General features: G+C 45.0%; 56 protein-coding genes and 1 tRNA gene (2 of these 57 cut by a window edge). 32 read left to right on the forward strand and 25 right to left on the reverse strand.

Annotated elements, in window-relative coordinates:
* Window positions 1–614, forward strand: partial view of an HTH-type transcriptional regulator MalT gene (gene malT, locus GOL65_RS17000; protein ID WP_140918276.1) — the end only. It extends 2,095 nt beyond the left edge of the window; the window shows 614 of its 2,709 coding nt (coding positions 2,096–2,709); its start codon lies beyond the left edge, outside the window; the stop codon is at window positions 612–614.
* 268 nt (window positions 615–882) lie between these two features.
* Here malT and GOL65_RS17005 read toward each other — a convergent pair whose 3' ends face one another.
* From GOL65_RS17005 to tssB, 15 genes are all read right to left on the reverse strand, one after another.
* Complete coding sequence (locus GOL65_RS17005) at window positions 883–1,518, reverse strand: hypothetical protein (RefSeq protein WP_179038466.1); 636 nt, start codon at window positions 1,516–1,518, stop codon at window positions 883–885.
* A gap of 39 nt (window positions 1,519–1,557) precedes the next feature.
* The gene (locus tag GOL65_RS17010; protein WP_140918274.1) at window positions 1,558–2,919 is read right to left on the reverse strand and encodes a VasL domain-containing protein; all 1,362 of its coding nucleotides are present in this window, start codon (window positions 2,917–2,919) and stop codon (window positions 1,558–1,560) included.
* A 48-nt stretch (window positions 2,920–2,967) separates the two neighbouring features.
* Window positions 2,968–6,507, reverse strand: a complete 3,540-nt coding sequence (gene tssM, locus GOL65_RS17015) for a type VI secretion system membrane subunit TssM (RefSeq protein ID WP_140918273.1) — start codon at window positions 6,505–6,507, stop codon at window positions 2,968–2,970.
* A complete protein-coding gene (gene tssA / locus GOL65_RS17020) occupies window positions 6,504–7,904 on the reverse strand; it encodes a type VI secretion system protein TssA (RefSeq protein ID WP_140918272.1) in 1,401 nt (466 codons plus the stop codon). The genes tssM and tssA overlap by 4 nt, the downstream gene beginning before the upstream one ends.
* Window positions 7,905–7,911: 7 nt before the next feature.
* The gene (gene vasI, locus GOL65_RS17025; RefSeq protein WP_140918271.1) at window positions 7,912–8,598 is read right to left on the reverse strand and encodes a type VI secretion system-associated protein VasI; all 687 of its coding nucleotides are present in this window, start codon (window positions 8,596–8,598) and stop codon (window positions 7,912–7,914) included.
* Window positions 8,589–11,300: a type VI secretion system ATPase TssH gene (gene tssH / locus GOL65_RS17030; RefSeq protein WP_179038467.1), complete on the reverse strand. Its 2,712-nt coding sequence runs from the start codon at window positions 11,298–11,300 to the stop codon at window positions 8,589–8,591. Before tssH ends, vasI begins: the two co-directional genes overlap by 10 nt.
* A 12-nt stretch (window positions 11,301–11,312) precedes the next feature.
* The gene (icmH, locus tag GOL65_RS17035) at window positions 11,313–12,077 is read right to left on the reverse strand and encodes a type IVB secretion system protein IcmH/DotU (RefSeq protein WP_140918269.1); all 765 of its coding nucleotides are present in this window, start codon (window positions 12,075–12,077) and stop codon (window positions 11,313–11,315) included.
* Window positions 12,077–13,420: a type VI secretion system baseplate subunit TssK gene (gene tssK, locus GOL65_RS17040; RefSeq protein ID WP_140918268.1), complete on the reverse strand. Its 1,344-nt coding sequence runs from the start codon at window positions 13,418–13,420 to the stop codon at window positions 12,077–12,079. Before tssK ends, icmH begins: the two co-directional genes overlap by 1 nt.
* A 9-nt stretch (window positions 13,421–13,429) precedes the next feature.
* A complete protein-coding gene (gene tssJ, locus GOL65_RS17045; RefSeq protein ID WP_140918267.1) occupies window positions 13,430–13,954 on the reverse strand; it encodes a type VI secretion system lipoprotein TssJ in 525 nt (174 codons plus the stop codon).
* Window positions 13,951–15,189 carry a type VI secretion system-associated FHA domain protein TagH gene (gene tagH, locus GOL65_RS17050; protein WP_179038468.1) on the reverse strand — a complete coding sequence of 413 codons (1,239 nt, stop codon included), beginning with the start codon at window positions 15,187–15,189 and terminating at the stop codon, window positions 13,951–13,953. Before tagH ends, tssJ begins: the two co-directional genes overlap by 4 nt.
* Window positions 15,190–15,191: 2 nt before the next feature.
* On the reverse strand, window positions 15,192–16,169 hold the full coding sequence (gene tssG, locus GOL65_RS17055) for a type VI secretion system baseplate subunit TssG (RefSeq protein ID WP_140918265.1): 978 nt from the start codon (window positions 16,167–16,169) through the stop codon (window positions 15,192–15,194).
* Window positions 16,148–17,872, reverse strand: a complete 1,725-nt coding sequence (tssF, locus tag GOL65_RS17060; protein WP_140918264.1) for a type VI secretion system baseplate subunit TssF — start codon at window positions 17,870–17,872, stop codon at window positions 16,148–16,150. The genes tssG and tssF (GOL65_RS17060) overlap by 22 nt, the downstream gene beginning before the upstream one ends.
* A gap of 32 nt (window positions 17,873–17,904) precedes the next feature.
* Window positions 17,905–18,321 (reverse strand): type VI secretion system baseplate subunit TssE, encoded by a 417-nt coding sequence (gene tssE, locus GOL65_RS17065; RefSeq protein WP_130591976.1) that lies wholly within the window; start codon window positions 18,319–18,321, stop codon window positions 17,905–17,907.
* 3 nt (window positions 18,322–18,324) lie between these two features.
* The gene (gene tssC / locus GOL65_RS17070; RefSeq protein WP_140918263.1) at window positions 18,325–19,812 is read right to left on the reverse strand and encodes a type VI secretion system contractile sheath large subunit; all 1,488 of its coding nucleotides are present in this window, start codon (window positions 19,810–19,812) and stop codon (window positions 18,325–18,327) included.
* Between the two features lie 100 nt (window positions 19,813–19,912).
* A complete protein-coding gene (tssB, locus tag GOL65_RS17075; protein WP_407657524.1) occupies window positions 19,913–20,425 on the reverse strand; it encodes a type VI secretion system contractile sheath small subunit in 513 nt (170 codons plus the stop codon).
* Window positions 20,426–21,075: 650 nt separating this feature from the next.
* Here tssB and GOL65_RS17080 point away from each other — a divergent pair.
* The 7 genes from GOL65_RS17080 (at window position 21,076) to GOL65_RS17110 (ending at window position 32,025) form a co-directional block, all read left to right on the forward strand.
* Window positions 21,076–21,591 (forward strand): Hcp family type VI secretion system effector, encoded by a 516-nt coding sequence (locus tag GOL65_RS17080; RefSeq protein ID WP_130591973.1) that lies wholly within the window; start codon window positions 21,076–21,078, stop codon window positions 21,589–21,591.
* A 77-nt stretch (window positions 21,592–21,668) separates the two neighbouring features.
* On the forward strand, window positions 21,669–23,420 hold the full coding sequence (gene tssF / locus GOL65_RS17085; protein ID WP_140918261.1) for a type VI secretion system baseplate subunit TssF: 1,752 nt from the start codon (window positions 21,669–21,671) through the stop codon (window positions 23,418–23,420).
* An 84-nt stretch (window positions 23,421–23,504) separates the two neighbouring features.
* Complete coding sequence (locus tag GOL65_RS17090; RefSeq protein WP_179038469.1) at window positions 23,505–25,778, forward strand: type VI secretion system Vgr family protein; 2,274 nt, start codon at window positions 23,505–23,507, stop codon at window positions 25,776–25,778.
* A gap of 50 nt (window positions 25,779–25,828) precedes the next feature.
* Window positions 25,829–27,157: a hypothetical protein gene (locus tag GOL65_RS17095; RefSeq protein WP_140918259.1), complete on the forward strand. Its 1,329-nt coding sequence runs from the start codon at window positions 25,829–25,831 to the stop codon at window positions 27,155–27,157.
* The gene (locus GOL65_RS17100) at window positions 27,154–28,221 is read left to right on the forward strand and encodes a DUF6531 domain-containing protein (RefSeq protein ID WP_140918258.1); all 1,068 of its coding nucleotides are present in this window, start codon (window positions 27,154–27,156) and stop codon (window positions 28,219–28,221) included. The genes GOL65_RS17095 and GOL65_RS17100 overlap by 4 nt, the downstream gene beginning before the upstream one ends.
* Entirely contained in the window at window positions 28,193–31,561 is a 3,369-nt protein-coding gene (locus GOL65_RS17105; RefSeq protein WP_140918257.1) for an RHS repeat-associated core domain-containing protein, read from the forward strand. The genes GOL65_RS17100 and GOL65_RS17105 overlap by 29 nt, the downstream gene beginning before the upstream one ends.
* Window positions 31,558–32,025 (forward strand): hypothetical protein, encoded by a 468-nt coding sequence (locus GOL65_RS17110; RefSeq protein ID WP_140918256.1) that lies wholly within the window; start codon window positions 31,558–31,560, stop codon window positions 32,023–32,025. The genes GOL65_RS17105 and GOL65_RS17110 overlap by 4 nt, the downstream gene beginning before the upstream one ends.
* Before the next feature lie 184 nt (window positions 32,026–32,209).
* Here GOL65_RS17110 and GOL65_RS17115 read toward each other — a convergent pair whose 3' ends face one another.
* On the reverse strand, window positions 32,210–32,545 hold the full coding sequence (locus GOL65_RS17115; protein WP_140918255.1) for a SymE family type I addiction module toxin: 336 nt from the start codon (window positions 32,543–32,545) through the stop codon (window positions 32,210–32,212).
* Window positions 32,546–32,612: 67 nt separating this feature from the next.
* On the reverse strand, window positions 32,613–32,954 hold the full coding sequence (locus GOL65_RS17120; RefSeq protein ID WP_140918254.1) for a helix-turn-helix domain-containing protein: 342 nt from the start codon (window positions 32,952–32,954) through the stop codon (window positions 32,613–32,615).
* 273 nt (window positions 32,955–33,227) lie between these two features.
* On the opposite strand from GOL65_RS17120, the gene GOL65_RS17125 reads away from it, so the two are divergent.
* The 4 genes from GOL65_RS17125 (at window position 33,228) to GOL65_RS17140 (ending at window position 35,410) form a co-directional block, all read left to right on the forward strand.
* Window positions 33,228–34,007: an RHS repeat-associated core domain-containing protein gene (locus tag GOL65_RS17125; protein WP_140918253.1), complete on the forward strand. Its 780-nt coding sequence runs from the start codon at window positions 33,228–33,230 to the stop codon at window positions 34,005–34,007.
* On the forward strand, window positions 34,004–34,489 hold the full coding sequence (locus GOL65_RS22305; protein WP_140918252.1) for a DUF4329 domain-containing protein: 486 nt from the start codon (window positions 34,004–34,006) through the stop codon (window positions 34,487–34,489). Before GOL65_RS17125 ends, GOL65_RS22305 begins: the two co-directional genes overlap by 4 nt.
* Window positions 34,490–34,501: 12 nt before the next feature.
* Complete coding sequence (locus GOL65_RS17135) at window positions 34,502–34,819, forward strand: hypothetical protein (RefSeq protein WP_140918251.1); 318 nt, start codon at window positions 34,502–34,504, stop codon at window positions 34,817–34,819.
* 249 nt (window positions 34,820–35,068) lie between these two features.
* The gene (locus tag GOL65_RS17140) at window positions 35,069–35,410 is read left to right on the forward strand and encodes an immunity protein Imm33 domain-containing protein (RefSeq protein ID WP_140918250.1); all 342 of its coding nucleotides are present in this window, start codon (window positions 35,069–35,071) and stop codon (window positions 35,408–35,410) included.
* A gap of 124 nt (window positions 35,411–35,534) precedes the next feature.
* Here the strand turns inward: GOL65_RS17140 and caiE are convergent, their stop codons facing one another.
* The gene (caiE, locus tag GOL65_RS17145) at window positions 35,535–36,137 is read right to left on the reverse strand and encodes a carnitine operon protein CaiE (RefSeq protein WP_140918249.1); all 603 of its coding nucleotides are present in this window, start codon (window positions 36,135–36,137) and stop codon (window positions 35,535–35,537) included.
* A 160-nt stretch (window positions 36,138–36,297) separates the two neighbouring features.
* Window positions 36,298–36,372 (reverse strand) — tRNA-Arg (locus tag GOL65_RS17150).
* A 320-nt stretch (window positions 36,373–36,692) separates the two neighbouring features.
* Here GOL65_RS17150 and ccmA point away from each other — a divergent pair.
* From ccmA to GOL65_RS17205, 11 genes are all read left to right on the forward strand, one after another.
* Complete coding sequence (gene ccmA / locus GOL65_RS17155; protein WP_140918429.1) at window positions 36,693–37,319, forward strand: cytochrome c biogenesis heme-transporting ATPase CcmA; 627 nt, start codon at window positions 36,693–36,695, stop codon at window positions 37,317–37,319.
* Window positions 37,319–37,978 (forward strand): heme exporter protein CcmB, encoded by a 660-nt coding sequence (gene ccmB / locus GOL65_RS17160; RefSeq protein ID WP_130591953.1) that lies wholly within the window; start codon window positions 37,319–37,321, stop codon window positions 37,976–37,978. The genes ccmA and ccmB overlap by 1 nt, the downstream gene beginning before the upstream one ends.
* 60 nt (window positions 37,979–38,038) lie before the next feature.
* Window positions 38,039–38,776 carry a heme ABC transporter permease gene (locus tag GOL65_RS17165; protein WP_140918248.1) on the forward strand — a complete coding sequence of 246 codons (738 nt, stop codon included), beginning with the start codon at window positions 38,039–38,041 and terminating at the stop codon, window positions 38,774–38,776.
* Window positions 38,773–38,988 (forward strand): heme exporter protein CcmD, encoded by a 216-nt coding sequence (ccmD, locus tag GOL65_RS17170; RefSeq protein WP_140918247.1) that lies wholly within the window; start codon window positions 38,773–38,775, stop codon window positions 38,986–38,988. Before GOL65_RS17165 ends, ccmD begins: the two co-directional genes overlap by 4 nt.
* Window positions 38,985–39,482, forward strand: coding sequence for a cytochrome c maturation protein CcmE (ccmE, locus tag GOL65_RS17175; protein ID WP_130591950.1), 498 nt, complete (start codon window positions 38,985–38,987; stop codon window positions 39,480–39,482). Before ccmD ends, ccmE begins: the two co-directional genes overlap by 4 nt.
* Window positions 39,479–41,440 carry a heme lyase CcmF/NrfE family subunit gene (locus tag GOL65_RS17180; protein ID WP_140918246.1) on the forward strand — a complete coding sequence of 654 codons (1,962 nt, stop codon included), beginning with the start codon at window positions 39,479–39,481 and terminating at the stop codon, window positions 41,438–41,440. Before ccmE ends, GOL65_RS17180 begins: the two co-directional genes overlap by 4 nt.
* Window positions 41,437–41,991, forward strand: a complete 555-nt coding sequence (locus GOL65_RS17185) for a DsbE family thiol:disulfide interchange protein (RefSeq protein WP_140918245.1) — start codon at window positions 41,437–41,439, stop codon at window positions 41,989–41,991. The genes GOL65_RS17180 and GOL65_RS17185 overlap by 4 nt, the downstream gene beginning before the upstream one ends.
* Window positions 41,991–42,485: a cytochrome c-type biogenesis protein gene (locus GOL65_RS17190; protein ID WP_140918244.1), complete on the forward strand. Its 495-nt coding sequence runs from the start codon at window positions 41,991–41,993 to the stop codon at window positions 42,483–42,485. Before GOL65_RS17185 ends, GOL65_RS17190 begins: the two co-directional genes overlap by 1 nt.
* Window positions 42,482–43,687, forward strand: a complete 1,206-nt coding sequence (gene ccmI / locus GOL65_RS17195; protein WP_228723146.1) for a c-type cytochrome biogenesis protein CcmI — start codon at window positions 42,482–42,484, stop codon at window positions 43,685–43,687. Before GOL65_RS17190 ends, ccmI begins: the two co-directional genes overlap by 4 nt.
* A gap of 37 nt (window positions 43,688–43,724) precedes the next feature.
* A complete protein-coding gene (gene mlaA, locus GOL65_RS17200) occupies window positions 43,725–44,480 on the forward strand; it encodes a phospholipid-binding lipoprotein MlaA (RefSeq protein WP_140918243.1) in 756 nt (251 codons plus the stop codon).
* Between the two features lie 109 nt (window positions 44,481–44,589).
* Window positions 44,590–44,940, forward strand: coding sequence for a hypothetical protein (locus GOL65_RS17205; RefSeq protein WP_140918242.1), 351 nt, complete (start codon window positions 44,590–44,592; stop codon window positions 44,938–44,940).
* Window positions 44,941–44,998: 58 nt separating this feature from the next.
* Here the strand turns inward: GOL65_RS17205 and fadL are convergent, their stop codons facing one another.
* Entirely contained in the window at window positions 44,999–46,294 is a 1,296-nt protein-coding gene (gene fadL / locus GOL65_RS17210; protein ID WP_140918241.1) for a long-chain fatty acid transporter FadL, read from the reverse strand.
* A gap of 414 nt (window positions 46,295–46,708) precedes the next feature.
* Between fadL and GOL65_RS17215 the strand changes: the two genes are divergently transcribed.
* Both GOL65_RS17215 and sixA read left to right on the forward strand, forming a co-directional pair.
* Window positions 46,709–47,002, forward strand: a complete 294-nt coding sequence (locus GOL65_RS17215) for a YfcZ/YiiS family protein (RefSeq protein WP_140918240.1) — start codon at window positions 46,709–46,711, stop codon at window positions 47,000–47,002.
* A 79-nt stretch (window positions 47,003–47,081) separates the two neighbouring features.
* On the forward strand, window positions 47,082–47,561 hold the full coding sequence (sixA, locus tag GOL65_RS17220; RefSeq protein WP_140918239.1) for a phosphohistidine phosphatase SixA: 480 nt from the start codon (window positions 47,082–47,084) through the stop codon (window positions 47,559–47,561).
* 83 nt (window positions 47,562–47,644) lie between these two features.
* Here the strand turns inward: sixA and GOL65_RS17225 are convergent, their stop codons facing one another.
* From GOL65_RS17225 to smrB, 4 genes are all read right to left on the reverse strand, one after another.
* Entirely contained in the window at window positions 47,645–47,968 is a 324-nt protein-coding gene (locus tag GOL65_RS17225; protein ID WP_140918238.1) for a low molecular weight protein tyrosine phosphatase family protein, read from the reverse strand.
* Between the two features lie 7 nt (window positions 47,969–47,975).
* On the reverse strand, window positions 47,976–48,188 hold the full coding sequence (locus tag GOL65_RS17230; protein WP_140918237.1) for a hypothetical protein: 213 nt from the start codon (window positions 48,186–48,188) through the stop codon (window positions 47,976–47,978).
* A 249-nt stretch (window positions 48,189–48,437) separates the two neighbouring features.
* Window positions 48,438–48,752, reverse strand: coding sequence for a hypothetical protein (locus GOL65_RS17235; RefSeq protein ID WP_140918236.1), 315 nt, complete (start codon window positions 48,750–48,752; stop codon window positions 48,438–48,440).
* Between the two features lie 75 nt (window positions 48,753–48,827).
* Window positions 48,828–49,379: an endonuclease SmrB gene (gene smrB / locus GOL65_RS17240; RefSeq protein ID WP_140918235.1), complete on the reverse strand. Its 552-nt coding sequence runs from the start codon at window positions 49,377–49,379 to the stop codon at window positions 48,828–48,830.
* Between the two features lie 202 nt (window positions 49,380–49,581).
* Between smrB and prmB the strand changes: the two genes are divergently transcribed.
* The 6 genes from prmB to GOL65_RS17270 all read left to right on the forward strand — a co-directional run bounded on the left by prmB (window position 49,582) and on the right by GOL65_RS17270 (window position 54,290).
* Window positions 49,582–50,514 (forward strand): 50S ribosomal protein L3 N(5)-glutamine methyltransferase, encoded by a 933-nt coding sequence (gene prmB, locus GOL65_RS17245; protein ID WP_140918234.1) that lies wholly within the window; start codon window positions 49,582–49,584, stop codon window positions 50,512–50,514.
* 94 nt (window positions 50,515–50,608) lie between these two features.
* Window positions 50,609–51,694 carry a chorismate synthase gene (gene aroC / locus GOL65_RS17250; protein WP_140918233.1) on the forward strand — a complete coding sequence of 362 codons (1,086 nt, stop codon included), beginning with the start codon at window positions 50,609–50,611 and terminating at the stop codon, window positions 51,692–51,694.
* An 11-nt stretch (window positions 51,695–51,705) separates the two neighbouring features.
* Window positions 51,706–52,539 carry a penicillin-insensitive murein endopeptidase gene (gene mepA, locus GOL65_RS17255; protein ID WP_140918232.1) on the forward strand — a complete coding sequence of 278 codons (834 nt, stop codon included), beginning with the start codon at window positions 51,706–51,708 and terminating at the stop codon, window positions 52,537–52,539.
* 3 nt (window positions 52,540–52,542) lie between these two features.
* A complete protein-coding gene (locus GOL65_RS17260) occupies window positions 52,543–53,343 on the forward strand; it encodes a sulfite exporter TauE/SafE family protein (RefSeq protein ID WP_140918231.1) in 801 nt (266 codons plus the stop codon).
* Between the two features lie 43 nt (window positions 53,344–53,386).
* Window positions 53,387–53,947 (forward strand): elongation factor P hydroxylase, encoded by a 561-nt coding sequence (locus GOL65_RS17265; protein WP_140918230.1) that lies wholly within the window; start codon window positions 53,387–53,389, stop codon window positions 53,945–53,947.
* Window positions 53,948–54,017: 70 nt separating this feature from the next.
* On the forward strand, window positions 54,018–54,290 hold the full coding sequence (locus GOL65_RS17270) for a YfcL family protein (RefSeq protein ID WP_140918229.1): 273 nt from the start codon (window positions 54,018–54,020) through the stop codon (window positions 54,288–54,290).
* Window positions 54,291–54,594: 304 nt separating this feature from the next.
* Here the strand turns inward: GOL65_RS17270 and mnmC are convergent, their stop codons facing one another.
* A complete protein-coding gene (mnmC, locus tag GOL65_RS17275; RefSeq protein WP_140918228.1) occupies window positions 54,595–56,616 on the reverse strand; it encodes a bifunctional tRNA (5-methylaminomethyl-2-thiouridine)(34)-methyltransferase MnmD/FAD-dependent 5-carboxymethylaminomethyl-2-thiouridine(34) oxidoreductase MnmC in 2,022 nt (673 codons plus the stop codon).
* Window positions 56,617–56,791: 175 nt separating this feature from the next.
* Between mnmC and fabB the strand changes: the two genes are divergently transcribed.
* Window positions 56,792–57,671, forward strand: the 5' portion of a protein-coding gene (gene fabB / locus GOL65_RS17280) for a beta-ketoacyl-ACP synthase I (RefSeq protein ID WP_140918227.1). 335 nt of this gene lie beyond the right edge of the window; only the first 880 of its 1,215 coding nucleotides appear in the window; the start codon lies at window positions 56,792–56,794; its stop codon lies off the right edge, out of view.

The raw sequence follows: 57,671 nt of genomic DNA on the forward strand, positions 1-57,671 counted from the left end.
AGCTGTTGTTAGAACTTTATGATGATGCTGAAGTTATTCTGCTGGATATCATCAAGAATGCTCGTCAGTTACAGCTGATCAGTGAGCTGGGCCGTAATTTGATACTCTGCAACATGCTGTACTGGCATAAAGGGCAGAAGGCAGAGGCACAGCAAATGCTGATTGAAGCACTGACGCTGGCCTATCGTACCGGTATTATTAGCAATTTCGTCATTGAAGGCGAAAGCATGGCGCAACAGTTACGCCAGTTATTACAGCTAAATACTTTATCTGAACATAATCAACATCATGCTCAACGTATTCTGCGTGAGCTTAACCAGCACTATCGGCATAAGTTTGCTCATTTTGATGAAAACTTTGTTCATCAACTGCTGAATAATGCTCAAACGCCTGAGCTGATCCGTACCAGTCAGTTAACCCACCGCGAGTGGCAGGTTTTAGGGCTTATCTATTCGGGTTACAGTAATGAGCAAATAGCGGGAGAGCTGGGTGTGGCTTCCACAACCATCAAAACTCATATCCGTAACCTGTATCAGAAAATCGGTGTTACCCACCGTCAGGAAGCCATACAGCAGGCACAGCAACTACTGGAAATGATGGGCTATAACACATAGCTTATTTGATGATAGAAGGGAATATATTGGACTCTGGCGTCTATAAATGAAATAAGAGACTATCTTGACTGAATACAAAATAGTCTCTTTATTTCTGATAGTTAATGCCGGTTGTTTCTGAACTCAGTGGAATCAGCGCCGTATCTTCTCAAAATGAGTCGCAAAGTTTTTTGCCGCCTCAATATAAGACTCTTCCTTAATTTTGATGATCTGATTCAGTTTGGTTTGATCCGACTGGAAAGGAACGCTCATAAATTCACTTTTTGTATTAGGTGGGGGTGTACATCACCCACATGCCATTCTTCACATCAACGCTGGCAAAACGAATGCTATAGCGTAATAGTTTGGTCTCTTTTGGGATTTCTCCACTCTGGTAAGGTAACCAGACTACCTGAATGTTATCTTTATCCGGCATTCCCAGCTCAAGGGTTCCCCAGTAGACAATGATCTTGTCCTGTCGGGCTTTAGCGGAGGCCAGACGTAAAGAGCGAATATAGTTAGGCTGTGGTGCCTCTTCCTGCTCTTCATTTTTTCTGGCAACAGGAGAACGCTGTTTCGATGGTGACAACCCGGAATAGACGGAAACGCTGAAGTAATTCATCATTTCCTGCTGCATAACCGCATCCGGTACGGTAGCACCGGATTGCACTAATACAATTTGTGCCCGACTGGGTATCAGGAAGCTGCTCTTGCTGGCTTCTCTAACCGCCTGTTGAATATCGTGCTCAGTGATTTCCACAAAAGGGTCGATATATAACACTTCCTGTTCTGTCAGCCCATTTTTGATGGTTAAACCGGCGGCTCTGGATTTAAAATCCGGGCTGGATGAACAACCGGAAAGGGCTACAGACAGTAGTAGCAGTGGCAGGAAGCCTCCTGAACCAAAATATTTATTTAACCGCATGGCGTTGTCCTTTTATGCGTAAAACAGCAATCGGGCTGATTAACGTTTTTCTTTGAGTAATTGGTGATACTGGCTTAATAAACTGTTTAACCGCTGTTCTAACAGCTGGTTTTTTTCCGGCGCTAACTGTTCAGCTTCAACCAGCTGCCTTAGCACTTCTTCAACCGGTTCCTGCTCACTAAGCTGACGCTGAATAACGGTAAGGGAGTTCTTCAACTGAGAGTAGGCCAGAGGATTGCGTTGTGATTCCGCCTGATTGAGTTGGCGGATAAGTGCAGCAATTCTCTTTTGTGCCTGAGCATAATTGTCATTTAGCGGAGTTTGATTACGCTGGGTATTGAGAAATTGCTCCCATTGCTGTTTGACCGCAGTGGCTTTTTTGGAGTCCGGCCACAGCTGCACCATCAATGCACTCAGGTTGTCGCCATAATATCGGCTGGCCAACGGAGACTGACCGGTGAGAATGGTTAGTTGTTCCTGATAAGCCGTTAAATCAGGCTGTAGGCGATAAAATGGTTCAGTTTGTAGCTGATTGGCATATTGAATAATTTCCTGCTGGGGTAACGGTGAGAACAGATGCGTTTCCATCAGGCGCGGTGATTGCTGATTGCCATATATAAAGCCAATAAATGCTGCACTGGCAAGCAAAACACCAATAACAAAACCGTGCCAGGCTTTAACTCTCGGAGGCGGTGGTGAGAACGGCAGGTTAACCGATACTGGTGGTTGAGTTTGGTGAACAGGAGCCTGATGGATATGGACCGGCACCTGAGGCTGTTCAGGTTTGGCTACCACTTCGGCTACTTCAGCTACCGGTTTAGTTTCCGGTTTTGGTGTGGTCTCCTGAGGTAACAGTGCCTGTTTTCGATCTTGTCTGAGTTGGTCGACCGCTCGTTTTTCTAACGTTTCACGCGTGTTAATCACAAACTTGTACAGCTCAATAACTTTGGACTCTTTTTTTAACTGTCGTGACTGCAATACTTCGGCAATACGTTTTAGCGGTTGCTCTAACTGCAACAACAGAGGAATATCCGCCGCTTTAAATTTGTAGTTGCGGATATCCAGGCCAATACGATTATTCAGCCAGTCCAGCATTTCTATGCGGGCAGTTTCGCTTTCTGGCCAGAGCGTATCCCAATAGCGTTCAATCAGTTCTGCGATCAGGGTACAACCATCGCTAAAACCGGTCAGGCCTGCAAGCCGGGTCTCTGCCAGCGTGGCGTAGCAGGCGGTTTGCAGGTCGATACCATTTTTGCTGAATAAATCTGATGACAGGGTTTTAATCAGTTCAAAATCAACCTCAGAAGCCGCCGGGTTGCTGAGTTTATTAACTTCATTGCGTATCTCTGTAAATTCCAGGTAATTACGCGGGTCGCCCCCGGCATGGAAATCCCTGTGCATAAACGAACCTCCCAAAAGGGCCGGACGTCAGGTCCGGCCATACTGCACTTAATACAAGGTATCTGGTAAGTTGAACTGGCTAAATAGCCCACCGGCAAACGGATTATCCGATTCATCAATAAACACGCGATAGATGATGTAGCCGTTGTCGATGTCGTAGCGCACATCAAACGAGTTATTACTGACGTTGGTTAACTTGCCGGAGTTAATCATGCGTAGCAGTCCCCAGGCGCTGGTATAGCTCAGGGTCTTATTACTGCGTTCACCACCCACCAGAGTTAACTTACTTTCAACGTTATCCCGCATCGAGTTCGGCCAAATCAGACGCACAGGAATGCTGCTGGAATGGCGGTATTCCACTAACTGACCGTCCAGATTCAGAATGCCACGACGACGGTTGCCTGACATGTTGATCGGCTGAATAGAGAACTGAATGCCTAATCCATTCTGCTTCTTAAAGAAAGTTCGACGGATCTTCTCGGCGATTTCCAACTGACGCAGAATATTTGGATGAATCAGGGATTTATCTGACTCATTCATGCTCCATTCATTATCAATAAACACCTTCAGGTTTTGCTGATAGAAGGAGTCCAGGGTTCCACCGTAGCCAAAGAAGCGTTCAAATTCGCTTAACGGTACGTCCAGTTTAGCGCCCGGTGAGAATGGATAGCGCTGGGCCAGACCCTGACGATATGGGGTGACTACTTTGTCATTCCATTCAACTTCAAGAGAACGGATGGCTTCAATCATGATCACGTTCCAGACTTCCGTTGCCAGTTCGTTAACCCAACGGCCCAGCGGCTCCGGCAGGGATTTGGATAATTGCTGTGCTTCGAAAATTGGATCGCTATTGTTGTTACTTAACCGTAACTGAACTGCCTGTAGCGCAGATTTTCCCGGTGACGGTGAGTTCTGAATAGCCATCAGATAGCGGTGTAAATCGGTTAGCTTCAGGCTAACGTTGCCTAACGCACTGATTTGATCTTTATCTTCAATAGTAACGCTGTTCTCTTTGGTAAACTGGTGGCTGAGATAGTTAAGCAGTTTGTAATCTCGTCCTTGTCCGGTCGCTGTGGTATTAAGTAACTTGGAACCATCCCCCAGCACCGAGTCTTTAGGATTAGTATTTTCCCGCAGTAAATCCATGATGCGTTTGAACACATATTCACCGCTGGTGATCTGCTCCAGCCCGGCAATCGCATCCGGAATATCGGCAAACTTGCGGATATGAATATTGTTATAGGCATTGTGCCAGGTAGTGATGTAATCGTTCAGATACAGTGAAGTGATCTGCTTTTGTATCTCTTCCCGATCGGCTTTGCTGTAGTTCACATCCTGAGTGATATCCAGTACCCAACTATCCAGTGAGGTATAGTTAATTAATGACTCATCCTGAAGTACAAAAAAGTTGGTCAGGCCTGTGCGAGTCAACAGCTGTGGAACCTTGAGTAAGGCTTCATTATCAGCAACAAAGATGGAATCAAAGCTGGCACCCACCTGGTTTCTGATATTTAAATCATTTGGCAGCGCGGTTTTAGCTTGTCCATGTAGCCCCTGATAAACCCGACGATAGATGGAAAGGCGGCGTAAATCTACCTGTGCATCTTTGATGCTTTGGTCATAAGGAAGATAGCTCTCAATAGCCAGGCGATTCTTATTCATTCGCTCGGCTTTCCAGTCGATATGGTCCAGCGCATAGGAAAGATGCTGTTCAAGCTGAATCTGAATATCGTTTTGGCCTTTAAAAGCGGTACTCCAGCGGTCAATCATATAGTTCATGACGGCGGTTTTATCCCGACCGGTTTCATCTTCAATCATGCGCATAATACGTAAGATACGAAGCTTATTGTCGCTACCTTCTTTCTCTTTCAGCAGTTGTTGTTCCAGACCATTCATAATGGCTGGCAGGAAGCGCTGCATCAGTAAATTGAGATAGGTGGATTCCACATAAGGGCCGATTTTGTTGCCCTGATACAGTCCCATATCTGAAAGCACACTGCGCTTGCTGTAGTCACCATAAGCGAATGTCGCCTGACTAACCGGATTAAGCAGGGGCAGTTGCAAGGCTCCCAGATAATCTTTTTGGTCAGGCAATTCGATTTCTACATATTGCTTAGCATTGGCAAGAACTTCGTCACCGGCTTTATGATTGTAAGAGTAGAAGTACTGCCAGCCAGCAAGGAAAATTACCGCAATACCTGCGGCGCTGGCCCCCCAACGATACAAACGCTTACGGGTATCATTGCGATACTGTTCGTTTTTACCCGCCAGTTGAGTTTCCTCAAACAACAGGTTGTTTAACAGTTCGTGGGTAAAATAGGGGTGAGAAAGCTGGCTTTGCCAACTTGGATAGATCTGCTCCGGCAGGTTGTATTGTGATGCTGCCGATTTAACAAACAGATCCTCCATTTGTCCCTTTTGTTGTGAAGAGGTCAGATAAAGCCCGCGCAACAGGAACTGGTTGTGTTCTGAAGAGAACAGACCATGATCGATCAGTTCCTGCACATAGTCCTTGATACCGTTAATCTGGCGAATAAAGGTAAACAGCTGGCTACGCTGGCTCACGTCAACGTTATTCAGCATCATGCCAGGCATGGCACTGTTGAGCTGATGGAGCCACTGTTGCCAGAAGTTGTTGAGTGTTTTTTTCCAGTCGGACTCATCGATAGGGAAGGTAATGCCTAAGATCTCTTCCCGCTGTTTTTTGTCCAGCGCCTGATACATGGCACCAAAGCCATACAGCAAGTCAAACTTGGTTAATACGATATACACAGGCAGGCTGGTATGCAGCGTACTGGAAACCTCATTTAAACGCGCTTTTAGCGCTGCAATGTAATTTTCTCGTTCTATTTTGTTAAAGGTACAGAATTGGTAGAGGTCAACCGTCAGGATAATGCCGCTGAGCGGCTGTACCGGTCTGACTTCAACTAACCATGACAGCACATTCTTCCACAATTTCTCATACAGAGTGGGTAAGGCATGGTCGGTGGGTTGCTCCAGTAATACGCCATCGGCTTCAACAATTACAGCCTGATTATTGAGCCAGCAATGTACCAACTGTTCGTTTTCTGGTGCATACAGTTCATTAAGCTTACAGCCCTCTTTCAGGAAGGTGGTTTTACCGGAGCCGCGATTACCAATCACCAGATACCAGGGTAATTTATATTCCGCGTTCTTTACCGCCAGTTGCTTTTGTAGATTGACCATCCAGCGGTTGAGATAACGCTGCTGAACGCTCACTTCCATTTCAACCGGATCTTTCACTTCGCGTTTGGTCTGCTTTTGCTGCATACGCAACCGACGGTTGGAGAGCTCCAGATGTAGCACCGCCCATATCATGGCGCTGAGAATAGTAATTAAAGTAATCAACCAGCGGCGAACGGACGGGGAAAACGGCTTAGCCCCCAAAATTTCAAAGTCATCACCGTAGGTCCACATCCAGAACATTGCCAGCAGCCATATCGCTACCACAATAAAAATGCGTTTGCTTTTAATGGCAGAGCCACCGGGTAGCTTCGAGAGTTTGGATGCACCGGGAAGCTTTGGAAGTTTTGGCAGCCGGGGTTTGAATATTGATGGCAACTTCATGATGACTCCTTGTTACCTAAGGTCTCTTTTAATTCGTTACAGTTATCAAAGAACGAGGGTTCCCATTCCTGAGCGGATAGCTGAGTTGTCCTGTGGATTAAATTTTCCAGCTGGTGTCTGGCGATTTTGTGACAGCCCGCCTGTTTGAGCAGTTGAATGGTGCTGAGCTGGCTATAAGAGAGTGAACGAGGTTCGTTACCGGCAGCCTGCTCTAGACTATCCAGTGCGGCCTGTAGCCCTTCACTGTCAAACAATGCCAGCGCTTGTTCATACTCTTCATTGGTTGCCTGACGGCTCTCTTTTTGGCTAAACCACTTTTGAGTTTTCTCATTCATAAAGGGTGCGCCATTAGAGAAGCACAGGGACTGACAGTCAGGAAAACGTTCGAGAAAATACTTTAATTCGTTGCGAATCACATCCGCGATGCCCGAATGACCTAACTTGTCGGCAATGCGTGCTGACAGATAATGACCGTCAAACCAGTAAGGAGAGTAAGCGATGGTATTTTCCACTTTGGCCCACAGGGCATAGTTGGCCTGACTAAATTCCCGATCGAACTCGCTGATTTTTTCTGCCGGTAATGGTGGTACGGTAGTGACATGGTTGCCTGCCGCCGGTGGCACCGAAGCATTAAACCAAATGGCATGGCGTCGCAACTGAAAACAGAGCGGGGTGCTGAACGATCTCTCTGCTTCGATTTCGGCAATTTTAAGCAGGGTTTTACTCCAGGCGCGCTCAGAAGAGTCATCCAGATGAACATGAGGCAGTGGTTTGGGCGCGGCTGCTGGTTGTGTCTGTGGCGCCGAAACAGCAGCACTCTGACTAACCGGCGCAGGGCTGGCGGTTTGAGCCGCAGGCAGCTCGGTAATAGACGATCTGGCATAGCTGACAATCAATTTATCCAGTTCTTCACAGAGCGCCGAATCGGTTTGCCATAACTGTTTGAGACGAACAAACTCTTTAGTGGATTGTTCACGCTCTTCCTCAATAGCGGCAGTGCAGAAAGCCTCTTTTGCATTACTGAAACGTTGAATAATCATTTGGGCAATGCGCCGCTTATTTTTTTGCGGTGCAGCGATATCCCAATAGGCTTCAACATAGTCAGCCAACAGAGCAATGGCCAGCAAAATACTGGCCGGACGTTCGCTGCGTTGCAGGGTATTGGCCAGATGAGCCAATAGGCGAAAGTCTTTGGTTTCTTCAGCGAATAAATTGAGTATACGATCCTGAACGTCGGCGATATTGACGGTTTCATGGCTAATAGTGCCCAACTTAGCCATTTCAGAGTCAATATATTCCCAGTCGCTGTTATTTGACGCGATGGCCAGTTCCTGCAGCGCTGGTGGTAGCGGCTTAAGCAGTAAATCGCGCCAGGGATGTTGTGCAATAAATTCCATCGCTAATTTACCATCTGCATGCTTGTCGAAGGGGAGCAATCTCTTTTGATAATCCGGAGATTGGGAAAGACAGCCCGTTTAACGCCGGATTTTCTGATTCAATCAGTAACGTTTCTGCATTCAGCAGGCGCGATATTTCAGAAATGCCCGGCAATCCCCGACTGCTTTCCAGCAGTAGCCCGTTATCACGAATAAACCAGTGGGAACGAAACGACACGCCGGTATTGGTTTTTAACAGGATATCGCTCTCCTGTTTATTAGGCAGAGGGCTAAAGAACGCGATTTGCATACGCGTAATATTGTCCTGACAGCTGAAAATAAGCACCGGCCGGGGAGGTTTAGTCCCCAGCGCAGGTGTAGTAATAATGACTTCTGGCGATAGTGCCCCTTCAGCACTGGAAACCAAAAATCCAGTTGAGTGAGATTCCCGTTGTTTTTCCAGCGCCAGCGCCTTTTTCACCGTATCGCTACGTTCAGATTCAGCAGCTTGTGGTGCAGCACCATCCTGAGTTTTAAACAGGTTGTCATAACAGGCCAAACGCAGCAGTGGGGACTGCTCGTTGCGACACTGGAGCATACTCTTCTCCAGTCCTGCACCATCTTTAAGCTGAGGCTGCGACGTAGCGGCAAAAGAGACCAGCGAAACCAATATGGTCAGTGACCATTGGATAGGGGAAAGCCCGGCTATTCGCATATCGGTTCCTCACCTACATAGGAGGTAAACTGATTATCTTCAATACTGAAGCGAACATAATCGATAGGCTCATTGGCCGCCATTTTGTTGAGCAACTGCAGGGAAACCGGCGGCAGCAACTGACCATCGATAATCGACTCCAGCATCCGTGCACCGTTTTCAGAACGTGTTGCTCTGGCAATAATTTGCTCATGAACATCATCGTCAAATACTACTGATGCGCCAAATTTGCCCTGTAGCGTTTTTTCCAACTTATGCAGTTTGCCCTGAACAATAACCGTCAGAACCTCTTTGGAAAGCGGAAGATAAGGCACGATTTCCATACGTGCCAGCAGGGCTGGTTTAAAGAAGTCAGCTAATTCTTTATACAGGCGGTCATTAATCTCTTCCGGTCGATCGGCATACTCCACAATGGTTTGATAACCAAGGTTGGAGGTCAGGAAGAACACAATATTTTTACAGTCAATAATTCGGCCTTCGCCATCGGCCAGTTCGCCTTTATCAAACGCCTGGTAGAACAGATTGAGCACGTCCGGATGGGCTTTCTCCACTTCGTCCAACAGCACTACGGAATACGGTTTTTGACGAATGCTTTCCGTCAGAATGCCGCCTTCACCGTAACCTACATAACCCGGAGGTGAGCCAATCAAACGCGAAACCGTATGTTTTTCCTGATATTCCGACATATTGATGGTGGTCAGATACTGGCGACCACCAAACATCAGTTCAGCTATCTGAATCACCGATTCGGTTTTGCCTACCCCACTGGGGCCAACCAACAGAAATGCACCCAGCGGACGGCCAGCGCGACGTAAATCGGCACGGGCAGTGAGCAGGTGTTTATGCAGGTTTTCAATGGCTAAATCCTGACCTTTAATTTCTACGCTGAGGTATTTAGGTAACTCGGTAACAATAGACAGCTCATTTTGTGAGATACGATTAAGAGGAACGCCGGTCCATTCAGCAATGACTGAAGAGATCTGTTTTTTATCCACATGAGGGGAAACCAGCAGCTCTTCTTTTTGCAGTTCAACTAATTCAATATTCAGCAGGGTGAGCTCTTCCAGTAATGCCTGCTCGGTTTGTGCTGCTTCATCTTTATTGCCATCTGCTTGTTGTTGCTCTTCAGCAGGAACTTCAGTCTCTGTTACGGGCTCTGTTGGTGTCTTAACCTCAGCTTCTGCTGGAGAAAGTAAAATCCCTCTAAGCTCAATGATGCGATGTACCAGCATTTGTTGCTTCTGCCACAGAGCATTAATACGTTCGAGCTGCTTTTGTGCATCTTCACATAGCTCTCTTAATGCGCTGATGCGTGAGGCGTTATCTTTCAGCCCTAAACGATGTTCCCGCTCCAGTAAATCAATCTCTTCATTGAGCTGGTGCAGGGTGTTTTCCAGCACTGAAACCTGACGAGGAGGAGAGGTTAGGTTAATGGCAATTCGGGTGCAGGCGGTGTCCAGTACGTCAATAGCTTTATCCGGTAATTGGCGACCAGAGATATAACGAGAACTCAGGTAAGCAGCGGCTTGCAGCGCATCATCATCAATCAGAACGCCATGAGATTCCTCATAGATTTTACGCAGACCACGCATGATGATAACTGCCTCATCGGCAGTGGGTTCACTGACTTTAACCAACTGAAAACGACGGGATAGGGCGGCATCTTTTTCAAAGTATTTTTTATATTCGCTCCAGGTGGTGGCAGCGATAGTTTTGAGTTCACCCCGGGCCAGCGCAGGTTTCAACAGGTTAGAAACGTCCAGTCCACCCTGTTGGTTACCGGCACCAATTAAGGTATGGGCTTCGTCAATAAACAGAATTACCGGAGTAGGGTAATGTGTCACTTCAGACATAATGCCTTTGAAGCGTTTTTCAAACTCACCTTTAACCGAAGCGCCAGCCTGAAGAGCCCCTAAATCAAGGGACATAATTTGTGTGCCGCGCAGTTTATCCGGTACTCGATCCAGCGCTATTCTGATCGCCAGACCTTCAATTAAGGCACTTTTACCAACGCCGGCATCACCAACCACAATCGGGTTGTTCTTTCTGCGACGGGAAAGAATATCCACCATCAGATCGATTTCTTTATCGCGGCCCAGCACCGGGTCCAGCTTGCCATCAATGGCCTGTTGGGTGAAGTTAGTGGCATATTTGCCTAACAGCGAAGCTTCGCCGCTATTGGCATCACCGGCTCCAATGGTTTTGCCCATTGGTTTTTCAGATACGCTTTCTGCTGAACCGGTAGTCCAGTGGTGGAACTGGCTTTGCAGCAAGTCTTTGTTAATTTGCGTGAGTAGTTGAGCTACCGGTTTTGACACATAACGATTCGGGCTATGCAGTAAGGCCAGTAAGATAACGCCGGTACGCAGGTTGCTCTCTTTTAGCTCTGCGCTGCCAAGCAGCAGTGCATCCTGCAATAGCTCAACCAGCAATGGGGAAAAACTGGGGGTGGTTTGTCCCTGTTGGGCGTTGTCCACCGGCGTTTGTTCCAATAGCTGGCGCAGGCTTTCTGGCTCAATATTGGCCTTAGATAAAATTTGCCGAATATCACACAGCACGGTTTCCAGACTCTGCAACAGAAAGTGAGACACCGTAATTTCGGAACTCTGCGAATTCACGCAGGTTGCAGCAGTACTTTCAAAGATATGTCGGCTAACGGGATTTAGCTGTTGGATTAATTTTGGCAGTTCAATACGGATCATCGCTAATTCCTTTTATTTAAGCAGCATATTCAGTTGTTCTAAAATACTGGCGCTTTGCGAATTGAGTTTGGACAGATAGATAAAATAGGCCAGTAACAGAACGCCTACCGCACCAATTACGATGTGGCGGGTAGTTAACTGTTTAGGTAAAAAGTAGCGGGCAGGTTTTTTCGCACCAATATGCAAACGGGTTGATGCAGGCTCGCCATTGAGTGATTGCAACAGACTTTGCAACCGACGGAACAATCGTTCAAATTCATCATTGTTGGCGTTCTGAACCTTGTAACGACCACGGAATCCCAGGCCAAAGCACAGATAAATAAATTCCAACATATCTTTGTAGCGTTTAGGTTCGTTCATTAAACGCTCGGTAATCTGGAATACCCGCTCACCGCCCCAGCCTTCATTATGAAAATGAATCAACAGCGATTTGTGGGTCCAGTATTTTGCCAGTGAAGAGTCGGCACTCATCACGCATTCGTCGATAAAGGTACAGAGCACATAGCGGAAAGTGACAATCGAACCGGGTTCATAACCTTCCATTTCTAAAAACTGCTCAATGCTTTCGATATCGGTCTGAACCTGACGATACAGGTAATCAGGTTCAGGAAGGTCCACAGAGAGATCCTGCATTCGCAGGATCATGCCCAATAGTGGCGTGGCGGCATCAATAATAGGGTTAACATTGCGCCCGCGCAGGGTTAATGAGTACTGTTCCAGTTTGTTCAGGTAACGGCTGGACTGGTCGGCTCCGTGCCATAGCGGCTGTTCACTCATTATTTACTCCTTACTGCCCAGAACTGCAGGTCAAGCTCAGGGAAATTACCGGCAACATGGAAAGCAATGCTGTTTGATTTGATAACCTCTTCCCATTCCGCGGCCTGACTGTCCAGTTGGAAATAGATGTATCCCGCATGGAACGGCAACTGAGGTGGAGCAGCAGACAGCGGAGTGAGCGGAATACCCGGTACCTGTACGCGAACCAGATGCTCGATTTTGGTTGGGGTCGAAATCTTGGTTTGCTGAACAAACAGACGAATAAGCTGGTCTTGAGGGAGTTGAGCTTTGACTGCCAGTACGAAGTTGGCGGTTCTTAGCAGCTCAACATCGTTGATCACCCCGGTATGTACGCCGCTGCGGTCAATCAGTGGAATCGGCACCGCTCTTGGCGTCAGAACAATGCTTAATGCCAGACGGGTTTTCAGGATTAAATCTCTGAAAGTACGCGTCAGGTCATCGTGGTTATACAGTTGGAAATCCTGCGCTGTTTTTGACTCGGACGTGAAGGTCATCAATTCTGAACAGGTTTTGGTCAGCATTAAATACAGGGTTTCCGGATGTACGATCTGGGTGTGGGCCAGATGGCGATAGGTCGGCTTAGCTGAATTAAGCAACTGCAACATTAAGAATTCGGCAACGCCGGATATTCCCTGTTGAGTCGGAGAACCGATTTTATCCGACAGCTGTCTTGCCCGTTCCGCTACCAGGTTTGCCACTTCTTCCAGAAAGGTTTGCAGATGTTGCGCTACCCGAACCTTCGAAATGGTCGGAATAAAGGTTTCATCCAGCGTTAACATTCCGTCAGCACCCACCTCTTTTATGCGGCACAGGGGAAGCAAAGTGTAAGCACTCAGGTTGTCGGAACCTCTGATCAGGCGAGGAGCCAGACGGGCAATACTCACCTGTACATAGTTACCATTTTGGGTATGTAAATCCCTGATCTGGTGTGGATGATGTTTAAAACGGGAGATTTCAGACAAGTTATCTGAGTCATGATGAATTTCAGTAATCGCATCACTCACAATCGGCAGCGCCAGATAAATATCACGGCTATCGGTGCTGGGAATATCACGAATCTCAATAGGCTGAGGAGGAATATCTTCAAAAGGAATATCAAACAGGGTTCCGTCCGGCATGACGCCTGCCGCATCGGTAATGCTAACGCGCCCCAGTTTCAACATTTCGTGGTCAATAGAGAGTCTGCTGAAGCCATAAGAGTAATTAACGGCTGCATCCACTCTGCCGTGAACCAGATAATCAAGGTGTCGTTGCTGCTGTTGCAGATGCTGTGGCGCGATTGAAAGACCTTCACGCCAGACTACGCGATTCTTATTTGCCATGTTATTCCCTTAAGATTTCTTTATTTCGACTTCGCCGGCGCGCAAGTGAATAAGTATTTTGTATTTTTGTCCGACCCCATCGATATCAACGATATCCATCCAATACACTTCCCCTGTATCTGAGCCGGTATAGTGAGCAATCACTGCCAGAAACTGAGTTTTAGCCTCAATCTTCATGGACTTTAACGGCTTGAATTGTCCTGGCTCCAGGGTGTAGTCCTGATGGTCGATGTAGTTTTTTCCCAGAATCTTATCCAGTGGTTCAGTGGCAACCTGGTAGTAATCGGTGCTGAGTAGCTTTGAGTCATCTTCTAAATAGATCACCTGAATATCGGTAGGGGAAGCTTCTCCCTCCAGATTCGGGTTAATGTTTTTATCCGCCAGAAGCGTGAACTCAATTTCGCTAGGGTTCTGGTCCGGGTAACCTACCGGTACATCCGGATCGGTGACCACGGTATAAACCTTCTTGGAAACTTCACAGCCAGACAGCATCAGACTGATGAAGATCAGAATTACTGCCCCGATGAGTTTCATAACCGATCCTTTCCATCCAGTTCTTGTTGCAACTGACGAATGTGTCTGTCGTAAGACTGTTCGTATATTTCCCAGAACAGTTTTTCAAACCCTTGCTGACGGTTAGAAGTCAGTTCATCAAAGTAGCTGCTGTACATTTCCCAGGCCCAGTTACTGTCCGGCGCGCTCTTTTCATTAGCCCGGCGATAACGCAGGAAACGGGCGATAAGCGCCTGAGGTGAAAAGGCTTTAAGCAGGGTGGTAAGCGCTTCAGAGATCGCCATTTGGTTGGCACTATGATGCAGGCGAATCTGATTTAAACTCTCGGAGAATGCCGAAGGCGCTGACAGATGTACCGGACACTTATCGGTGGAGTACAGCAGATTGAGCATCTCGTCGTAGCTAAGCTTAAGATGAAGCGGATTGTCTTCAATGGGTCTCAGATGTTTATCTGATGAATAGAGATTGGCAGAGTGTAATGAGCTTAGCCCTTCAATTACGGCTCGAATGCTATAACCAATTTCTTCCAGCAAATCATAGGCTTCTTTACTGTCTTTCAGATTAATGTGGTGTTTCATCCCCTGAAACAACGGATTGATCGCCAAATGCGTCAGATCGTTATCTATTGGCATATAGTCATAGCCCTGTTTCTCTTCTAACTGAATGGTGTGATCCAGTACATTCTGTGTGGTGATCGTTGGTTGTATGGTGCGTGGAGGCTGAGAAACGGGGGCCTGTTCTGAATCCAGTACTTTCATTGGGTCGAGAGGCAGAGATGAAATCACCTGAGTATGTTGAAATTCAGGTAAGGCCAAATCAGCCGCAGATGAACCTGACTTTCTGGAAAGAATTTCATTAATGGTGTCATGGTGATTAGCAATGATGTCTTCAGGGCGCATGGATAGCGGATCCTGATACAGCTTACCGTCAGGATTAACCTGAACTTTTATTTTGAAATCAGATAATTTAAGAATGTCCCCATGCTGCAACCGCACCGGTTTAGCCTTGGCAAACAGGTCGACATCATTCAGATATAAATCAGGGGCATAAGCGCTGATGCAAAAGTGGGAATCCACCATATCAACTTTAGCGTGCAGAGGCTCAATTTGCCCCTTTTGATTTTGAATGGACCAGAAATTGTCAGGATTACTGCCAATGGTTGCACCTTGTGAACCAATGAGAGTATTACCATGTTTGCCACTGGCGAGGCTGTCGTTATTAAGTATCTGAAGCGTCAGCGTGTTTGAATGATTCATAATTACTCCTGCATCTTCAGCATAATGCTGGGATTGCGTGGTGGTTCTTGCAAAAAGGTTGTCCAACCTAAATAACATCCGGTATCACTGCCTAATGTCATGCTGCTGAGTTGGTTTTGAGCCAGTACTAACTGCAGGTCCCAGGCGAACTGATCCCTCAAAATGAATGAAACAAAGTTATGAAGCGCATGATGGAGCGAGCCGGTAGGCAGGAATTGCTCCATCTTTTCACGGCTTAATTCACTGATAGTCAGAATAAATTTTCCGCTGTAATCAGGAATATGGGTGCCGATAATGAAATTGTCCCCCAGCACCGAATTAGCCAGACCAATGCGGTTTTGTTGCTGTTGAGGAATGGCGACACGGCGAAACTGCCATGACTGAATTTTTACTGAAGAGAGATCGAAACAATGGGCAATCAGCGACGCCATCAGGTGAGGCGAACGGCCTGAACTGGCAAGAATGCCAGCATATGAAAGCATCTTGCTTTGGTTGACCTGTAGTGATTGCCGAATGCTGGTTTTTCCTAACCCAACCAGCGCAAACATACGTTGAGAAAACTCATCTTCGCCGCTGTGCTTGTAGCAAATGTAATAGCGATATTTACGCCAGATTTTGTACAAATAGGTCGCCAGGCGATGATTAAACAGATCGAGCAGGGCGGTTAAGCGGTAATCCTGTTGGATCTCTTCCCAGGCCATATCTTCCAGATAGTAATTTGGCAGTGGGGAGTGAGTACCGGTTAAGCTCAGAAAAGGGAGCTTGATCTGTATTTTGTTATCTTTAAAGGTCACCGCAGAGATATCTCTGGTGACAAAGGCCAGTGATGGATTACTGATGAACTGAATAAACTCCTTATGCGGAGGTAAATTCAGTAAGTTATCAATATCCACATGGCTTGATTTTGCCAGTAACTCAATCAGCTGATAGAAATTATATTTTTCCGCCCGTTCCGGAATCAGGTATTCATCAACGACCATTGGTACACCTCATGTGTTGATGCATTAACCAGTTCCAAAAAGTGGAATGAATTGACAGTGGCATATTGTGAGTAGAAATGAGCAATAACTGCGCCAAACAGATACATTTCCCCAACGTTGTTAAATGCCACCGGTGAAATAACCAGCGTTGACTTATGTCCTTCGATAATTAATTCGTTGTAATACTGCTGATGAGGTTCGGATTCAAAACTATGAATAGACGCCAGTAACTTACTCATCGATTTTTCCGCTCTCTGGCTATAGCGGGTAGTGAAATTGTAATTTTGTAAAATTTGGCACAATGAGTGCTTGTTCAGCAGGGACAGATAGTTCAACGAAAGGGAAGAGATAGTCGTCCACTGCAAACTGCCATCCAGGTCCGGGCGGATAACCCGTGAAGGGTAAGTTACATTACTCAATGAGACAAAGTGTGGAATGCCTTCGCCGCCAAGACTAATATCTCCAATTCTTAATTTCTGGGCTTCGTCCCGATTACTGCATAACGCACGAATAGAAATCACTTCATCATGGTTAAAATGCTGAGCTTCATCACCTCTGACAAAAGAGAGGGAATAAGCGATCTGTTCCTGTTCGCGATCCGGCTTACGATTAAGATGAAAATAAAGCGGAGTCTCACCGTTTTCATAGCTGGTCTGATGAAGAAAACTGTCAAACGGCGTGTATTTGCGCGCCTGATTCTTGCTCCATCCGCTGATGCTATCAATGGCAAATAACTCATAATAATCACGATGTTGATGATTGATATATAACGGATATTCGGTTTTATCACCATCAAGAGAAATAGGTTCACAATCGTGATAGAACAGATTAATTGCCGGCGCACAGTTGATTTTGATGGAATCAACGGTCAGTTTTAACGTTGCGGGCAACGGGCGTTTGAATTTAAACGCCAGAGTAAATTCTTTGGTGTTTAAACGGTCCAGATAGTCAGGAAAACCCTTAAAGTCGAAGAACAGAAAACCTTCGGTAAAGGTAAAATATTCGTGCAGTAAACGGTATCCGGCGTAGGTATTGGTTGGATAATCCAGAATAGCCTGAGCCGCATCAAAACCAACGGGAATAGCCTGTAAATCTGGCATCGGCAATGACTGACCATTAACCGTCAGGGTGACGCTGGACAGGTATTCTGCCAGATAAAGATACAGTTGAGAGCCGGTCAGGATATCGGCTCCCAGAAACAGTCTTAGCCTGTCGAGACCAACGGTCGACAGGTTCTGATTTTCATCGCCTTGGGCACGGAAATGCAAATGGATAGTATCCATTGATGCTTTAACCGTTTGGTCAATCTCAAATGGCATGACCCAGGTACTGCGCGTTGTTCTGAACGTACAGGAACGAGAGTGTTCCGCAGTTATTGGACTTAATACGGTAGCATGGCTCGGAATTTCTACCGCTGTTTTATTGTGAGTTTTAAATTCAATAATGGTGGTACTGGGGGTTTGCTGCAGGTAATTTGGCCACAGCATATCCATCAGGTTAGCGGTGAGCTGAGGATATTCCTGATTAATTCTGGCGTGCAGCAGACTGCTTAGATAGGTAAAACCATCGAGCGTGCGGTTAACGTCCGGATCGAAATAGGGCTCTGACAAAAACTGGGAGGCCTGAGGGAACTCCTCAACGAATTTCCTACTCTCCTCATTAAGATAGTATTTTTCTTGTTTAATATAACTATCTGGCAGCATATCATCCCTAATCAAGCTCAAAAAATACGTGGCTAAATAACTTCTAATTTATTGTTATTAATATGAATATCGAGTTCGATTCGTTCTACATCGTAAACTTGTGCAATTTGGGCAATGACCGAAAAATAATAGGTAAAGGTAATCGGGTCCTGCCGCACCACAACCTGGGTTTGACTGATACGCGGCTCATAGCGTGCAATGCAGTGGCGAATCGACTGACATATGGAACTCTGAATTTCTTCAGTACTAAGCAGGGCATCATTAACATCAATAATGCCCAGCTCTTTGGTTCCATGGCATTCACCCGGCCTGGCGTTGAAAATATGGCGCAGATTGTTTTTGACTGACAGGATAAAGGCCGCGTCTCCTTTGAGTCGCGGCTGATCGTTCTGTAATCGGTCAAACAGGCTGCCTTTACTGCCGGTATTCCAACGTCGTAAGGTCGCCATGTATTACTCCTTGTCCAGGCGTCCTACCAGCGAGAGTTCAGTGTATGAACCCATACTTTTCAGATGTGGACGGAGTAACAGACGCGTTTTCACCCAGCCTGGTTCGCCCGGGACATCGCTAACGGTTAAGCTGATAGCGCGGAATGGACGACGGCAGCGAACATCTACCGGTGGATTTTCCTGATCGGAAACATACTGCTTCAACCAGGTATTCAGGTTGCGTTCCACGTCGGCTGATTCCTGATAAGAACCAAGTTTTTCGCGCTGAATCACTTTCAGATAGTGGGCAATACGGGTAGACAGCATGATGTAAGGTAATTGAGTACCCAGTTTGCTGTTGGTTTCTGCCGCTTTACCTTCGTCAGTATTCGGGAATTTCAACGGTTTTTGTACCGACTGAGCAGAGAAGAATGCAGCGTTATCTGAACCTTTACGCATGGTCAGAGCAATAAAGCCTTCTTCCGCCAGTTCGAACTCCCGGCGATCGGTAATCAGCGTTTCTGTAGGGATCTTGGTTTGCAATTCACCCATGGCTTCAAATACGTGTACCGGCAGATCTTCAACGGCACCACCACTTTCAGGTCCGATAATATTCGGGCACCAACGATATTGAGCAAAACTATCGGTTAAACGGGTACCAAATGCATACACGGCATTGGTCCAGAGATAATGCTCATGGTTATGGCTGACATCTTCTTCGTAACCGAAGCTTTTCACCGGATTATCCATCGGTGAATAAGGCAGACGAGCCAGGTTTCTTACTGTTAACAGGCCAAGCATTCTGGAGTCTTCGGCTTCACGCAGAGAGCGCCATTTGGTGTAGGTTGGACTTTCAAATACCGAACTCAGCTCTTTGATACTGTCTAACTGGGTATAGCTATCAATACCAAAGAATTGCGGTGCGGCAGAAGATATGAATGGCGTATGAGCCATCGCACCTACTGCAGAAGTGTATTGCAACAGTTTGATATCCGGCGCGTTAGGTAAAAATTGATAATCCGCCAGAATAGCGCCAATAGGTTCACCACCAAACTGACCATATTGTGCTGAGTAAACGTGCTTATATAAACCAGACTGAGTAATTTCAGGTGCAAACTCGAAATCTTCCAGCATTTCATCTTTGGTCACATACAGCAGGTTGATTTTGATATTTTCTCTGAAATCGGTACGGTCAATTAACAGTTTTAACCCGCGCCATGAAGATTCCATTTTTTGCAATTCTTGATTGTGCAAAATCTCATCAAGCTGGACGCTGAGTTTTTTATCCAGTTCGGCAATCATGCGATCAACCAGCTGTTTATTAACTGGTTCTTCGGTATTTCCCGTATCCAGAAGGTGAGAAACTAACGTAGCGATACCCTGTTTAGCGATATCGTAGCTTTCATCAGCCGGTGAATAGTTGGTTTGGGAAGCAATCTGATCCAACAAGCTCATTGAGCTAAGCGCTTGCTCTTTGGATTCAGCAGCAACATTTTGTTCAGCTATAGACATAAAAAGTAATCCCTTGTTAAAACACGAATGCAATCACATTGTGGTTGCACATAAACCATGAATTTATTTCACCGGTTTTCATTGCAATGTGATGCAATACTTAGTGTTTATCCGATTCAGTTGTCATGCTTAGCTCGCGCAGCAGCTGCTCGCGGCTTGTTTCATCACCAAGAATGGCTTCGATTTGAGCGCGAAATGCGGGCTTATTACCTAGTGGGCCTTTCAGGGCTACCAGTGATTCCCGGAGTTCAATCAGTTTTTTCAACTCAGGAACGGCCTGCGCAATACTGTCCGGCGATAGGTCTTTAAGGGTTTCAACTTTCAATTTGATAGGAATTTCAGATTCAACTTTTGAATCATCTTCTAAACGATTAGGGACTGAAAATTCAAGTTCAATACCTGCATTAGCCATTACCGAATCAAAAGTATATTTATCAATTGATATTGGCTTACGCTCTTCTATTGGTGTGTCTTGAGTTTTTCCTGTGAAGTCACCTGTCACTAATACGTGGAAAGGCAATTCTTTTTCCGCGACCTGACCGTTTGTTTCAGTTGTATATTTAATGTTGATACGTTCTTTGGGTGCAACACTACCTTTTTTACCAGCCATGATTAATCCTTTGCTAACTAGATCCTGGGGAGTAAAGTGTATTTAATTAAATCTAATCTGAATTTTAGATACGTGTGCCACAAACAATAATGGTCAAAATTAAAAAGGGCAATAGCAATTATATATATTTTTTTAATTTTAAATGTTTCCATTGCGTTTGTTTCTTTATTTTATTTTTTATAAAAATCCTTTTATTTTCATGTTATTATTTAATTTTAAGTTAATTAATTATTATATTTTGATGATGTTGTTATACGTCATTTTTTGATATTGCTAAGTTTGAAAACTGGTAAAAATGACAGGTGTAAATATGATGAATATATGTATAACATATTTAAAATAACTAATATTAACTAGAGCTTGAATGCGTTTTGTTATTTTTTTAAAATTAAACATCTATCATGTTGTGGTTTTTTTCACTTAAGATAAATGGATTTCATTATTTGTTTTTAAGTGCTGTCTGTTTGAATGATAGGTATTTTTTTTGATAATTGATATTCATGTATCGGAAATGGAATTTAGACATGAATGTATTTTAAGTAAATTTTTAATAAATACATTCATCGTTTTAAGAAATTTAGAATGGCTTGCTGATAGTCAGTAATAGTTATTCTGAATACACACTTGGCAATCAAATGTTAAAGGAGAATGCGATGCCAACACCACCTTTTGTATCCATCACTGGAAAAACTCAAGGCAACATCACTCAGGGTGCTTATACTCTTGAGTCTGTTGGTCAGGGATTTATTGAAGGTCATGAAGATGAGATGATCGTTCAGGAAGTGAAACATCAAGTCTTCGTTCCTACCGATCCGCAAAATGGTCAGCCTTCAGGCCAACGTCAACACAAACCTCTGGTTCTTACTATTGCGCTTAATAAAGCTGTTCCACTGCTTTATAACGCATTAGCGGCGGGTGAAAGCTTGCCGGAAGTAGCACTGAAATGGTACAGAACTTCTCCTGATGGTAAGCAGGAGCACTACTTCACTACCAAACTGGAAGACGCCACTATCGTTAATATGGATTTAGTGATGCCTAACAGCCAGGACCCATCTCAGTCTCATTTCACTCAATTGCTTGATGTGCATTTAGCCTATCGCAAAATTGATTGGGAACACGTAGTTGCCGGTACTTCCGGTGCAGATGACTGGCGTAAACCAGCCGTTTGATTGTAGTGTTTTTATATTGAAAATAGCCGCATCCATACTGATGCGGCTATCTTGCATAGACAATACAAGGAGTCAGTATGGAGCTAAGGGATTGCTTCAAGGACGAGCTGCAATACATTAAGCAATTAGCTGCCGAGCGAGCAAACCAAAATTCAACATTTGGGGAGTTTCTGCAATCTTCAGAAAACGATGCAGACGTTGAGTTTTTGTTTGAGCACTTTGCATTTTTGATGGCTAAACTGCGTCAAAATGTGGATGACGCGTTCCCGGAAATTACGCAAAACTTGCTATCTCGAGTATGGCCTACGCCAATCAGGCCAATACCTTCCACATCGATTCTTAATTTTCGACCTAAGTCAGATGAAATTTATCGGTTGATGAAAGGCTGCCGGGTTGAGGCCGATCTGGGCAATGATGAAGCCTGCACTTACCAACTGGCAAGAGACGTTAAAGTTGTTCCTTGTCTTATTCGTGACTGTACATTGGTTAATACCCCAACTAACGGCATGATGAAACTGAAGGTTGAATGGCAAGGGAGTATTACCAAACAGGGTGAGTGGGTAACCGAGCCATTTACACTGTTTTTAAGCCCGGACCTGCAAACTGCCGGGCTGCTGCAATTATGGTTACAGCAATATCTGGAAAAGGTTTCGGTAGTTTGTGGTGACAAACGTTTTTCGCTATCTAATCGCGTGATCCAAACTTTTACTCCTGACGCAGAAAGTCTGATTCTTCCGTTAGATATTCCGCTATTTTGGCGTCTGCAACTGCTACAGCAATATTTCCATCTTCCTCATGTAAATGACTTTATTACTATCGATTTTAGTTCTGAATTGGATGCTGTTCTGCTGAATGAGGATGGTACCTTTGAACTGCATTTTGAATTTAATCAGCCGTTATTGACGGATAAAACCATTGATATCACTACGGCTTTTTTCCCCAATTGCGTACCGGTTATCAATCTTTGCCAGAGTCAGCCCCAAATTGTTGATTTTGTAAAAGGGCAAAGTACCTATCAGTATCAGGATGAAGTGAATCATAACGTTTATCAGATTAAGTCCATATATTCGATTCTTGAATCTGGTGTACGTAATTCTCGTGGTGATTCAGTTAATTATCTGCCGATAACTCAATTTACTACTAATAACTTTGATCATAGCCAAATCTACTATCAGTGCATGCTGGAACATAACGTTAAAGATGAAGCGCAAACACTGATCACATTTATTGATAGTCAGGGGAAACGTATTATCGATTTCCCTAATAAAACATTTTTTTGCGATGTGTTGGTGACCAATGGGCAACTGTGCGATGGGTTAGAAATTGGTGATATCTGTATGCCAACGCTGGACATTTCTAATAGCCTCAATTTTTCTAATATTACCCGGCCAACTCATGAAATCGCACCGTTGGTGGATAGCCACAGCCACTGGCCCATTATTTCTCATTTATCTCTCAGCCCAATGTTTTTAAAAGATTTGGCAGCAATTAAACAACTGCTTACCGATCTGAATTTCCATATTCATACCAGTGCACCGTTACAGCAACTGAGCGAACAGCGCCTGTCGGGCATTGTCAGTCTTAAAACCCAGGCACTGGACTGGATTTGGCATAAAGGGGTGATGAAACGTGGATTGGAAATGGTGTTAACCCTGAATCCTGACAATTTTAGCGATGATGGGGATATGTATCAGTTTGGTTTCATTTTAGGAAATGTACTTCCGTACTGTATGACAAAAAATAATTTCCTGATGATGAAAATCGTTAATAGCAAAACCCAGCGATTATGGTCTCTGCCACCAATTTTAGGTGGAAGAGAGCAAATTTGATGAATAAAACTCATCGATAGATTGTGCCACCCCATGATGGGAGTGACATGCGCATTATGTTGATGAAATATAGGGATGTAGGTTATGGATACCGGATTATATTTCTCATGCAAAATTGGCAGCCTGCCGGAAACAACGTTTGATGTAGTTGATTTCACGTTGGAAGAGGCTTTATCGACGCTGTTTACTTTAGAGTTAACCGTTGCCAGCAATGACGACAGTATTGATATGGATGAGCAGCTACTGCAAAAAGCCTCATTAACCGTGATGGTTGATGGTGTGGTAAAGCGCACTGTTAACGGCATTGTTGCTGCAGCTTTTCAGGGCGACAGCGGTTTTAAACGTACTTACTATAGTTTTGTTATCCGTCCTGAAATGTGGTTATTGACACTGGTACAGGATAACCGGATTTTCCATTTCAAATCTATTCCAGACATCCTTGATGAATTGCTGAAAAAGCATAGTGTTCGTGTTGAATCTAAGCTGATTGATACCCATAAACAATGGGAATATACCACCCAGAGAAACGAAACCGATTATGACTTCTTCTGCCGGCTTGCGGCTGAAGAAGGAATAGTTTTCTGGTTTGAAGAAAACAGTATGTTTTACAGTGACAGCCGCACCGGAATGAAGGGCGGTGAGAAATTACTGTATAACGCACATATTCAGAGTGCCAGCAGAGATGCGGTTATCCATCGCTTACGCTATGGGGCTAAAATGACACCAAATGCGGTGCATCTCAAAGATTATAAGTTTTCTCACCCTGATGTTGGTTTAGATTTCAAAACTAAAAATCTGAAAAAACGACCAGCGTTCACCATGTACGATAGCTATGGCCGTTACGATGATGATGGTGTTGCCCAACAATATGCCAAATACCGTTTAGAAGCTTATCAGGCGGATAGCCTGTCAGGTAACGCCGAAAGCAATACGATTCAAATGATGCCCGGCAAAATTTTTACTATTGCAGAACATTCTAATGCAGCACTGAATGACTCCTGGCAAGTGGTTAATATTGTCCACAAAGGCTCATTGCCTCAGTCGGTTGCTGACGAATCGGTAGATAAGGTTGCTGCAATTACCAATAGCTTTACTTTTATTCCTGGCTCCGTTGACTGGCGTGCCCCGTTTATTGCTAAACCTACCGTACACGGCGATGAAACAGCCACGGTAGTGGGGCCTGCGGGAGAAGAGATTTACGTTAATGAATATGGTCAGGTAAAGATTCATTTCCACTGGAATAAATATGATGCCCCTGACGAGAATGCGTCATGTTGGGTGCGTACCAGTCAGGCCTGGAATGGTGATGGCTTTGGTATGATGGCGATTCCACGAATCGGGCAGGAAGTGGTAATCACTTATATCAATGGTGATATCGATCAGCCAATGGTTCTAGGTACCTCTTATAACGGCAAAAATAGCCCGCCGCTGGATTTACCTGCTGCAAAAACGCAAACATCGTTTAAATCTAAAACCCATAAAGGTGGTGGATTTAACGAGCTAAGGTTTGAAGATTCTGACGGTCAACAGCAGTTATTTATGCATGCGCAAAAAGATATGAATACCAGCGTGCGTAATAACAGAACCACTGATGTTGATGTGGACCATACGGAAAATATTGGTCAACACCAAACCGTTAATGTCACTGCGAATCAGAGTACCAATGTAGGTGGCAACCAGAGTATTGATGTTACGGGAGATCGTACCGATCATGTCGTCAAAAATGAAACCACCAATGTTGATATTAATCAGACGCTTACCGTAGGTGGCGATCAATCCATTACCGTCACTAAAAACCGTACCGATAACGTCAATATTAATGAAACCGTAGAGATAGGTGCGAATCAGGATACAACCATCAAGGGGAACCATACGGTTAAGGTGACGGGTACGCAGGATATTACGGTAACTGGCGCAGAAAATACCACCTATCAAAATCTCCACAATTTTACCGTTAACGGCAACCATGATGCTAAGTACCTTTCCAATCAAGTTCTGTTTGTTCAGGGCACTCAAACTACAACGGTAAATGGCACTAAAACCGCGACTATTCATGGATTGATGACGGAGAACTTCCAGGCTTCCCATAATATGAATGTTACAGGAAGCCAGACGATTGTAGTTACTGCGGCACAAAACCTTCAGTCCCAAACGCTTACCATCACCGCGGCAGACCAAATTGTTATCGGTTGCGGCAGTTCTCAAATCACCATGGATTCCGCCGGGAATATTCAAATCATGGGCGTGAAAATCACTGTAGCAGGGCAAAGTGAATGCAGCACGGTGGCGCCTAAAGTTCATTCTAATGGCATGACAGAGAATATTGTTGAAGGTGCCGTAGTGAAACTGAATCCATAACGGATGAAGGATCTTCAGCCAGACTGAAATAATTATAAAGGAATTGAACCATGGATAGTTGGCAGCCTTCAAACCCGGTGGAACGTCGCTTTATGCTGGCTCATGAGGATGCTTTAGCATTTGCTGAGCAACCACAGGCAAAGTTGTTTTACTGGCAGGCGAATGAGGACGATCTCCATTTGCTTAATACCTATTTTCAAGTTCAGCAGGAAAATGGGTGCTGCACCATGCAGTTTACCGATGATTTTACCTCCGGTGATAAGTATGCCGCCCTGATAGCACAAAATATTATCAATTTTTATGACCAGCGACGTGATGGGTCTTTAGCTCAGGGAATCGGGGCGGACTGGCAGGTGCCGGAAAAAGAAAACGGTACAACAGAGACGCAATATTTGCTGCAGATAGCGCATAGTCTTATGCAACACCATCCTGATATTTTTCCTGGTTTTTTATGGGTGTTCTCTCCGGGTAATTTGAAAAGCCTTAGCAAGACGGAATCCTGGTTAGGTGAGCTATTAACCGAAACCCTGTCAGGCGAGTGGGCCTCCGATCGCATCCGTTTTGTGGTGTACACCATGGAAACGGACCTGTTTAATAAATTATCCGATAGCCATCCTCAGGCCGTTTATCGGGTAAATGGCCAGTACCATTGTGAAAACGTTCCCAGAGAAATGATTGCAGAATCAAATGAGCGTGGGGACAGCGGAAAGTTCCGGCGCCTTTTTGTTGAACTAACAGAAACACTAAAGAATAACGACCCTCAACGTTTAGAGAATTTATCCAAAGCGGCATTAGCTATCACCAATAATGCCAGATGGTTTGATCAGAGTGTGGTTGTTCACTTGATTGGCGGCGCTGCTTACCTGAAATGGCAGGATAAACCGCGCTCTTTACAAGCCTATGGTGAGGCATTGACCTCTGCTGAGCAGGCAAAAGAAGAGGGGCATCCTGCAGGTAATAAACTGATTGTAAATGCCCTTTTTGGTATTTGCAGCGTGTATTACATGAATAAAGAATATGACTTGGCGGCAAGTTATTACGATCGAATTCCTGAATTTTCTTTAGCCGATGCAGATTATATTTTGACTGTGGAAGCCGACAGAATGCGTGCTGAGTGTTGGGATAAGGCTAAAAGCCCGGCTAATGCTTTCAGTGCAGCATTTGAAGGGATTGATGCCGGACTCAATATGGAGCCGGAACTACGTAAACAGAGTTCATTACCTATTTTAACCCATTGGCTTTATAAGCATATTGGCCTGACCAATATGCGCTACGGAGAAATGCGCGAGAAGTTCGCCTTATTGTATGGGGATGACTGGGAGCAGTTTGTCAGCCTTGATCCGCTTAAATCATCTCAGGAAGAGGAGAAGAGAGTATGAGTCTTCTGGCATCAACGCATTTATCTCCTGTTGTAGGGGTGGATGTTCATATGGTGAACGTTCCAGCACCGGCTCCTATTCCTCATCCACATGTTGGTCTTGTTCTGGATTTCCGTGAAATGGTTAACGGGGCTAAATCTTTTGTGGGTTCATTAGTAATGAATTTTGTTCAGGAGAACGTTCCTGCGGAGATCATGGAAAAGGTAGGGCAGGCGCAGGAGGCGATTGCGCTGGCTAATGCAATAAGAAGCGGAGATCTTAAGTCAGCGGCAGGCCAGGTTGGCGGCAAAATATGGAACAGTGAAGCCGTACAGGGTAACCCGATGGTTAAATCTGCGCTTGGCGCGGTAAATTCGGTGAAAGATGCCTTAGGGGCAGGTGTTGGACAGGGCGGAGGTTCTGACAGACCAGTATTGGTCAATAATTTGCTACGGGCTACGGTAGGAACCAATTCACGCCATATCCCCGGGTTACATTTCCCTCTGGGGGCGGGTTACGCGCAAAAACTCCCCTCCTGTGATGCCGAAGCTTTCATGGGAAGTAAAACTGTTATTGTTAACGGTGACCCATTCTCTTATCTGGCGCTTCCTTCGTTAAGCTGCTGGTTTGTTGGTATGTTACCAATCAAGAAAAATGGCGCCCATACGGAAAGAAGAGAACTTTCATTACCGACGGCAGTAACGTTACCGATACCTGTTGGTCGCCCGGTTCTGGTTGGTGGTCCACCTACGTTAAACTTCCTGGCGATTGCATTGGCGCTGTTTAAGGCGTTTCGAGGTTCTAAGCTGGCTAAAAAACTGTTTTCAAAATTACCGCCGGGTTTTGTTAAATGTAAAATTTTTGATGCTGAACCGGTGAATTCCATTACTGGTGAAGTTATCGTTCAGCAAAATGACTTTGAAGTAGATGGGCGTTTTCCACTGATTTGGGATCGCTATTACTCAGGCCATCAGGCATATAATGGTGCAATTGGACATATCTGGTTAACTCCAGCGGATATTCACCTCTCTTTAGTCGTTACCGAAGGCATTTTAGGTGCATTTGCTCAGTTCCCCCGATCATAAAACCGCATTTGAGATGCTACCTGCTTATGAAGGTTGGGAACATCACAGTCTGGACTGGCAGCAAGGGCATGCCATCTATCGTTTGAACAATGAACTAATTTTAAGAACCAGAGAGGGTGTTGAGTACCATTTTCCACTTCCGGGTGACTGGCAGCATCGGGTAGAGCAACTGGAAGAGGATGAGCAGTTATCCCTTTGGTTTAGTCGGATGGAAGACCTGAATGGTAACGGTTGGCGTTTTGAACGGGATAAACAACAGCATCTCCAACAGTTGGTTGAATATTGCCTTGAAGGCGATACCGGGCGCCAGATTACTTGCCATTATGAAGGGCGATATTTAACCGATTTGGTGCTATATGAAAGTGCTGCCGATAATACCGGTGTGCTGCTGGCGGGATATCGGCAGAATAATCATGGCGATATGGTGTCAGTTCTGGATGCTCATCAGCAGTCATATGATTTTGAGTATATTGATAATCACCAGATGGTGCGCCATACAGACCGCAATGGTTTGTCATTTTACTATGCCTATACATTGTATGAAGACCAGATTCAGCGAGTGCACCGCGCCTGGGGCGATCATGGTCTGTTTGATTATGCGTTTGCCTACCATCCTGAGCGTCAGGAGACGTTAATTACTGACTCTCTTGGTCATACCACTATTTTGCAATATGATGAACGACAACTTCCTTTAGTTCGAATCGATCCGCTGGGGGGAGTTAAATCCTATCAGTACGATGGTCAACAACGAGGAATATCGGAAATTGATCCGGGTGGTAACAAAACCGAATGGGAATATGACCAGCGGGCAAATATTGTCAGCCGCCGTTATCCTGACGGAAGCGGTATTAGTATTCGCTATGATGAAAGAAACAAGCCGATTGAGATTGTTGATGCTGAAAATCAGCGTTGGCAACAGCAGTGGAATGACAACGGTAATCTGATTAGCCAGAAAACCCCGTTGGGTCAGGAAAGCTGGTATAGCTACGATATGCTGGGGCAACTGGTTGAGGTCCATAGCGGGCAGCAGCAGACAAAACTAACTTATGATGAGCTAGGTTTTATTCGTCAGCTTCAGGACATTGCCGGGCGAGTAACTGATTTTCAGTTTGACCGTTTTGGTCATTTGCAAAAGCGTCGGTTGGCTAATGGTGATGAGACTCGCTATCAGTATGATAAAAAAGGGCGATTGATCTCATGTCAGTTGGAAGATGGGGAGTTTATCAGTTGCCGCTATGACCATGAAGATAATCTGATTGAGTACCGCGATCGCGGTAAAAAAGTGACTAAATTTGCCTATTTTGGTCAGGGGCGGTTATCGCAGCAGACGTTGCCGGACGGTAATTCACTTCAATATCATTACAATACCGAAGAACAACTGATTGGTGTAACCAATCAGCGTGGTGAGCGCTGGCAGTTAAATCGTGATGCGGTTGGTCGCCTGATTGAAGAACGGGATTATTGGGGAAAAGCACGTAGCTATCATTATGATGAGGCCGGTTATTTAACCCAGAGCCTTAACCCGTTAGGCCAGTTACTGGCAGTTACCTGTGACAAGATGGGGCGGATTGTCAGTAAAGCTCCGCAGGGGCAGCCAGAAAAGACGGAAACCTATGCTTATAACAAACGGGGTCAGTTGACTCTGGCGAAGAATCAGCATAGCGAAGTGACGCGTCAATATAATCAAGTTGGTATGCTAATTCTGGAGAACCAGCAGCAGCAGGATGTGACGGCTCGTCTTGAGTATGTATATAACCTGTCAGGTCAGCTATCAGAGCAACATCATCAGTTACGGCATCACAGTCAGTCAAAAGAAACGGCGTTTAACCAAGCGCTGCGCTTTGAATACAACGAGCTGGGGCAACTTATTCGCCAGCAGGTGGATGACCATGCACCAATCGAATTTGGTTTTGATGAGATTGGTCGCCTGACTAGCCAGAAACAGAGCGAAGCCGTTATCTCGACCTTTGAATATACCAAAGCAGGGCAATTGAAGCGCCAAAGCCTGCATCGTAGCGGTAGCGTTCACAGCGATTCTATTGATTATCACTATGACGTGTCCGGCAATCTGGTGATGCGCAGTGATAGCCGTGGTGGAACCGATCGTTATTTCTACGACGTATTAGGTCAGATTACTCGTCACAGCAATCCAATGGGGGAGATCCACGATTATGTTTATAACGCGAATGGCGATCGGTTTGTCGAAAAAGAGAATCCGGAAGGTCAGCGTGAACTGACGTTTAATGACGGGATGCAATATCGCCTGAATCAGGCTGGTCAGTTGATTGTGCGTGAAGACGGCGAACGAAGTGACCGTCTTGAATGGGATGAAAATGAGTGTCTGAGCGGATTTTATCGTACCGGAGAGCGCGGTGAACGTTATCAGTATCACTATGATGCACTAAGACGGCGTATCCGTAAGACCTGTATCGATATACGTGATCGGGTTGAGAAGATTACCTATTTTATCTGGGATGGGGATGCACTAACCGCGGAAGTCAGTTTCTCACCGGTGGCGACAGGGGCAAATGCCAAACTGGATAGTCGCTTCTTCATCTATTACCTGAATACCTTTGAGCCACTGGTACTACAGTGCAAACAGCAGGGTATCGGCAGTCTCGCTCCACCGGAAGAGACCGGTTACTATTTCTATCAAAACGATCCGAATGGTATGCCGTTGCGGTTATACGACGCCCAAGGTGATATCGCCTGGAGTGCCCACTACACCGCGTTTGGTCGGGTAGACCAACTGGATGAAATAAAAGTTAAGCAACCGCTACGACTTCAGGGACAGTATTTTGATGAAGAGAGTGGTTTACACTATAACCGACATCGTTATTATGATCCGCGTACGGGGATTTTTGTTTGTCAGGATCCGATTGGGTTGGTTGGGGGGATTAATCCTTATCAGTTTATAATAAACATATTAGGGTGGGCAGATCCATTAGGTCTAACTGGTGAAGAAACAGTTACTGTATATCGTGTCGAAACTAACAATTCAGGGAGTCAACGAGTTCTTATTGATGATGCGAATAATATTTCTATTCCAGATAAATCAAAAATGCTATTTTTAAATTTCGGCAGTTCGGAAAGAGCTAGTGCATTTCGTGGTAGTGGTGATGATAAGAAAGTAAAATCTTTCAAAGTTAAGAAATCATTCTTAGATAAATTGAGAGAAACATCTATGACAGAAAGAGAGTTAAGCCGCTCGAAATGTAAGTCAGATAAAACAAGACCTTTAAGAGTAGATAAAGGGACGGCTGATCAATATGGACTAAGAACTCAACAAATCAATGAATTGATGGATAATATTATACCAAATTCAGGTGGGGAATCATGACGTTTTTGGAGTCAGTCAAAATAGAATTGGAAGATGAGAGAAAAAGACTATTATCTTCTATAATAACTGAAAAGCATGAAGGGATTATTGTCGAATATGTCGCTTCCTGTAGTGTTGGTAATGCCGAAATAATATCGAAAGAGTCAAAAAAAATATTGTTACTAATTAATGAAAATAGTTTTCCAAAATGGCCAGATTTAAATGAATGGCTTTCAATTTTACCAAAGACTTTTACCGATCTATTTTCTAATTCATTTGATGAAGAAGATTGGGGGCTTAGTGACTGGCTTTATTGGTTTGAGCTTGAAAATAGAGCTTGGTTTTTATGGAATGTAGAACAGCTAGACGGTATTTCTTTAAAAATTAGTATATTAATTTATGAGCATCCATTTCCATCTGAATCATTGGAGGTTTTGTTTATGAAGTTAGGAACAAGTGAGCTTAAAGAAAGAAATATATACTGAAAAATGATGCTTTATTACTTATAGCCTTATTTGAACTAAATGGGACTGTAATTTAAATTGTTTAATTACTTGGCTGGAGAAGAACCCAGATCTTCGAGCCATCGGCCTCATTAATCGCCGATGGCGGGTTGGTTTTAACCTCTCTACGGGATGTATTCCACAGTGTAATAACGTTCAGCTTCGTTTACTGCCTTAAATCTTCATTCCTTGGAGAGGGGGCTTTAGTGGCACTCCGCGTAGTACAGTTAGCTTGTTTAATCCCCCGCTGTTTTTGGCAAAGAGATTCCTGCTCATTTTTTAGGTTATCTACTTCGTTACTGTCCAGAACCAGTACAATACAGCCGTCAGCTATTTTAACTGTAAGATGTGCGCCGGTCTCAAACCCAGCCTCACGTAACCATTTACCCTTTAAATTAATATTTGGTGTACTGGTATCACCGTGCTTAGGCACATAACCAACAATATACTGGCGCTGTGCTTTGGAAATCTTCTTTTCTGAAATATAATCGTACTCAGCCATGATTAACTACTCCGTTTAGTTGTTTGTGGTGAGCAATGAGTACGGGTTGCAGCCCGTATTCATTGCGTTATTTCTTTCTGGAAGACCAGCGTTCGGCTTCATACTTGATAATCATCCCTTCCAGTAACTGCTTAATCACCTGTTGTTGTTCCGGTAACATATGATTAATAGCCTGAAATTGTAAGGCTAAATCAGTATTAGGTAGTAGCTCCTTCTCCTCAAAAATTAAAGAGTCAGTTGTCACTTTAAACGTTTGTGCCAATTTCTTAATCGCTTCAAGCGAAGGTAAAGCAGCACCGCCTTCATAACGCTTTATTTGAGTAACATGAATACCTATAACATTAGCTAATGCCTGTTGTGATAATCCTTTCTGTCTACGAAGGGCTACTAATTTATCAGCAAGACTCATTGAATTAATCTAATCAGAGAAATTTACTGCCATTTTAATGAATTAAAAATGCCTGCCTAATCTAATGTTGGTATCTTAATAGATGCTAAATTTGACCTCAAAAGGTTCTTCAAGTCTTTTGTAAGAAATGGAATATGGTTAGCATCTTTGGAACATAGTTACGATACCTGAAGTTTGTTGCCTCATTATTTTAGTTAGAGGAATAATTCGGTTAGCTAACTGAACAGCATCACCAGTTGCGCCCACAGTGATTCCATTGATTATCACTATGACGTGTTAGGGCAAATTACTCGTCACAGCAATCCAATGGGTGAGATCCACGATTATGTGTATAACGCGAACGGCGATCGGTTTGTCGAAAAAGAGAATCCGGAAGGCCAGCGTGAACTGACCTTTAATGACGGGATACAATATCGCCTGAATCAGGCAGGCCAGTTGATTGTCCGTGAGGACGGTGATCGAAGCGACCGTCTTGAATGGGACGAAAATGAGTGTCTGAGTGGATTTTATCGTACCGGAGAGCGCGGTGAACGTTATCAGTATCACTATGATGCGTTAAGGCGACGTATCCGCAAAACCTGTATCGATATGAGCGATCGGGTTGAGAAGATTACCTATTTTATCTGGGACGGCGATGCGCTGACCGCAGAAGTCAGTTTCTCACCAATGGCGACAGGAGTGAATGCCAAACTGGATAGTCACTTCTTTGTCTACTACCTGAACTCCTTTGAACCGCTGGTGCTACAGTGCAAACAGCAGGGTATCGGCAGTCTCGCTCCACCAGAAGAAACCGGTTACTATTTTTATCAGAACGATCCGAACGGTATGCCATTGCGGTTATACGACGCCCAAGGTGATATCGCCTGGAGTGCCCACTACACCGCGTTTGGTCGGGTAGACCAACTGGATGAAATAAAAGTTAAACAACCGCTACGACTTCAGGGACAGTATTTTGATGAAGAGAGTGGTTTACACTATAACCGACATCGTTATTATGATCCGCGTACGGGAATTTTTGTTTGTCAGGATCCAATTGGGTTGTTAGGGGAATGAATTCATATCAGTATGCATCAAACATATTGAAGTGGATTGACCCATTAGGGCTACAAAAAACACCATATACGGGTAGTTCTCAGGATGAAGTGGCCGCAAAGGTATTAGCACCTGCAAATGATAAATCAATTAGAAAAAATAAAGAATATGGAGGTTTAATATATGAAAAGAATGGTCAATATTATGCCACTATACCTGTAGCTGGTACTAAGGATAGATTTAGGCCTGCAGATGCATTACTACAAATCTCGAACGGAGCAACTATTGTTGGTGATTATCATACACATGGTGACTATTCCACATTAGATGGTAAAAGAACAGATAAAGATCATGATGAATTTGATAGTGATGAATTTTCTAAAAAGGATAAATCGATTTCAGACCAAGCAGCCTCTGGTTGTGAGAAACACAGATCATATTTGGGGACTCCTAGTGGGAAGTTTAAGGTATATGTTCCTGGTGTGGGTACTAAAACGTTATAGAGAGTATTAACAATGGCTTTATCTTTAAACAGCGAATTATTACTTGATGGAAAGATTTTTCTTGCACTGTGTCATAGTGAAAACTACTTATTAAAGATTTTTAATGAGCGTTATAATAGAAGTTGGTCTCTAGAAAAATATGAAATATTAATTGATGAATGTAAAAGTGATAATTATGTATCTATAGCTTTTTTACCTAAAACTAAACAGAATGTTAATGGTGTGCCTTTTGAAGTCCCAGTCAAAGGTATATGGGAAAATGGCCCGGGTATTGAGTTATATATATCGTTAGAGGATTATTCACTCTTGCGATTTAAAGGAATGCGTTGATTATTCTATTTTAGTAAATGGATGAATCCCAAAAATAAAAAAATGATTTTTTTGGGATTATAAATAGATGTAGTCTCCCCGATTTTTAGTACCACCACCAGTTAGAGTCTCCGGCCAGCATTTTGATGAAGAGAGTGGTTTACACTATAACCGACATCGTTATTATGAACAGGTTGAGATTAATTTTTATCAGTCTATACCTAATTTCAGGTGTAATAAGAGCTTTGGAGCGGGTAAAAGGAATACATCATGAACAATAAGGAAGAATTAGAACAGATACAAAAACAACTTTGCGAAAAATATAACTCACCTTGTTTCTTTTGTACTGAAAATGAAATTATTGGTATCGCAATTGAATCAATTAAACATCAGCCAATATATGGAGTAAGACACGACAGCGATAATGGCACATGTGGATGGTATCTTTGGGGTGGAAATTATTCTGACGATGAAAATTTTTTCCAACCGATTCATTTTTCGCATATCTATAAGATTATTCCTGATTATGTATTGAAATATCTTGCATTGGCTTCGGGATTTAAATTTATTACAGATATTAATGGTTATGAAGATGTTTGGTATGAAGAATAATGCTTTCTATATCATCCAGATAATTTGTATGAAGTTTAAATCTGTTCTCTGTCAGAGATTGTGAAATCAGAACACTATTTTTGAATATATCAAAGTATGGTAACTGAAAATGACAAAACTCCAGTTATTTACCCATCTCCCCTTTAGGCTTAACCTCCGTAGTCCCTTTTAACCGAGGACGATTAGCTTCCATCTGTTCTAAAGGCATAACTTTCCGCATGGATAGCAGAGATCGGGAAGCGAGATCCTGATATTCCAATGTATTCAGTTGCTTCCAGTGGAGTTCATCATCTGAAACGTCACGCACGTATTTTGCCGGTATCCCCATTAATAACTGCCTGTTCTTGCCAATGAACCCTGCTTTAACAAAGCTCATTGCACCAATAATACTTTCCTCACCGATAATTGCTCCGTCCATAATGACGCTATTCATTCCAACCAGGGCATCACGACCAATGATACAGCCATGCAATATGGCGCCATGTCCAATATGACCAGATGAATGAACGATGGTATCTCTGTCGCAATAGCCGTGCATAGTGCAGCTATCCTGAAGATTAGAGCCTTTTTCCAGAATCAGCCGTCCATAGTCTCCACGCAAGGAAGCGTGAGGGCCAATATAAACCCCTTCACCGACAATTACATCGCCAATAAGCACTGCACTAGGGTGTACATAGGCAGTGGGATGAACAACAGGTATTAATCCTTCAAATGAATAAAAACTCACTGGAGCTCCTGATGGCCTGAATTTTTGATAGCGTTTAGCATCAATAAAGGGAGGTTTAATAGTATAGAAATAAGTAAGTTATATAAGAAAGGCGTTCAATATTGGTGAGTTGTATAGCATTAATAAGTAGGAAGAGGGGCGGTATTAATAATCGTCTGAATGGCGTCCCCGACAGGAATCGAACCTGTAACTAGCCCTTAGGAGGGGCTCATTATATCCATTTAACTACGGGGACTTATGCAGCGGCAGCAGTATACCTATTTTTATTCAGAGATTCAGCACTGTTGAGTGCGTTTGGTTAATTAGTGACAGGTTAGTCGAATTTTAGTTCCAGCCTGACTGAAATTGCTATTTAGCATTTTATTCTCCTATTTCTGCAATTGGTGGTTTTTAGATGTAGTTCACATTCTTCTGAGTTTCCTATTCAGTGTTTGATCTGAGGCCGTATTTTACCCACAATTAGGTAGCTAACCGCTAGGTGCGAAGCTACGAGCCGCTAAAAGGCTGTGATATGATAAAGCCAATTTTTACCAATTGAGAGTTATGTGTAATACGATGCTGGAAGCGCAAGGACTGAATTGTATTCGTGATGAAAGAGCCCTGTTTACCGGGCTGAGTTTTGCTATTCATCCCGGAGAGCTGGTCCAGATTGAAGGGCCTAACGGTGCAGGGAAAACCAGCCTGTTACGCATTCTTGCAGGATTAGCCAGCAGTGATGGTGGTGATATCCTCTGGCAAGGGGAATCAACACGCCGTAATCGCGATCGTTACAATCATTCTCTTCTCTATATTGGTCATCAGGCAGGCGTTAAAGCGGTATTAACGCCGTTTGAAAACCTTTCATTCTTTCAGAAATCTTCCGGTAAAAAAGATCCCGATGCCATCTGGAGTGCGTTATCACAAGTTGGTCTGGTAGGGTACGAAGATGTGCCAGTAGCACAGCTTTCTGCCGGTCAGCATCGTCGTGTTGCCCTGGCGCGCTTGTGGTTGAGTGATGCACCACTGTGGATTCTGGATGAACCATTAACCGCTATCGATAAGCAAGGTGTAGAGCATTTAACTCATCTGTTTGAGCAACATGCAGAAAAGGGCGGTATTGTGATATTGACGACCCATCAGGATATGATGAGTACCCGTTGCCCGATTCGTAAAATAAAGCTTGATGGCGGGGTGTGGCGCTGATGTTTATTTCGATTTTGCACCGCGAGTTGAAAATTGCTTTTCGCAGGGGCTCTGAAATTATTAACCCGCTGTGGTTCTTTTTAATTGTGGTAACTCTGTTCCCATTAAGCATTGGACCTGAGCCACAGCTGCTATCCCGTATTGCTCCGGGAGTTGTTTGGGTTGCAGCGCTACTGGCTTCACTACTCTCGCTGGAACGATTACTAAGAGATGATTTTTTGGATGGTTCACTGGAGCAACTGATGTTGTTGCCGGTACCTTTGCCGCTGACTATTCTGGCAAAAGTATGTGCTCACTGGCTGTTAACCGGCTTACCATTACTGATTTTATCGCCACTGATGGCGCTGTTATTGTCGTTTGATTATGCAACCTGGAAAGCGGTGGTGCTGACCCTATTGTTAGGAACACCGACACTAAGCTTTATTGGTGCAATTGGTGTATCGTTAACTGTTGGCCTGCGTAAAGGCGGGGTTTTACTGAGCTTACTGATACTGCCGTTATATATTCCGGTATTGATTTTTGCGACCTCGGCGATTGATGCCGCATCGATGTCGCTGCCTATCAATGGTTATTTAGCCATTTTAGGCGCTATTTTAGCAGGAACCGCGACGTTAGCACCTTTTGCCGCTTCAGCCGCTTTACGGGTAAGTGTGCAATAACAAACATAATAGTTATTAACTGATTATTTTAATTACAACCAAGTGTGAGCATAAACAACTATGTGGAAGTGGCTGCATTCCCTCGCGAAACCCGAGACGCTATATCGTCTTTGCGGTAGATTTATTCCCTGGCTGGCAATAGCCGGTATCATTAGTTTATCTGCTGGCTGGATATGGGGATTTGGCTTTGCCCCGTCGGACTACCAGCAGGGTGACAGCTTCCGGATTATCTATATCCATGTGCCAGCTGCTATCTGGTCGATGGGGATATACGGTTCCATGGCCATCGCCGCATTTATTGGCCTGATATGGCAAATGAAATCGGCGGATATGGTGGCTTCAGCAATGGCACCGGTGGGAGCTGTGTTTACCTTTATCGCATTAGCTACCGGTTCCGCATGGGGAAAACCAATGTGGGGAACGTGGTGGGTATGGGATGCTCGCCTGACGTCTGAACTGGTTCTGCTGTTTTTGTACCTTGGTGCTATTGCGCTGTATAACGCCTTTGATGACAGGCGTCTGGCAGGAAGAGCAGCAGGTATTCTGGTACTGGTTGGCGTAGTGAATTTACCGATTATCCATTTCTCAGTGGAGTGGTGGAATACCCTGCATCAGGGTTCAACCAATATGCAGCAAACCGTTGACCCAAGCATGAGAACGCCACTAAGACTCTCTATCTTTGGTTATCTCTTCTTCTTCATTACTTTAACCCTGATGCGGTTACGTAATTTAATTCTTATTCATGACCGCCAGAAACCTTGGGTTGAGTCACTGGTTAGTAAGGGGGCAGGCAAATGACACCGGCATTTTCTTCATGGCAGGAATTTTTTGCAATGGGTGGTTATGGCTTTTTTGTCTGGCTGGCCGTAGCGGCAACGGTGATCCCACTACTGGCTCTGGTCTGGCATACCCGCTGGCAACGGAAACAATTACTAACGGAAATTCAACGCCGTAAATCTCGTGAAGCCCGAATCGAAAATGCGAAGAGTAAGCAGGAGACAAGCCTATGAATCCGCGTCGTAAGAACCGAATGTATCTGGCGATTGCCGTATTGGTTGGAATGGCGGTAACGATTTCACTGGTGCTGTATGCCCTGCGTTCTAATATCGACCTGTTTTACACCCCGGGTGAAATCGTCTACGGTAAAGGTGAAGATAAAATTAAACCTGAACCGGGGCAGCGGTTACGTATTGGCGGAATGGTGATGACAGGATCGGTGAAACGCGATCCTGAATCTCTGAAAGTCAGCTTTAAAGTTTATGATGCCCGTGCTGCAATTGACGTTCACTACGAAGGTATTCTGCCAGACCTGTTCCGTGAAGAACAAAGCGTAGTTGCTCAGGGTGTATTTGAAGAGAACAATGTGATTAATGCTAAAGAAGTATTAGCCAAGCATGATGAAAATTACATGCCGCCAGAAGTGGAAGAGGCGATGAAAGATAATCATCACCGTCCTGAAGCCGATTATAAAGATAAACCCGCGGCTCAGGGGAATGCTAAATGATACCTGAGATTGGAAATTTTGCGCTGGCGTTGGCAACTGCTCTGGCGCTGCTATTAAGCATCTATCCGTTATTGGGTGCTTATAAACAAGATGCGCGAATGATGGCCGTTTCCCGGCCATTAACCTATGGGTTACTGGCTACCACCATGCTGGCTTTTGGTTGTCTGGTATATGCCTTTATTATTAATGATTTCAGTGTTATCTACGTAGCAACAAATTCCAACAGCCAGCTTCCGGTTTATTTCCGCATGGCGGCCGTTTGGGGGGCTCACGAAGGTTCTCTGCTGTTATGGATCGTTTTGCTTTCATTATGGACCGGTGCTGTTGCACTCTTCAGTAGCAAAATGCCGTTGGATGCCGTAGCCAGAGTGCTGTCGGTGTTAGGGATGATTAACGTTGGCTTCCTGCTGTTTGTTATTCTGACCTCTAATCCATTTACTCGTACTTTACCGATGTTCCCGATTGATGGACGCGACCTGAATCCGCTGTTGCAGGACGTAGGTCTGATCTTCCATCCACCGTTGTTATATATGGGATATGTCGGTTTCTCGGTAGCTTTTGCATTTGCTATCTCTTCTCTGATGGTTGGTCGTTTAGATACAGCATGGGCTCGCTGGTCTCGCCCGTGGACCACCGCAGCATGGATTTTTCTGACGCTGGGTATCGCGCTGGGATCTTACTGGGCTTATTATGAGTTAGGTTGGGGTGGATGGTGGTTCTGGGATCCGGTTGAAAATGCGTCATTGATGCCATGGATTACCGGCACAGCATTAATGCATTCACTTGCCGTAACGGAAAAACGAGGCACTTTCAAAGCCTGGACCGTATTACTGGCGATTGTTTCGTTCTCCCTGTGTTTGTTAGGCACTTTCCTGGTGCGTTCAGGTATTCTGGTTTCCGTTCACTCCTTTGCTTCGGATCCGGCGCGCGGTATGTTTATTCTGGCGTTCCTGGTTGTAGTAATTGGTGGATCTTTACTGTTGTACGCAGTAAATGGTGCGCGAGTCAGTAAGACCAAGGCTCGCCACGAGTTCTTCTCCCGTGAGTCTTTCCTGCTGGGTAACAATATTCTGCTGATGGCGGCAATGCTGGTAGTTCTGCTCGGCACGCTATTACCATTAGTGCATAAACAATTAGGATTAGGTTCAATCTCTGTTGGTGCACCATTCTTTGATTCAATGTTTATCTGGCTGATGGTGCCGTTCTCCCTGTTATTGGGTGTCGCACCGTTGGTTCGCTGGCGTCGTGATGAACCATCAAAGCTGCTAAAACGCCTGATTGTTGCTCTGATTATTACACTGATAGCTTCATTTACCTTACCGTGGCTATTGCAGGATCAGATTGTCGCTATGACGGTATTGGGCCTGATGATGTCCATCTGGGTAGTCGTGCTGACCGTGATGGAGCTGCATGAGCGAGCCACTCATCGTCATGGTTTCATTAAAGGCTTAACTCAACTTTCCCGTAGCCACTGGGGAATGGTGATTGCTCATCTCGGCATGGCCGTTACGGTATTCGGTATTGCTTTTAGCCAGAACTATAGTGTGGAACGAGATGTGCGCATGAAAGATGGTGATAGCATCATGATTCACGATTATAAGTTCACTTTCCGTGATGTTCGTGAAATCTCCGGACCAAACTATACCGGTGGTGCCGGTGAGTTGGAAATCACGCGTAAAGGTAAACCTGAAGCAACGTTACACGCTGAAAAACGCTACTACAAAGTTGCAGGTAGCATGATGACTGAAGCTGCTATTGATGGTGGTATCACCCGCGATTTATATGCCGCATTGGGTGAGCAGCTTAATGATGGTGCCTGGGCAGTTCGAATCTATTACAAACCGTTTATTCGCTGGATTTGGTTTGGTGGCTTGTTTATGGCGTTTGGCGGTCTGCTGTGTATTCTCGACCCACGTTATCGGATTAAAAAATCATTAGCCCGTGAGGAGACAGTATGAATAAGAAGTTGCTGTTTATTCCATTAATTGTCTTTCTGGGGCTGGTGGTCGCATTTATGGTTCAGCTACAGCGTAACGCTCAGGGTGACGATCCAACCTCTCTGGAATCGGCACTGATTGGTAAGCCGGTACCAAAATTTAAGCTGGAGTCGTTGGATATCCCCGGAAAAGTCTACGATCAGGCAGCATTACATGATGGTAAACCGATGTTATTAAACGTCTGGGCAACATGGTGCCCCACCTGTTATGCCGAACATCAGTTCTTGAATAAACTATCGGCACAAGGGATCCGTGTAGTCGGCCTGAATTATAAAGATGAGCGCAATAAAGCCATCAAGTGGCTGAATGATTTGGGCAACCCTTATGCACTAAGTTTGTATGACAACAACGGCATGCTAGGACTGGACCTCGGTGTTTATGGTGCTCCGGAAACTTTCCTGATTGATGGCGACGGTATTGTGCGCTATCGCCATGCTGGCGATCTTAACGATCGTATTTGGGAAGAAGAAATTAAACCCCTTTGGATTAAATATCAGGGGAGCGGCTCATAATGCTTAAACGTATTTCATTTATTCTGTTCGGCCTGATGATGACCTTTGTAGCTCATGCGACCATTGATACTTATAACTTTAAGTCAGTGGAAGAAGAGCAACAGTTCCGTGAGCTGACTGGACAACTACGTTGCCCTAAATGCCAAAATAACAGCATTGCCGATTCAAATGCTCCTATAGCAACAGACATGCGAGAGAAAGTGTATGAGTTGATGGAGCAAGGACAGTCCCGGCAGGATATCATCAACTATATGGTTGATCGTTACGGCAATTTTGTCACTTATGAACCGCCGATTACGCCAGCCACTATTTTCTTGTGGTTAGTTCCTGTGCTGTGTGTGGTAATTGGTGCTGCTGCGATTGTGATGCTTTCTCGCCGTCGTAAAGCCAGTGCTTCAGAGGCGGAGTCTGAGACTTTATCCGAGCAAGAAAAAGCACGATTACAGCAATTATTAAGCGATAAAACGGGCGCTAAAGGCAGGAAGAAATCATGATCGCATTTTGGCTGACAATCATTGTATTACTGGTTATTGCTGCGGCATTACTGATCGTGCCAACGTTGGGTAAACCTGACCCTAATGCAGACACCGACCGTGACGCAATTAACAAAGCATATTATCAGCAGCGTCTGACCGAGTTGAGTGCAGATGAAGATCAGGGCGTTATTGGCGAACGTGACACTATGATCGCTGAATTACAACATAACCTATTGGAAGATATTCCGGATAGTGAGCGGGCCACGAAGCAGGCTCCACTTGGCAAGACGGCATTAATACCCGGCGTCTTACTGTTGGTTGTAGTATCGCTGGGGCTCTATTTTCATACCGGTGGCTTAGCTCAGGTGATGCAGTGGCAGCAGATTGTGAAGATGCTACCAGAGCTGCGTCAGAAAGCGGATAGCGGTCAACTGGTGGCAACGGAAGATATCGCCCGTTTTGGTTTGGGTTTACGTACTGAGTTGCTTTCCGATCCTGATAATGTTCGCGACTGGACAATGTTGGGCTTAGCCGGACTAAAATTGGGTGATGGTGAAATGGCATTGCAGGCTTACGAAAAAGCCTGGCAGCTGTCACCAAAAGACAGTTACATTCAGATTATCTACGCTAAGTTGTTGACCCGTTCTAATAACCCAAATGATATTCAACAGGCCAGCGATATATTGAAAAATATCCTGAAAACGGAACCTGATAATACTGACGCGCTGTCAGCATTAGCGATGAATGCGTTTGGCCAGGGTAATTTTAATGAAGCAATTATGGCCTGGGAGAAAGTCTTAACTCTGTTACCAGCTGATGCCAAAGGTCTTGATGTTATCAGAAGTAGCCTTGCTTATGCTAAAGCTCAGGTGACATCTAATGGCTATCGATTAGCAGTTAAACTGGCGTTATCACCAGAAATGACATCACATTTACCCGCGCAAGGAAAAGTAATGATAGCGGTACTGGATGGTGAATCTCCAATACCGGTAGCAGTTAAACAATTGCCGTTAGATAAATTTCCGTTAGAATTGGCATTAGATGACAGTAATTCGATGATGCCAGCACGTTTACTTTCCAGCCTTAAGCAGGTGAAAGTGAAGGCTACCATTACCAGCAACGATCAGGCAGATACCCAACGTTTGATCGGTGAAAGTGATGTTCACACATTTAGCGGTAAAGAAACTGTCGACGTGACCATTGGGCAGATTAAACAGTAAGTGCTGTGCTGTAAGCCTGCATATTAGGGAGAAGAGAATGAAGCGCCGTCTTATCAGTATGGCACTGGCCGGAGTGATGCTAGCCGGATGTGCTAACAGCGGAAGCATGAACGAAGATGGAACTCGTCAGGATCCGCTGGAAGGGTTTAACCGTTCCATGTTCAACTTTAACTATAAGTATATGGATCCGTATGTTGTCCGCCCTGTCGCGGTGGTATGGCGTGACTATATGCCACAGCCTGCACGTAATGGTTTAAGTAATTTCACCAGTAACCTGGGTGAACCAGCCAGCATGGTGAACAACTTCCTGCAGGGCAACGTTTATGATGGTTTCCGCCATTTTAACCGCTTTTTCGTGAATACCCTGTTAGGTATGGGCGGTTTTATTGATGTTGCCGGTATGTCCAATGACAAGCTGAAAAAGGGCTATAACAAAGAGTTCGGTCAGGTGCTGGGTCATTATGATGTTCCATACGGTCCTTACGCCGTATTACCTGCTTATGGCTCTGCGACCCTGCGTGATGAAGGTGGTGGCTATGTGGATTACGTTTATCCGGTGCTAAGCTGGATAACATTCTGGGGCTCTGTGGGCAAATGGACCGTTGAGGGTATTGAAAGTCGTGCTCAATTCCTCGATCAGGACCAGATGCTGGCTAATTCGCCGGATCCTTATATCTTCGTTCGTGAAGCGTACTTCCAACGTCATGATTTCCTTGCAAACGACGGTAAGGTTGATGTAGAGAAGAACCCAAATGCGGATGCATTGAAAGATCAACTGGATGATATCGATTAATTATTAATATTATTGATTGAAAAAATCTGAGACCTCCGACCGACAGTGATTGTCATCGGAGGTTTTTTTATAGGATGTTACTCGGAACTTACCGAGCAGAAGGGATGTAATGATGAAGTATCTGGTGATGATTATTGCGGGATTATGTTTTACCAGTTCAGCTTTAGCCGCCTGTGCAGAAGATGAAAATGCACATTGTACATATTACAAAGCTGGGGAGTTAAAAAGCGAAAGTAGCTGCAAGGTAACAACCTGCGCAGCGACAGATGTGTATTTCTTAAGCCAGTGGGAGTGGGGCAATGGTAACCATGTTGATATACACATGGATCCGGAAACTAAAAAAGTGACATTAAATGATAAGCCAACCTACAGTTTACCTTCTGAAATTACTGGAAAAATGACCTGTTTTGGTGTTGTAGACAGTGATGAGCTGATGTGTACTAACTCTGGCAACTTCTAAGCAAAAAATAACGCCACTCCTTATAGAGTGGCGTCAGATATAGAACAGTAGGACTGAATCAGAAGGTATAGTTCAGGTTGATACCGTATAGCCATGCTTTCCCTTCTGAACGGAAGGTATAGGTTGGGCTATTGGCTGAGTTGTTCAGTTTCTCTTCAATCTTCACTTTTTGCCCGTGCATATAAGATACGCCAAGATCAATTGAAGCATCTTTGGTGAAGATGTAGGTTGAACCCAGGCTTAACCATAAACGGTCCTGGTCAGGAATTGAAATTGAACGGGTGTCAGCAGGTACTGCGCTATCGTCAAACGCAATACCGGCACGCCAGGTCCAGGTATCATCATGATAGTAAGTGGTACCTAACGCGATACGGTATGCATCACGGAAGTTTTCTTTCTTATAGAACAGCGTTTGTCCTTCGTTGCCGGTACCTTTTAACTCTTTGAACTCACTCCAACTGGTATAGCTCAAGCCGTAATGCATAGCCCATTTCGGTGCTACTTTATGGTATCCCGCAATCTCCCAAACTTCTGGCAGAGACAGCGTTAAATCACCATTAACAGTTTGACCATTGGTTCCCCATGGCATCCCTGTAGCGGCTTGTAGAGCGTTATATCTGGATGGTAACTCACTGCTGTAATCACCACTAAAGTCGATATCTACCTGTGAGCGATAGCTCAGGCCAATACGGTTTTCTTTATCGATTTCATATAGCAGACCAGCGTTCCAGCCATAGCCCCACTCGTCGCCTTTCATATGAACGACTTCAGTATCTCTTGGCATTCCGTTGCTATTTTCACCGGCATGACGGTTGATTTCTGCTTCTGCGTAGATCGCATTAAAACCAGCACCAAAGCTGAAATATTCATTGATACGGTAAGCGGCGCTGAGATTAAGGTTGCCGGTTTTTAATGAGGTTTTACCCGCTAAAGGGCCTGCCGCATAGTCATCAGCGAATTGGGTAGAAAGGCCGTAGTTACTGGTTAAAAAGCCACCAACAGCCCAACGATCATTAATTGGATAGATAAAGTGAAAGTTAGGAACCCATTCGTTTGGCGTAATGTCACTAACGGACATATCTGAACCTGACGGTGAAGTACCGCTGATTTTTACTGTAGGTTGGACGTAAATGGCGCCACCAGAAAATGTAGGGCGGTCAAACATCGTCATTGATGCAGGGTTACGGCTACCTGATGCCGCATTATCAGCAATCACACCTTCACCGGAAAACGCACGACCTAACCCTGAAGCTGATGATTCCTGAAGCTGGAAGCCTGATGCATAAAGATTAGAAGATACTGCTGCTATAACAATTGCCAATGCTGACTTTCTTAAAATATTTTTGTGGTGCATACCAAAATCTCAAAAGTGATAAAAATTATTACGGATTGTAATAATTGAGGCGGCATTGTAGGGAGTAAGATGATAGCGACAGATTAGACCAGTTGACCGGAATGACTGAGGTTAAGGGGGATTCGGGCTGAATACTTTAGTTAAAAGTAAATACTTTTTACATACAGGGCTGGTTACATTTGGGTTGTATCAACATGAAAAATTATAAAGGCAATAATAATCATATTGTTATAAATCAATTTTGTGTGGAACGATTAATTATTGCCCGGATGATTGACCCTGCCATAACAAAACTCATGCGCAAATTGGGCAGGAAGAGTAGTATAGGAAAGATTATTGAATTTTGAGCTAGATCTCATTCAGGTTTTAAATAAAACGACCATTCAGCCGTTTTATTCACAGGAGAAGAGTACGATGTCTGATTCATTAAAATGTAATGCACAAGAAACCGCTGCTTGTTGTTGTGTTGATGTTGGTACCGTGATGGACAACACGGATTGCACCGCGTCTTACCAAAATGTGTTTACCAATCGTGGTGAAGCAGAGCTAATGTTGAAGATGCTGACAGAAAAAGCACGAGCAACAGAGTCTGAGCCTTGCCTGATTGAAAGCCGTCTGACTGACGTGGCTGGTGGAGTGGAGCTGAGCGTAGACTTCACATTCTCGTGCCAGGCTGAAACCATGATTTTCCAACTGGGTCTGCGTTAATCGCCGCCAGTTTTTGTATAGTTTAGAATAATGCTAACGCCGGAATACCGGCGTTAGCCATAAATGGACGGAGCAAAACATGCAGGTGTTAATTATGCGGCATGGCGAGGCCAGTTATCATGCTGACAGCGATCCGGCTCGCAACTTAACAGAGCGTGGGCGTAAGGAAACGGCTCAAATGACGCTCTGGCTACGACAACAAATTGCTGATATTGAATGGGTATTAGTCAGTCCCTATGTTCGTGCTCAGCAAACGCTGGACGTAGTCAAAAATGAATTCCCTCTGCTATCTTCCTCTACCATAGAAACGTTCTCAGCCCTTACGCCGGGTGGTGATGCCATATTATCCGCCGATTATCTGATGACCTTAGCGCAGGATGGGGTGAGTTCCGTATTAGTGGTTTCTCATTTACCGCTGGTGGGCTATCTGGTGTCTGAACTTTGCGGAGGAATATACCCGCCTATGTTTAGTACTTCAGCCATAGCGGCGATTACGCTGGATGTCGAAACTGGCAGAGGCTCTCTTGACTGGCAGCAAACGCCAGGTTCACTGGGCTAATTGTTGAAGAGTATTTAGATTGGTTCTAGTGAGTATTCCGGCCTTAAGCATAAACCTGCTGTCGGGCCGGAAAAGTCAGTAATTTAAAGTCCAAGCCGATGCGCTACTACTTCCTCCAGCAAACTTACCAACTCTGGATCCATATACTTGTAGTCGTCAGGAATATCCAATACATGAAGGGGCTTATGTTCTATCAGACGCTGGTATTCCGCCACAATACGGTTCTTATGTTTTTGTTCCATAACGCAAATCACATCAGCCCACTGTAACAATACCGGAGTTAACGGTTTACGGGCATTGCGACTGGTTCCGGCTGATTTAACTGAGAGGTCGGGATGGCGACGCCATACCTGCTCTGCGGTAGGGCTTCGCCATTGGTTACGACTACAGATAAATAATACATTCATACGGCAGTCAGGCCTCTTCCATGGCTTTTAGCGTTCGTTGACTATTGGATATTCTGGGGTACTCAATACCTAGCTGCACCGATCTTGCCAGCTTGTCATGACGGGTATAGAGCATTTTCCAGTTCTTTTCTCCACGATAGTCGTCTTTTGCCCGACCACCCTGGTGTTTTTTACGTTTGTTTTGTGAGAGCCGCCAGGCCCGGTTTCGGATGTTATCCATAAATTGATGCCTCATCAGATTAATCGTGGTTCAGCAGCCGCGATAATACAGAGAGGTTGAGACGGGTTAGCGTCCGGCTTTATGATACCGAATGTAGCCAATAACCGTCCAGTAGCTATTTTTGCGAATCGAGCTGCTCAGGGTTAGTGGCTAAAGGGGAAAAGAGCGCAGGTAAGTAGTGAACAGCTTGATACATGGCTACCGATGAGAGAGTTCCACAGAGAATGGAAAGCCAGAGAACTTCAAAATCTAACTGTCCCAAAAAATAAATAGAGTGGTTGGGAGTAATCCCGACGTTATTGCACCAATCAGCGCGGCAAAAGGAAACTTTTGATACAACGGCGTTAAGTTGGCAATAATGATTCCAGTCGTCAGTGCCGGCAAACTTCCCCAGATATAGGTAATGAGCAGAACAAAAGGTAACTCACGGACGATATCGCGGAAGAAACCAGATGGATAACCCGTATAGATATATATCGTGGGAATCGCAACAATCAGTCCAATTAATGGCCCCAAAAGGGTAAACCAGACGGTATTATTTATTATTCGATGTGTTTTACTCATATTTGGCAACTCCCTGCGGTGGACATCATCAGACTTTCCGGCAGGTTAACTGGCGTATGTGAAAATAACGTGAAGTTAGAATGGAGTTGGGTCTTCAGAAGTTTCCTGAGCAATTAATACCAATATTGCGGCGTTCCCACCAAACTCTTTAGGTGCCTGATGAAAGGCCATCACATCTGGATGTTGTGCCAGCCATAACGGCGTTTGCTGTTTCAGTACATAGGTACCATAGCCATGCATAATACAAGCACAGTGAACATGTTCCCGACGGCAGGCGGCGATCAATGCCCCTAACTCTTGTTTAGCCTCTGCTTGTGTTAATCCATGCAGGTCAAGAAACAGCTCTGGCGAGTAATCACCACGGCGGAGTTTTTTTACTTCATAGCTATTAGCGCCAGGGCGCACATAACGGATAGGACTATCTTCACTTAGCAGAGGCTGAAATTCATCAGAAAAATAGAAACTGGCATCCATTTGCTCCTGAAGTAAACGTTCAACCGGTCGCTTTTTCACTTTGGGTTTAATGCGATGCAGAGCCTTATCCTGGCGCAGGGGTTTTATTCCACGAACCGAGTCCCGAAATAGCGCATGTTCTTCATCTGATAAGGTAAATTTATTTTTCTTCAAGAGTTCAAAATTGACTAAATGTGATAAAAGATAACGCTTAGTGTAACCCGAACGAGCGTTCTGTCTACGTCAGATATAAAATGAGTGTGATTATTTGTGCTGAACTGATAGCAGAATTACGCTTGATTACAGCTGATTTGTTACAAGCTTCGTGGCAAACTAGGGGGTTATTTGCGAATTCTATTCCTTGCCGGAGGGCTCATTGGACAAAATTTTTGTAGATGAAGTGGTTAACGACATGCATACCATTCAGGATATGCTGCGTTGGTCCGTCAGTCGTTTTAATGCGGCAAGTATTTATTACGGCCATGGAACGGATAACCCATGGGATGAAGCCGTTCAACTGGTACTGCCAACTTTGTTCCTACCGCTGGATATTCCCCCGGAAATGTATTTTTCTCGCCTGACGCTCAGCGAACGCCAGCGTATTGTTGAACGAGTTATTCGCCGGGTAAACGAACGTCTACCAGTGGCCTATCTGACCAATAAAGCCTGGTTTGCCGGTCATGAGTTCTTTGTTGATGAGCGGGTATTAGTGCCTCGTTCTCCAATTGGTGAACTGATTAATCATCGTTTTGAATCACTGATTACTCAGGAACCGCAAACCATTCTGGATATGTGTACTGGCAGCGGCTGTATTGCAATAGCCTGTGCCTATGCTTTCCCGGAGGCTGAAGTCGATGCGGTCGATATTTCTGTTGATGCGCTGGCAGTAACTGAACAAAATATTGAAGCGCATCGCATGGAACATCGTGTTACACCCATTCGTTCCGATCTGTTCCGCGATATGCCGCCGGTAACATACGATTTAATCGTTACTAACCCGCCTTATGTGGATGCGGAAGATATGTCAGACTTGCCAAAAGAGTTCCGTTATGAACCGGAACTGGGGCTGGCAGCGGGTACCGATGGTCTCAAATTAGTACGTCGTATTCTGGCTCGTGCGCCAGAATATCTGAATGAAGACGGTGTATTAATTTGCGAAGTAGGTAACAGCATGGTGCATCTGATGGATGAATATCCGGATATTCCATTTACCTGGCTGGAGTTTGAGTTCGGCGGCGATGGCGTATTTATGCTAACGCGGGACCAACTGCTGGCATGCAGCGAACATTTTCGTATCTATCGCGACTAATATTTATTGCAACTAGATTATTGCGATTGTTGTGACAATCACTTTTACCGGGCTATTGAACGCTCTGATGATAAATAACAGCTAAGGAGCTGTGATGGCAGGGAACAGTATTGGAGAATTATTCCGTGTGACGACCTTTGGCGAATCACATGGTGTTGCATTGGGATGTATTGTTGACGGCGTACCCCCAGGGATTCCCCTGACCGAGGCTGACTTACAGCACGATCTGGATCGTCGTCGTCCGGGCACTTCCCGCTATACCACTCAGCGTCGTGAGCCTGACAGCGTTCGTATCTTATCTGGTGTATTTGAAGGGGTAACTACCGGCACCAGTATTGGTCTGTTAATAGAGAACACCGATCAGCGTTCACAAGACTATGGCGAAATTAAAGATCTGTTTCGTCCGGGACATGCCGATTACACTTATCAGCAAAAATATGGCCTGCGTGACTATCGCGGCGGAGGTCGTTCTTCTGCCCGTGAGACAGCGATGCGCGTAGCGGCTGGCGCTATTGCCAAAAAATATCTGAAGCAGCAATTTGGCATTCAGGTTCGCGGCTATTTGTCACAAATGGGTGATATTAGCTGTGAGTTAAAAGACTGGGATCAGGTAGAACAGAATCCCTTTTTCTGTCCGGATACCGATCGTCTGGAAGCGCTGGATGAACTGATGCGCGAATTAAGAAAAGCGGGTGATTCCATTGGTGCCAAAGTGACGGTGGTAGCAGATAGCGTTCCGGTTGGATTAGGGGAGCCGGTTTTTGACCGTTTAGATGCTGATTTGGCCCATGCTTTGATGAGTATTAATGCTGTCAAAGGCGTTGAGATTGGTGATGGTTTTGCCGTAGTGAATAAACGCGGCAGTGAAAATCGTGATGAGATTACACCAGAAGGGTTCCTGAGTAACCACGCTGGCGGTATTCTCGGTGGTATCAGCAGCGGGCAGCAAATTGTTGCCAATATTGCGCTGAAACCAACGTCCAGTATTACTATTCCTGGACGGACGATTAATAAGCAGGGCGAAGCAGTAGAAATGATTACCCGAGGTCGCCATGATCCTTGTGTAGGTATTCGTGCGGTGCCGATCGCAGAAGCGATGATGGCAATTGTTTTAATGGATCACTTGATGCGTAATCGCGCACAGTGCAATGACGTGAAATCAGACGTTCCACGTTGGTAAGGATATTAGTAATGAAAAAATGGTTTTTAGTCGCGGCAGCGTTAGCGTTTAGCGCTTCCGTAACGGCAGCAACTCCGTGGCAGAAAGTGAAGGAACCGGTTGCCGGTGAACCGCAATCTATTGGTGGTTTCTCTAACGGTTGTATTATTGGCGCTGAGCCTTTGGAACTGCAGGGAGAAGGGTATCAGGTAATGCGTAGCCAGCAGTTACGCTATTTTGGTCACCCAAATCTACTGTCGTTTATCGACCGTTTAACCACTGAAACTCAGGCAAGTGGTTTAGGTAATGTGCTGGTGGGTGATATGGGAATGCCTGCCGGTGGTCGTTTTGCGACCGGACATGCCAGCCATCAGAGTGGTTTGGATGTCGATATCTGGTTACAACTGCCAACTTCTCGCTGGAGTGCAACTCAGTTAAAAAATCCGCGAGCCATTGACTTAGTCTCCGGTGACGGCAAGCGTGTGGTTGAAAGCCTGTGGCAACCACAAGTTGGTGAGTTGATTAAACTGGCCGCCAGCGATCGTGATGTGACACGTATTTTTGTTCATCCGGCCATCAAGCAAAAGCTGTGTCAAACCGCCGGAACCGATCGTACCTGGTTACGTAAAGTCCGCCCATGGTTCGGTCATCGCGCCCATATGCATGTGCGTTTACGCTGCCCGGCAGATAGCCATGAGTGTGAAGAGCAGGCAGCTATTCCTGCTGGCGATGGCTGTGGAGCAGAACTGACCAGTTGGTTGGAAGCACCGGCTAAATTACCTAATGCTAAACCTAAAGATCCGGTTATTCCGGAACCACCGGCAACATGTAAAGCACTGATAGTGAATAATTTTAAGGCAGAATAATAAATGGAGTGGCTTCCGCTCGGCGTTGAGATTTATCTGATTCTATTTTTTGTTGCAATGCTGGCCGGATTTATTGACTCCATTGCGGGTGGTGGTGGGCTGATTAGCCTGCCAGCACTCATGTCAGTCGGTATTCCGCCTGCCCAGGCGCTTGCCACTAATAAACTACAGTCTATCGGCGGATCCTTTTCTGCCAGCCTCTATTTTATCCGCCAGAAAGCAGTGGATTTAAAGGATCAGCGATGGACCATCCTGCTGACATTTATTGGCGCCATGATTGGCGCCATTCTTATTCAGCATATTGATGCAAATATTCTACGTTCTATTCTGCCGTTGTTAGTGATTGCCATTGGGCTCTATTTTATTTTCAGCCCTAAAGTAGGGGAAGCGGATCGCCAGAAACGTTTAACCACCTGGCCTTTTGCTTTCGTTGCCGGATTTTGCGTGGGTTTCTACGATGGCTTTTTTGGACCCGGAGCCGGTTCTTTCTTTGCCTTAGCCTATGTTACACTGCGCGGCTTCAATCTGACTAAATCCACGGCTCATGCCAAAGTATTGAACTTCACTTCTAACCTGGCTTCCCTGTTGTTTTTTATCCTGGGGGGAAAGGTTATCTGGAGCGTTGGTTTAGTGATGTTGTGTGGTCAGGTTATTGGTGCTCGTAGCGGTGCCCGTATGGTGCTGACCAAAGGGCAAAAATTGATACGGCCAATGTTGATTACCGTATCGTTCGTGATGAGCTGTAAACTAATTTATGATAACCACAGCGCTGAAATTCATCAGTGGGTTGCAGGCTTTTTCTAATAAAACAGTAGGGATACACCCTCTTAAAGCAGAGTGACGTTAATTGACCAGACAACATAACCCTCAGGATCTTATCGATCTGTTTGAGCAAACTTTTGGTGTGGACTATCAGACTAAATTGATTCAGGGCAATGATGAACCCATCTATCTGCCAGCAGATGATAAGACTCCGTATCACCAGATAGTTTTTGCTCACGGCTTTTACGCCAGCGCTTTTCATGAAATTTCTCACTGGTGTATTGCCGGAGATCAGCGCCGTCAGCAGGTTGACTACGGATATTGGTATTGCCCGGACGGACGCAGTGCTGATAAACAGTCTGAATTTGAAGTGGTAGAGATAAAACCACAGGCCTTTGACTGGTTTTTCTGTGTGGCATCCGGTTATCCATTCAACGTCAGTTGCGATAATCTGGAAGGGGATTTTCAGCCAGATCGCATCGCATTTCAGCGTAAAGTTCATGCTCAGGTCATGGATTATCTGGAGAACGGTATACCAGAGAGACCCGCTCGTTTTATTCAGGCGTTACAGAAGTTTTATCAGACCAGTCCATTAGCTGCGGATGATTTCCCTTATCCGGAATATCCTACCGGCTGGTGTAATTAATTTGCTCTGGTCTTAAATTCAAAGGGGCTTTTGCCACCTGGCTTTATTATTAACCAAGTAGAGAAACCGCATGATTGCAGAATTAGAGAACCGCATACTGGCTTTGATTGATAGTAACGTTGAACATGCCAGCGATGATGAACTGTTTGCTGGCGGTTATTTACGCGGACATATCACGCTGGCTGCGGCTCTGGCCGAAGAGCAGGGCCGCAGCAGTTTAGACGATTACTCACAATTGATTGAGCAAAGTTTAGATAAAGCCATTAAAGCTGGTGAGCTCTCTCCGCCGGATCAGGTGTTGGTTTTTAATTTATGGAAGAGTTTGCAGTTGAAAGTGGGGTAATTGAGGCGGCTGGCAAATCAGATAAATTAGCACCTTTGCATATTCCGACCGTAAAGACTATGTGCTTAAATTGATATAGAGTGCGGTCGGAAGACAATCAGTACTTAGCTATGGAGTGCGTTGGGCCTGGCCGGGTTAGGGGCGCTCCGGCAGCTAAAGCTGCTACGACCCCAACACCCGTCCCTCCTAACGATTGGCTATCTTAAGGCACTAAACTGAGCTAACAGATGTTGCCATCAATTTGATTATTCGTTTTACTTTTTTGGTTCGGACGAATGAAATATTCGTCCGAACTCAATGTGATTTACAGTGGTGTTCCTTTCAGTAGTTTTCTTACCCAAAGTCGATTTGGGTTTAGTGCAGCCAAAATATCAGCGGGTAATGGCAATGGTTCATTAAAGATCTGTCCTGCCAGGGTTTCTGCCAGTAAAGGGGCAGAACAAAGGCCGCGAGATCCTAATCCACTCAGCATATACAGTCCCGACCATACCGGAGCCTGTTCTACTTTTTCACCTCGTTTGAGTCTGCGATCCAGATGTTGGTAGGATTCTCGTAGCCGGGAGTAATCTGCAACGGCTCCCATCATGGGCAAATGGTCTCGAATAGCGCTACGAACGCTACACCGGGCTAATCCTTCGCTGATATCGATATGCTGTGGCCAGTCGATATCAGGCAGGCAATTTAGCAGTCGCTGGCGGTTTTCCTGTTGATCTGCCTGATGATAATCAGTCTGGCTATCTCCCCGGCCATAGCTGGCACCAATGCAGTGGTATTGATAGTTAGCATCTACTGGCGTCATATAACCATCGTAGCAAAGTACGTGTTTTAGCTGAGCCAATTGTGAATTGGTTGGAACCTGGGATACCTGACCGCGTACCGGCGTTAGCGAAAGTTGATTCGTTTGCTCAAATTCAGTGACCTGATAGCCATTGGCTAAAATAACAGTGGCATGTTGGGCACTTTTTCCATGGCTGAAGGTTAATTCCCATCCTTGTTTTGTCGGTTTGAGTCCAACAAGGGAATGTTGGTAACAGGCTTTCATGCCGAGCGTTTGTGCATGACGTAATGCATTAGTGGTTAACTGACGGGGAGAAAGCCATCCGCCTGAAGGATAGTGAATACCTCCACAGCCGGTAGGCAATCCACATAACGTTTCGACTTGTTGCTGTGACAAGCGATGGGCGATCTCTGGTAAAGGGTTTGATGCCAGAATAACATCATTTTTATGACAACTCTTTTCGTTATAACCCAGCTGAGTGACGCCACACCATTGATGGTCAAAGTCTATACCTTCCCTTAACAGGCTGTCGTAATGCTGACAGGCAAAAGTGAACGCATGACTGAAGAAACGGGTCATGGCATTCTCTCGACCTAACAGAGGGTAGAGAGCGCCCTGATAATTTCCTGATGCACCCTGTGCCGGCAACTCATCGGCACAATACATCGTGACCGTTGCACCACGACGTAACAGGGACAGGGCCGTCATAGCGCCGGCGATACCACCACCAATAATCGCCACATCCATTGGCTGCTGGGCGCAGGGGCTGGTATACCAAGGTGCGTTTAGCGCTTGTTGAGGAGATAAGTCCGGTTGACGAACTCCCACTAACATTTCTCGTTTTTGCCCAAAACCCTTAATGCGTGAAACTTCAAAGCCAGCTTCCTGCAAACCTCTGCGAACGAACCCGGCGGCAGTAAAGGTGGCAAAGGTGCCTTGTTCTGTCGCAAGCCTGACCATTTGTTGAAAGAGTAGGGGAGTCCACATTTCCGGATTTTTTGAGGGAGCAAAACCATCGAGAAACCAGGCATCTACTTTGCCATTAACGCTGTCATCAAGTTGAGGTAGTAGTGTATTTACATCACCAAACCACAGGTCCAACGTTACCCGACCATTATCCAGTAGCAGCCGATGACAGCCTGGCAAGGCAGAAGGCCACTGTTGTTGTAGCTGTTCACATAACGATGAAAATTGTGGCCATGCCTGATGAACCTGCTGTAAGTCTTCCCGTCGTAAAGGAAATTTTTCAAAGCTGATGAAATGCAGATGTTTTAGCTGGGTTTCCGGATGATTTGTATAGAACTGACGAAAAGCATTCCATAGGGTAAGAAAGTTCAGGCCGGTGCCAAACCCAGTTTCAGCCACGGTAAAACTACGCTTAGCATGTACAACGAATCTTTCAGGAATATGATTGCCCGTTAGAAAAACATATTTCGTCTCTTCCTGACCATCCTGATTAGAAAAATAAACGTCATCAAATTCTCGGGAAACAGGTGTACCCTGTTCGTTCCAGTTGAGGTCAGCATGTTGGATTGGGGTGTGATTCACGTTAAAAGACCGTCTGTTCAAGTGCTAGCGAGAGCTTAATGATGGACGACTCGTCAGGAAATTAACATCTTTTGTTGCATCTTTTTTGCTGATCGGACTTGTTCAGCTTACAAGTGTAAGCTAATCTGTTATGCAAATTCCGCCATGCAATATAAAGTAAAAACAGAGGTAATAGATGAAACGTGCAGTTATCACCGGTTTAGGTGTTATTTCTAGTATTGGTAATAATAAACAAGAGGTCCTTGAGTCTTTAGAATTAGGGCGTTCTGGTATTACCCATGCTCAGGAACTGCAAGATGCCGGCATGCGTAGTCATGTTTGGGGTAATATTAAGCTGGATACCGCTGGATTAATTGACCGTAAAGTTGCTCGTTTTATGAGTGATGCCTCAATTTATGCCTATCTTTCTATGCAGGAAGCAATTCAGGATTCAGGATTAGCGGATAATCAGGTTTCTAATGAACGTACAGGTTTAGTGGTTGGTTCTGGCGGTGGTTCTCCACGTAGCCAGGTTGCCGGCGCTGATGGTATGCGTTCTCGTGGTTTACGTGGCGTTGGTCCTTATATGGTGACCAAAGCAATGGCCTCAGGTGTTTCGGCCTGTCTGGCAACGCCATTCAAAATTCGTGGTGTTAACTACTCAATCAGTTCTGCCTGTGCGACATCTGCACACTGTATCGGTCATGCGGTTGAACTGATTCAACTGGGCAAGCAGGATGTAGTATTTGCTGGCGGCGGCGAAGAGCTGTGCTGGGAACTTTCCTGTGAGTTTGATGCTATGGGCGCACTGTCTACTCAATACAACGACACGCCAGAAAAAGCCTCTCGTACTTATGATTCAGCCCGTGACGGTTTTGTCATCTCTGGCGGTGGCGGCATGGTAGTGGTTGAGGAACTGGAACATGCTCTGGCACGTGGTGCACATATCTACGCTGAAATCGTAGGTTATGGCGCAACCTCTGACGGTGCTGATATGGTTGCTCCATCAGGTGAAGGTGCTGCACGTTGTATGAGAATGGCAATGCACGGTGTTGATACCCCGATTGACTACTTAA

The sequence above is a fragment of the Limnobaculum xujianqingii genome (assembly GCF_013394855.1).
GTDB lineage: Bacteria > Pseudomonadota > Gammaproteobacteria > Enterobacterales > Enterobacteriaceae > Limnobaculum > Limnobaculum xujianqingii.

What these genes read in the sequence shown, in the direction of transcription:
- GOL65_RS17005 (WP_179038466.1), bottom strand. Translation starts at nt 1,518, where the DNA reads ATGCGGTTAAATAAATATTTTGGTTCAGGAGGCTTCCTGCCACTGCTA.
- GOL65_RS17010 (WP_140918274.1), bottom strand. Translation starts at nt 2,919, where the DNA reads ATGCACAGGGATTTCCATGCCGGGGGCGACCCGCGTAATTACCTGGAA.
- tssM (WP_140918273.1), bottom strand. Translation starts at nt 6,507, where the DNA reads ATGAAGTTGCCATCAATATTCAAACCCCGGCTGCCAAAACTTCCAAAG.
- tssA (WP_140918272.1), bottom strand. Translation starts at nt 7,904, where the DNA reads ATGGAATTTATTGCACAACATCCCTGGCGCGATTTACTGCTTAAGCCG.
- vasI (WP_140918271.1), bottom strand. Translation starts at nt 8,598, where the DNA reads ATGCGAATAGCCGGGCTTTCCCCTATCCAATGGTCACTGACCATATTG.
- tssH (WP_179038467.1), bottom strand. Translation starts at nt 11,300, where the DNA reads ATGATCCGTATTGAACTGCCAAAATTAATCCAACAGCTAAATCCCGTT.
- icmH (WP_140918269.1), bottom strand. Translation starts at nt 12,077, where the DNA reads ATGAGTGAACAGCCGCTATGGCACGGAGCCGACCAGTCCAGCCGTTAC.
- tssK (WP_140918268.1), bottom strand. Translation starts at nt 13,420, where the DNA reads ATGGCAAATAAGAATCGCGTAGTCTGGCGTGAAGGTCTTTCAATCGCG.
- tssJ (WP_140918267.1), bottom strand. Translation starts at nt 13,954, where the DNA reads ATGAAACTCATCGGGGCAGTAATTCTGATCTTCATCAGTCTGATGCTG.
- tagH (WP_179038468.1), bottom strand. Translation starts at nt 15,189, where the DNA reads ATGAATCATTCAAACACGCTGACGCTTCAGATACTTAATAACGACAGC.
- tssG (WP_140918265.1), bottom strand. Translation starts at nt 16,169, where the DNA reads ATGGTCGTTGATGAATACCTGATTCCGGAACGGGCGGAAAAATATAAT.
- tssF (WP_140918264.1), bottom strand. Translation starts at nt 17,872, where the DNA reads ATGCTGCCAGATAGTTATATTAAACAAGAAAAATACTATCTTAATGAG.
- tssE (WP_130591976.1), bottom strand. Translation starts at nt 18,321, where the DNA reads ATGGCGACCTTACGACGTTGGAATACCGGCAGTAAAGGCAGCCTGTTT.
- tssC (WP_140918263.1), bottom strand. Translation starts at nt 19,812, where the DNA reads ATGTCTATAGCTGAACAAAATGTTGCTGCTGAATCCAAAGAGCAAGCG.
- GOL65_RS17080 (WP_130591973.1), top strand. Translation starts at nt 21,076, where the DNA reads ATGCCAACACCACCTTTTGTATCCATCACTGGAAAAACTCAAGGCAAC.
- tssF (WP_140918261.1), top strand. Translation starts at nt 21,669, where the DNA reads ATGGAGCTAAGGGATTGCTTCAAGGACGAGCTGCAATACATTAAGCAA.
- GOL65_RS17090 (WP_179038469.1), top strand. Translation starts at nt 23,505, where the DNA reads ATGGATACCGGATTATATTTCTCATGCAAAATTGGCAGCCTGCCGGAA.
- GOL65_RS17095 (WP_140918259.1), top strand. Translation starts at nt 25,829, where the DNA reads ATGGATAGTTGGCAGCCTTCAAACCCGGTGGAACGTCGCTTTATGCTG.
- GOL65_RS17100 (WP_140918258.1), top strand. Translation starts at nt 27,154, where the DNA reads ATGAGTCTTCTGGCATCAACGCATTTATCTCCTGTTGTAGGGGTGGAT.
- GOL65_RS17110 (WP_140918256.1), top strand. Translation starts at nt 31,558, where the DNA reads ATGACGTTTTTGGAGTCAGTCAAAATAGAATTGGAAGATGAGAGAAAA.
- GOL65_RS17115 (WP_140918255.1), bottom strand. Translation starts at nt 32,545, where the DNA reads ATGGCTGAGTACGATTATATTTCAGAAAAGAAGATTTCCAAAGCACAG.
- GOL65_RS17120 (WP_140918254.1), bottom strand. Translation starts at nt 32,954, where the DNA reads ATGAGTCTTGCTGATAAATTAGTAGCCCTTCGTAGACAGAAAGGATTA.
- GOL65_RS22305 (WP_140918252.1), top strand. Translation starts at nt 34,004, where the DNA reads ATGAATTCATATCAGTATGCATCAAACATATTGAAGTGGATTGACCCA.
- GOL65_RS17135 (WP_140918251.1), top strand. Translation starts at nt 34,502, where the DNA reads ATGGCTTTATCTTTAAACAGCGAATTATTACTTGATGGAAAGATTTTT.
- GOL65_RS17140 (WP_140918250.1), top strand. Translation starts at nt 35,069, where the DNA reads ATGAACAATAAGGAAGAATTAGAACAGATACAAAAACAACTTTGCGAA.
- ccmA (WP_140918429.1), top strand. Translation starts at nt 36,693, where the DNA reads ATGCTGGAAGCGCAAGGACTGAATTGTATTCGTGATGAAAGAGCCCTG.
- ccmB (WP_130591953.1), top strand. Translation starts at nt 37,319, where the DNA reads ATGTTTATTTCGATTTTGCACCGCGAGTTGAAAATTGCTTTTCGCAGG.
- GOL65_RS17165 (WP_140918248.1), top strand. Translation starts at nt 38,039, where the DNA reads ATGTGGAAGTGGCTGCATTCCCTCGCGAAACCCGAGACGCTATATCGT.
- ccmD (WP_140918247.1), top strand. Translation starts at nt 38,773, where the DNA reads ATGACACCGGCATTTTCTTCATGGCAGGAATTTTTTGCAATGGGTGGT.
- ccmE (WP_130591950.1), top strand. Translation starts at nt 38,985, where the DNA reads ATGAATCCGCGTCGTAAGAACCGAATGTATCTGGCGATTGCCGTATTG.
- GOL65_RS17180 (WP_140918246.1), top strand. Translation starts at nt 39,479, where the DNA reads ATGATACCTGAGATTGGAAATTTTGCGCTGGCGTTGGCAACTGCTCTG.
- GOL65_RS17185 (WP_140918245.1), top strand. Translation starts at nt 41,437, where the DNA reads ATGAATAAGAAGTTGCTGTTTATTCCATTAATTGTCTTTCTGGGGCTG.
- GOL65_RS17190 (WP_140918244.1), top strand. Translation starts at nt 41,991, where the DNA reads ATGCTTAAACGTATTTCATTTATTCTGTTCGGCCTGATGATGACCTTT.
- ccmI (WP_228723146.1), top strand. Translation starts at nt 42,482, where the DNA reads ATGATCGCATTTTGGCTGACAATCATTGTATTACTGGTTATTGCTGCG.
- mlaA (WP_140918243.1), top strand. Translation starts at nt 43,725, where the DNA reads ATGAAGCGCCGTCTTATCAGTATGGCACTGGCCGGAGTGATGCTAGCC.
- GOL65_RS17205 (WP_140918242.1), top strand. Translation starts at nt 44,590, where the DNA reads ATGATGAAGTATCTGGTGATGATTATTGCGGGATTATGTTTTACCAGT.
- fadL (WP_140918241.1), bottom strand. Translation starts at nt 46,294, where the DNA reads ATGCACCACAAAAATATTTTAAGAAAGTCAGCATTGGCAATTGTTATA.
- GOL65_RS17215 (WP_140918240.1), top strand. Translation starts at nt 46,709, where the DNA reads ATGTCTGATTCATTAAAATGTAATGCACAAGAAACCGCTGCTTGTTGT.
- sixA (WP_140918239.1), top strand. Translation starts at nt 47,082, where the DNA reads ATGCAGGTGTTAATTATGCGGCATGGCGAGGCCAGTTATCATGCTGAC.
- GOL65_RS17225 (WP_140918238.1), bottom strand. Translation starts at nt 47,968, where the DNA reads ATGAATGTATTATTTATCTGTAGTCGTAACCAATGGCGAAGCCCTACC.
- GOL65_RS17230 (WP_140918237.1), bottom strand. Translation starts at nt 48,188, where the DNA reads ATGGATAACATCCGAAACCGGGCCTGGCGGCTCTCACAAAACAAACGT.
- GOL65_RS17235 (WP_140918236.1), bottom strand. Translation starts at nt 48,752, where the DNA reads ATGAGTAAAACACATCGAATAATAAATAATACCGTCTGGTTTACCCTT.
- aroC (WP_140918233.1), top strand. Translation starts at nt 50,609, where the DNA reads ATGGCAGGGAACAGTATTGGAGAATTATTCCGTGTGACGACCTTTGGC.
- mepA (WP_140918232.1), top strand. Translation starts at nt 51,706, where the DNA reads ATGAAAAAATGGTTTTTAGTCGCGGCAGCGTTAGCGTTTAGCGCTTCC.
- GOL65_RS17260 (WP_140918231.1), top strand. Translation starts at nt 52,543, where the DNA reads ATGGAGTGGCTTCCGCTCGGCGTTGAGATTTATCTGATTCTATTTTTT.
- GOL65_RS17270 (WP_140918229.1), top strand. Translation starts at nt 54,018, where the DNA reads ATGATTGCAGAATTAGAGAACCGCATACTGGCTTTGATTGATAGTAAC.